General features: G+C 54.2%; 46 protein-coding genes, 2 tRNA genes and 2 pseudogenes (1 of these 50 only partly in view). 25 read left to right on the plus strand and 25 right to left on the minus strand.

Annotation, left to right across the window (positions count from 1 at the left end; translation table 11 throughout):
- Positions 1–164 precede the first annotated feature (164 nt).
- From BMI79_RS15945 to yjfF, 4 genes and pseudogenes are all read left to right on the plus strand, one after another.
- Positions 165–241: transfer RNA gene (locus tag BMI79_RS15945), tRNA-Asp, on the plus strand.
- A 53-nt stretch (positions 242–294) separates the two neighbouring features.
- Positions 295–370: transfer RNA gene (locus BMI79_RS15950), tRNA-Trp, on the plus strand.
- Between the two features lie 280 nt (positions 371–650).
- Positions 651–809: pseudogene (locus BMI79_RS15955) on the plus strand (ATP-binding cassette domain-containing protein); the annotation flags it as partial.
- A 196-nt stretch (positions 810–1,005) separates the two neighbouring features.
- Positions 1,006–1,972, plus strand: a pseudogene (gene yjfF, locus BMI79_RS15965) (galactofuranose ABC transporter, permease protein YjfF).
- A 4-nt stretch (positions 1,973–1,976) separates the two neighbouring features.
- Here the strand turns inward: yjfF and hdfR are convergent.
- Positions 1,977–2,804 (minus strand): HTH-type transcriptional regulator HdfR, encoded by an 828-nt coding sequence (hdfR, locus tag BMI79_RS15970; protein WP_076943115.1) that lies wholly within the window; start codon positions 2,802–2,804, stop codon positions 1,977–1,979.
- A 119-nt stretch (positions 2,805–2,923) separates the two neighbouring features.
- On the opposite strand from hdfR, the gene BMI79_RS15975 reads away from it, so the two are divergent.
- On the plus strand, positions 2,924–3,262 hold the full coding sequence (locus tag BMI79_RS15975) for a MaoP family protein (protein ID WP_076943116.1): 339 nt from the start codon (positions 2,924–2,926) through the stop codon (positions 3,260–3,262).
- 29 nt (positions 3,263–3,291) lie between these two features.
- Here BMI79_RS15975 and BMI79_RS15980 read toward each other — a convergent pair whose 3' ends face one another.
- Positions 3,292–4,815 carry a YifB family Mg chelatase-like AAA ATPase gene (locus BMI79_RS15980; protein ID WP_076943117.1) on the minus strand — a complete coding sequence of 508 codons (1,524 nt, stop codon included), beginning with the start codon at positions 4,813–4,815 and terminating at the stop codon, positions 3,292–3,294.
- Positions 4,816–5,174: 359 nt separating this feature from the next.
- On the opposite strand from BMI79_RS15980, the gene ilvL reads away from it, so the two are divergent.
- The 7 genes from ilvL to BMI79_RS16015 all read left to right on the plus strand — a co-directional run bounded on the left by ilvL (position 5,175) and on the right by BMI79_RS16015 (position 12,457).
- Positions 5,175–5,273, plus strand: coding sequence for an ilv operon leader peptide (gene ilvL / locus BMI79_RS15985; RefSeq protein WP_076943118.1), 99 nt, complete (start codon positions 5,175–5,177; stop codon positions 5,271–5,273).
- Positions 5,274–5,415: 142 nt separating this feature from the next.
- A complete protein-coding gene (gene ilvG / locus BMI79_RS15990; RefSeq protein ID WP_076943119.1) occupies positions 5,416–7,062 on the plus strand; it encodes an acetolactate synthase 2 catalytic subunit in 1,647 nt (548 codons plus the stop codon).
- On the plus strand, positions 7,059–7,316 hold the full coding sequence (gene ilvM, locus BMI79_RS15995) for an acetolactate synthase 2 small subunit (protein ID WP_076943120.1): 258 nt from the start codon (positions 7,059–7,061) through the stop codon (positions 7,314–7,316). The genes ilvG and ilvM overlap by 4 nt, the downstream gene beginning before the upstream one ends.
- 22 nt (positions 7,317–7,338) lie before the next feature.
- Complete coding sequence (locus BMI79_RS16000) at positions 7,339–8,265, plus strand: branched-chain amino acid transaminase (RefSeq protein WP_076943121.1); 927 nt, start codon at positions 7,339–7,341, stop codon at positions 8,263–8,265.
- 68 nt (positions 8,266–8,333) lie between these two features.
- The gene (ilvD, locus tag BMI79_RS16005) at positions 8,334–10,184 is read left to right on the plus strand and encodes a dihydroxy-acid dehydratase (RefSeq protein ID WP_076943122.1); all 1,851 of its coding nucleotides are present in this window, start codon (positions 8,334–8,336) and stop codon (positions 10,182–10,184) included.
- 5 nt (positions 10,185–10,189) lie between these two features.
- Positions 10,190–11,734, plus strand: coding sequence for a threonine ammonia-lyase, biosynthetic (gene ilvA, locus BMI79_RS16010; RefSeq protein ID WP_076943297.1), 1,545 nt, complete (start codon positions 10,190–10,192; stop codon positions 11,732–11,734).
- A 21-nt stretch (positions 11,735–11,755) separates the two neighbouring features.
- Positions 11,756–12,457 carry a DUF2461 domain-containing protein gene (locus tag BMI79_RS16015; RefSeq protein WP_076943123.1) on the plus strand — a complete coding sequence of 234 codons (702 nt, stop codon included), beginning with the start codon at positions 11,756–11,758 and terminating at the stop codon, positions 12,455–12,457.
- 171 nt (positions 12,458–12,628) lie between these two features.
- Here the strand turns inward: BMI79_RS16015 and ilvY are convergent, their stop codons facing one another.
- On the minus strand, positions 12,629–13,519 hold the full coding sequence (gene ilvY, locus BMI79_RS16020) for an HTH-type transcriptional activator IlvY (RefSeq protein WP_076943298.1): 891 nt from the start codon (positions 13,517–13,519) through the stop codon (positions 12,629–12,631).
- Positions 13,520–13,670: 151 nt separating this feature from the next.
- Between ilvY and ilvC the strand changes: the two genes are divergently transcribed.
- Entirely contained in the window at positions 13,671–15,146 is a 1,476-nt protein-coding gene (gene ilvC / locus BMI79_RS16025; RefSeq protein ID WP_076943124.1) for a ketol-acid reductoisomerase, read from the plus strand.
- Positions 15,147–15,346: 200 nt separating this feature from the next.
- On the opposite strand, the gene kdgK is transcribed toward ilvC, so the two are convergent.
- The 4 genes from kdgK to yhjD all read right to left on the minus strand — a co-directional run bounded on the left by kdgK (position 15,347) and on the right by yhjD (position 19,356).
- Positions 15,347–16,279: a 2-dehydro-3-deoxygluconokinase gene (gene kdgK, locus BMI79_RS16030; protein ID WP_076943125.1), complete on the minus strand. Its 933-nt coding sequence runs from the start codon at positions 16,277–16,279 to the stop codon at positions 15,347–15,349.
- Between the two features lie 161 nt (positions 16,280–16,440).
- Positions 16,441–16,644, minus strand: a complete 204-nt coding sequence (locus BMI79_RS16035) for a 2-hydroxymuconate tautomerase family protein (protein WP_076943126.1) — start codon at positions 16,642–16,644, stop codon at positions 16,441–16,443.
- A gap of 113 nt (positions 16,645–16,757) precedes the next feature.
- Positions 16,758–18,080 carry an MFS transporter gene (locus BMI79_RS16040; RefSeq protein ID WP_076943127.1) on the minus strand — a complete coding sequence of 441 codons (1,323 nt, stop codon included), beginning with the start codon at positions 18,078–18,080 and terminating at the stop codon, positions 16,758–16,760.
- A 331-nt stretch (positions 18,081–18,411) separates the two neighbouring features.
- Entirely contained in the window at positions 18,412–19,356 is a 945-nt protein-coding gene (yhjD, locus tag BMI79_RS16045; RefSeq protein WP_076943128.1) for an inner membrane protein YhjD, read from the minus strand.
- Positions 19,357–19,650: 294 nt separating this feature from the next.
- On the opposite strand from yhjD, the gene BMI79_RS16050 reads away from it, so the two are divergent.
- The gene (locus tag BMI79_RS16050; protein ID WP_076943129.1) at positions 19,651–20,517 is read left to right on the plus strand and encodes a crotonase/enoyl-CoA hydratase family protein; all 867 of its coding nucleotides are present in this window, start codon (positions 19,651–19,653) and stop codon (positions 20,515–20,517) included.
- 6 nt (positions 20,518–20,523) lie between these two features.
- On the opposite strand, the gene pdeR is transcribed toward BMI79_RS16050, so the two are convergent.
- Positions 20,524–22,527 (minus strand): cyclic di-GMP phosphodiesterase, encoded by a 2,004-nt coding sequence (gene pdeR, locus BMI79_RS16055; RefSeq protein ID WP_076943130.1) that lies wholly within the window; start codon positions 22,525–22,527, stop codon positions 20,524–20,526.
- A gap of 512 nt (positions 22,528–23,039) precedes the next feature.
- Between pdeR and spy the strand changes: the two genes are divergently transcribed.
- Positions 23,040–23,513, plus strand: a complete 474-nt coding sequence (gene spy / locus BMI79_RS16060; protein ID WP_076943131.1) for an ATP-independent periplasmic protein-refolding chaperone Spy — start codon at positions 23,040–23,042, stop codon at positions 23,511–23,513.
- A 102-nt stretch (positions 23,514–23,615) separates the two neighbouring features.
- Here the strand turns inward: spy and BMI79_RS16065 are convergent, their stop codons facing one another.
- On the minus strand, positions 23,616–24,836 hold the full coding sequence (locus BMI79_RS16065) for a Tm-1-like ATP-binding domain-containing protein (protein ID WP_076943132.1): 1,221 nt from the start codon (positions 24,834–24,836) through the stop codon (positions 23,616–23,618).
- A 384-nt stretch (positions 24,837–25,220) separates the two neighbouring features.
- Here BMI79_RS16065 and BMI79_RS16070 point away from each other — a divergent pair, with 384 nt between their 5' ends.
- Both BMI79_RS16070 and BMI79_RS16075 read left to right on the plus strand, forming a co-directional pair.
- On the plus strand, positions 25,221–25,760 hold the full coding sequence (locus tag BMI79_RS16070) for a TetR/AcrR family transcriptional regulator (protein ID WP_244157355.1): 540 nt from the start codon (positions 25,221–25,223) through the stop codon (positions 25,758–25,760).
- A gap of 375 nt (positions 25,761–26,135) precedes the next feature.
- Positions 26,136–26,987, plus strand: a complete 852-nt coding sequence (locus BMI79_RS16075) for a helix-turn-helix domain-containing protein (protein WP_076943134.1) — start codon at positions 26,136–26,138, stop codon at positions 26,985–26,987.
- On the opposite strand, the gene BMI79_RS16080 is transcribed toward BMI79_RS16075, so the two are convergent.
- On the minus strand, positions 26,977–28,761 hold the full coding sequence (locus tag BMI79_RS16080) for an ATP-binding response regulator (protein WP_076943135.1): 1,785 nt from the start codon (positions 28,759–28,761) through the stop codon (positions 26,977–26,979). The genes BMI79_RS16075 and BMI79_RS16080 overlap by 11 nt on opposite strands.
- Positions 28,758–29,252 (minus strand): putative pterin-binding protein, encoded by a 495-nt coding sequence (locus BMI79_RS16085; RefSeq protein ID WP_095996149.1) that lies wholly within the window; start codon positions 29,250–29,252, stop codon positions 28,758–28,760. The genes BMI79_RS16080 and BMI79_RS16085 overlap by 4 nt, the downstream gene beginning before the upstream one ends.
- A 261-nt stretch (positions 29,253–29,513) precedes the next feature.
- Between BMI79_RS16085 and BMI79_RS16090 the strand changes: the two genes are divergently transcribed.
- Genes BMI79_RS16090 through BMI79_RS16100 form a run of 3 tightly spaced genes read left to right on the plus strand, consistent with a single transcriptional unit; the run spans position 29,514 to position 33,656 of the window.
- On the plus strand, positions 29,514–31,079 hold the full coding sequence (locus BMI79_RS16090) for a PTS transporter subunit EIIC (protein WP_076943137.1): 1,566 nt from the start codon (positions 29,514–29,516) through the stop codon (positions 31,077–31,079).
- 11 nt (positions 31,080–31,090) lie between these two features.
- Positions 31,091–32,443 (plus strand): class-II fumarase/aspartase family protein, encoded by a 1,353-nt coding sequence (locus BMI79_RS16095; protein ID WP_076943138.1) that lies wholly within the window; start codon positions 31,091–31,093, stop codon positions 32,441–32,443.
- On the plus strand, positions 32,436–33,656 hold the full coding sequence (locus BMI79_RS16100; RefSeq protein WP_076943139.1) for an N-acetylglucosamine-6-phosphate deacetylase: 1,221 nt from the start codon (positions 32,436–32,438) through the stop codon (positions 33,654–33,656). The genes BMI79_RS16095 and BMI79_RS16100 overlap by 8 nt, the downstream gene beginning before the upstream one ends.
- Positions 33,657–33,698: 42 nt before the next feature.
- Here BMI79_RS16100 and BMI79_RS16105 read toward each other — a convergent pair whose 3' ends face one another.
- Positions 33,699–35,246, minus strand: a complete 1,548-nt coding sequence (locus tag BMI79_RS16105; protein ID WP_076943140.1) for a BglG family transcription antiterminator — start codon at positions 35,244–35,246, stop codon at positions 33,699–33,701.
- Positions 35,247–35,399: 153 nt separating this feature from the next.
- Positions 35,400–36,752 carry a glutathione-disulfide reductase gene (gene gorA, locus BMI79_RS16110; protein WP_076943141.1) on the minus strand — a complete coding sequence of 451 codons (1,353 nt, stop codon included), beginning with the start codon at positions 36,750–36,752 and terminating at the stop codon, positions 35,400–35,402.
- A gap of 515 nt (positions 36,753–37,267) precedes the next feature.
- On the opposite strand from gorA, the gene BMI79_RS16115 reads away from it, so the two are divergent.
- Complete coding sequence (locus BMI79_RS16115) at positions 37,268–39,166, plus strand: M10 family metallopeptidase C-terminal domain-containing protein (RefSeq protein WP_158069123.1); 1,899 nt, start codon at positions 37,268–37,270, stop codon at positions 39,164–39,166.
- Between the two features lie 422 nt (positions 39,167–39,588).
- On the opposite strand, the gene BMI79_RS16120 is transcribed toward BMI79_RS16115, so the two are convergent.
- From BMI79_RS16120 to kbaZ, 8 genes are all read right to left on the minus strand, one after another.
- Entirely contained in the window at positions 39,589–41,478 is a 1,890-nt protein-coding gene (locus BMI79_RS16120) for an alpha-galactosidase (protein ID WP_076943143.1), read from the minus strand.
- A gap of 23 nt (positions 41,479–41,501) precedes the next feature.
- Positions 41,502–42,380, minus strand: a complete 879-nt coding sequence (gene kbaY / locus BMI79_RS16125) for a tagatose-bisphosphate aldolase subunit KbaY (RefSeq protein ID WP_076943144.1) — start codon at positions 42,378–42,380, stop codon at positions 41,502–41,504.
- A 12-nt stretch (positions 42,381–42,392) separates the two neighbouring features.
- Positions 42,393–43,538: an SIS domain-containing protein gene (locus BMI79_RS16130; protein WP_076943145.1), complete on the minus strand. Its 1,146-nt coding sequence runs from the start codon at positions 43,536–43,538 to the stop codon at positions 42,393–42,395.
- A 292-nt stretch (positions 43,539–43,830) separates the two neighbouring features.
- Positions 43,831–44,265 (minus strand): PTS galactosamine/N-acetylgalactosamine transporter subunit IIA, encoded by a 435-nt coding sequence (agaF, locus tag BMI79_RS16135; RefSeq protein ID WP_076943146.1) that lies wholly within the window; start codon positions 44,263–44,265, stop codon positions 43,831–43,833.
- A 24-nt stretch (positions 44,266–44,289) separates the two neighbouring features.
- Positions 44,290–45,165, minus strand: a complete 876-nt coding sequence (agaE, locus tag BMI79_RS16140) for a PTS N-acetylgalactosamine transporter subunit IID (RefSeq protein WP_076943147.1) — start codon at positions 45,163–45,165, stop codon at positions 44,290–44,292.
- Complete coding sequence (gene agaW, locus BMI79_RS16145; RefSeq protein WP_076943148.1) at positions 45,155–45,937, minus strand: PTS N-acetylgalactosamine transporter subunit IIC; 783 nt, start codon at positions 45,935–45,937, stop codon at positions 45,155–45,157. Before agaW ends, agaE begins: the two co-directional genes overlap by 11 nt.
- Positions 45,938–45,947: 10 nt before the next feature.
- Entirely contained in the window at positions 45,948–46,421 is a 474-nt protein-coding gene (gene agaV, locus BMI79_RS16150) for a PTS N-acetylgalactosamine transporter subunit IIB (RefSeq protein ID WP_076943149.1), read from the minus strand.
- Positions 46,422–46,444: 23 nt separating this feature from the next.
- The gene (gene kbaZ / locus BMI79_RS16155) at positions 46,445–47,737 is read right to left on the minus strand and encodes a tagatose-bisphosphate aldolase subunit KbaZ (protein WP_076943150.1); all 1,293 of its coding nucleotides are present in this window, start codon (positions 47,735–47,737) and stop codon (positions 46,445–46,447) included.
- 249 nt (positions 47,738–47,986) lie between these two features.
- Between kbaZ and BMI79_RS16160 the strand changes: the two genes are divergently transcribed.
- Positions 47,987–48,796 carry a DeoR family transcriptional regulator gene (locus tag BMI79_RS16160; RefSeq protein ID WP_076943151.1) on the plus strand — a complete coding sequence of 270 codons (810 nt, stop codon included), beginning with the start codon at positions 47,987–47,989 and terminating at the stop codon, positions 48,794–48,796.
- Between the two features lie 62 nt (positions 48,797–48,858).
- Here BMI79_RS16160 and BMI79_RS16165 read toward each other — a convergent pair whose 3' ends face one another.
- Positions 48,859–49,701, minus strand: coding sequence for a 23S rRNA (adenine(2030)-N(6))-methyltransferase RlmJ (locus BMI79_RS16165; RefSeq protein ID WP_076943152.1), 843 nt, complete (start codon positions 49,699–49,701; stop codon positions 48,859–48,861).
- A 271-nt stretch (positions 49,702–49,972) separates the two neighbouring features.
- Here BMI79_RS16165 and prlC point away from each other — a divergent pair, with 271 nt between their 5' ends.
- From prlC to BMI79_RS16180, 3 genes are all read left to right on the plus strand, one after another.
- Entirely contained in the window at positions 49,973–52,015 is a 2,043-nt protein-coding gene (gene prlC / locus BMI79_RS16170) for an oligopeptidase A (protein WP_076943153.1), read from the plus strand.
- A gap of 8 nt (positions 52,016–52,023) precedes the next feature.
- Entirely contained in the window at positions 52,024–52,770 is a 747-nt protein-coding gene (gene rsmJ, locus BMI79_RS16175) for a 16S rRNA (guanine(1516)-N(2))-methyltransferase RsmJ (RefSeq protein ID WP_076943154.1), read from the plus strand.
- Between the two features lie 303 nt (positions 52,771–53,073).
- Positions 53,074–54,966, plus strand: coding sequence for a bifunctional metallophosphatase/5'-nucleotidase (locus BMI79_RS16180; protein WP_076943155.1), 1,893 nt, complete (start codon positions 53,074–53,076; stop codon positions 54,964–54,966).
- A gap of 48 nt (positions 54,967–55,014) precedes the next feature.
- On the opposite strand, the gene BMI79_RS16185 is transcribed toward BMI79_RS16180, so the two are convergent.
- The 3 genes in view from BMI79_RS16185 to BMI79_RS16195 are tightly spaced (at most 15 nt apart) and all read right to left on the minus strand, a layout consistent with a single transcriptional unit that may run on beyond the window.
- Complete coding sequence (locus BMI79_RS16185; protein ID WP_076943156.1) at positions 55,015–55,614, minus strand: KpsF/GutQ family sugar-phosphate isomerase; 600 nt, start codon at positions 55,612–55,614, stop codon at positions 55,015–55,017.
- Complete coding sequence (locus BMI79_RS16190) at positions 55,614–57,251, minus strand: FGGY-family carbohydrate kinase (RefSeq protein ID WP_076943157.1); 1,638 nt, start codon at positions 57,249–57,251, stop codon at positions 55,614–55,616. Before BMI79_RS16190 ends, BMI79_RS16185 begins: the two co-directional genes overlap by 1 nt.
- Before the next feature lie 15 nt (positions 57,252–57,266).
- Positions 57,267–57,671 carry the end of an ABC transporter permease gene (locus BMI79_RS16195; protein ID WP_076943158.1) on the minus strand. Its footprint extends 543 nt past the window's final position, so the window shows 405 of its 948 coding nt (coding positions 544–948); its start codon lies off the right edge, out of view; it ends in the stop codon at positions 57,267–57,269.

The raw sequence follows: 57,671 nt of genomic DNA on the forward strand, positions 1-57,671 counted from the left end.
TCAGAAGTGAAACGCCGTAGCGCCGATGGTAGTGTGGGGTCTCCCCATGCGAGAGTAGGACACTGCCAGGCATCAAACAAAGGTTACCTGAGTGACGTCGGGTAGTAGCAAAATCGCCGAGGTGGTTTTGCCGGTACTGTAAGGTACTGCATGAAAGAATCGGTGGAGCGGTAGTTCAGTTGGTTAGAATACCTGCCTGTCACGCAGGGGGTCGCGGGTTCGAGCCCCGTCCGTTCCGCCACTTATTTTGATTATGCCTGCTAACATCAGCAGGCATAATGTTAAGCACGATTTAGGGGCGTAGCTCAGTTGGTAGAGCACCGGTCTCCAAAACCGGGTGTCGCGAGTTCGAGTCTCTCCGCCCCTGCCATATTAGAACCCTTTGCGAAAGCAAAGGGTTTTTTTTGCTTCAAATTTTTCTTACATACTTTCATCTCTATAAGGTTATTGCCTAAAATTCCTGCCGAAATCGTTCTAATTTTAGCTGAATCTATGTACAAATTGTTTGTAATACTGGGTGTGATAGCGCTCATCATTCCAATCTGCATTTCAGTTACATCTTATTAGCCCTCACGTTCTTTTGGGCACATCTCACCAAAGCGAATACACCAGCAGCCATCTCTGCTTGAGTTCGTTGCGCTCTGAGCAGATTTTCGTTACAGCGCGGCGAGGTTCTGGCACTTCTGGGTGAAAATGGCGTAGGGAAGTCGACGCTAATCAAAGCATTAACCGGGGTTTACTCGCGTTCCGCTGGAGAGCTTCGTTTAGAAGGTAAGGCGATTGCGCCACACGGTACTGCTCAGGTGCAGGATATTCGCGGTGCTGATGCCAGCAATGCAGGCCTATGGCTGGAGCCCTGATGATCCAGTGAATGAATACCGGCATTCTGCTTTCCGGCTACAAGCCAGAGTCCAATCTGGTGTTGAAAGCAATGGTGATATTGGCTGTGCTGATGGTGCAATCCTCGAGTGTTTCATTACATCGGCTGTGGCAGAGACGCAAACCATGATGAAACGTAATTTGCTTTTATTAATCACGATCACGGTTTTTCTGCTCGGCTACGCTTTTGCCTCGACGCGCGTGTGGTGCGTCTGCTGACCGACAACGCTTTTCTTGGCATTGTCGCAGTGGACATGACGTTCGTGATTCTGTCCGGTGGGATCGATCTATCGGTAGGCTCAGTGATCGCTTTTACCGGCGTGTTGCTGGCAAAGTTGATAGGCAGTTACGGAATAGCTCCCGGTTATGCCTTTGTGATTGCGTTGCTGATGGGGGCCTCGTTTGGTGCTTTGATGGGATAGATTATTGACGTTCTCAAGCTCCCGGAATTTATTGTCACGCTGGCGGGGATGTTCTTCGTGCACGGTACGAGCTTTATTGTTTCGGAAGAATCGATCCCGATCAATCATCCGCTGTATGCCACGCTGGCAAATTATGCCTGGAAATTACCGGGGAGTGGGCGGCTTACCTTACTGGCGGTAGTGATGCTGTTGCTAGTGACCATCGAGATGATTCTGGCGCACCGCACGCGTTTTGGCCATAACGTTTATGCCATTGGTGGCAACCCGGTTTCTGCGGCATTGATGGGGGCTGGTGCAGCGCACGACGATATTGATTTACATGCCCTCCAGCACGTTGGTCGCATTGTCTGGCATTGTCTTTTCGCTGTATACCTCTGCGGGTTACGCACTGGCGGCCAGCGGCGTTGAGCTGGATACTATTGCGGCAGTGGTCATCGGCGGTACGCTGCTGACCGGCGGCGTCGGCACCATACTGGGGACACCTGTTTGGTGTGCTGATTCAAGGATTAATCCAGAGCTATATCACTTTTGATGGCACGTTAAGCTCTTGGTGGACCAAAATCGTGATTGGCATCCTGCTGTTCTGTTTTATCGGCCTCCAGAAGGCGATGAGCGCGTTTTGGCTGACAAGAAGGGCGCAACCCAGTCAACCACGGCTGAAGCCGTTATAGCGCTTTAGGCTGCGGTATTTAAAGGTATTTTCAGCAGTTGGCGGATGAGCGGTTGCTGATCGCTGTTTTGCAGCCACACGGCATACAGCGGGCGGATGATGGCTGGCGTATCGGCGGCCACAACCAACTGCGGATACTCTTTTTCCCACTGGCTGGGAAGAAAGGCGCAGCCCCCGGTGGTTTCCAGCAGTTGGCGCGTCAAGTGTGCCGAAGTGGTGGTCAGCACCGGCATGCTGTCGCTGTCTAGCATGCGGCTTTCCTGCTGGTGAAAGTCAGCGCCCCACTCCAGTTTGATATAAGGCATCGGTGCCTGCTTGTCGCGTAAGGCAGAGGAAAACAACCTGAGCGAGAAGTTACCCAACAGCTGGCTCGCCAATTCATCCATCTTTGGTGGTTCGGTAGTAATCAGCAAATCGAGCTGACGTTCATGTAACTGTTTCACCAGAGAGTGGCGTAACGCAATCCTGGCCTCCAGTTGCAGCGCTTCCCGCTGTTGATAAAGAGATTGCAGCCAGGGCGTCAGGTAAGCCTCCCATAACGATGCGGTTGCGCCGATCGAAAGTTCGGTATGCTGCAACGATCGCACCACCTCCTTTTTTGCCAACTGCCACGTGTTCATCAGGCTTTCAGCGTAGGGTAGCAGGCGCTCACCGGCTGGCGTCAGGCGGATATTATTCCGGTGGCGGGTGAATAAATTTGCACCTAATTGATTTTCAAGCTGGCGGATGCGGAAACTCACCGCAGACTGCGTCAAGTACAGGGATTCCGCTGCCCGGCCAAAGTGACGCGTTCTACTGACCTCCAAAAAGGTTTTCAGTAATTCGGTATCCACACCTGTCTCCAAAATTTTTTGTCGTTAAGATTTAAATGTTTTGTTTTACACAATGTCAAGCCTATCTAATACTCCGCGCCATAAACAGCACGGCCATGAGAGAATTAGGAGCGTGTCAGATGGCGGATAGCTTCATCACGACCAATCGTTTTTTTGATAATAAACACTATCCTCGCGGGTTCTCCCGTCACGGCGATTTCACCATTAAAGAAGCGCAATTGCTAGAGCGTTTCGGGTATGCGTTCAACGAGTTGGATGCAGGCAAGCGCCAACCAGCCACTGAAGAAGAACAACAGTTCGTCGCAGTGTGCCGCGGTGAGCGTGAACCTGCGACTGAGCAAGAAAAAGTATGGGCTAAATATCTGGCGCGCACTCGCCGCCCGAAAAAGTTCCATACGCTGTCAGGCGGCAAGCCGCAGGCTGACACGGTGGAAGATTACACCGACAGCGACGACTGATTACCCTGGGGCCTGTTGGCCCCATTTTTTTATTCCAGGCTGCGGTGCAACTGCAGTAACAGCCGATCCATGCTGCGATAGCTGAGGGCTTCGCTCAAATGGTGTTTGGCAATATCCTTCTCCCCGGCTAAATCTGCCAAGGTGCGCGCCACTTTCAGGATGCGATGCCAGGCACGAACCGACAGCCCCAGCTTACTCAGTGTCGCTTCCAGAAAATCTGCTTCTGCCGCCGGCAAGTGGCAATCCCGATCCACTTCTCGGTTATTCAATAGCGCATTCACCTTGCCTGCCCTGGCCAGTTGCCGTTCACGTGCTCGCAACACCCGCTGGCGCACCTGCTGGCTGCTTTCACCGACGCTGCGTTGCTTACCTAGCATCCCTGGCGGTAACAGCGGCACTTCAATCGACAAATCAAAACGATCGAGAAACGGGCCGGAGAGCCGCCCAAGATAGCGCAGGATCTGCTGTGGCGGCGTACGATTATGCACGCCTTGGTAGTGGCCTGTTGGGCTGGGGTTCATGGCTGCAATAAGTTGCACCCGTGCCGGGAAGCGGACTTTGGCAGCGGCGCGTGAAATCACGATCTCGCCCGACTCCAGCGGTTCACGCAGGGCATCCAGCACCCGTCGTTCAAATTCCGGCAACTCATCAAGAAACAGAACGCCATTATGGGCCATAGAGATTTCCCCTGGCCTGGGCAGTGAACCTCCACCGACCAGTGCCGCCATAGAGGCGCTGTGATGGGGCGCGCGAAATGGCCGCTGTCGCCATGGCAGCGTTTCATCAGGGTGATGCAACAAACTGGCGACCGCAACGCTCTCAAGGGCTTCCTGATCGCTCAGTGGGGGGAGTAATCCATTGAGTCGACTGGCCAACATGGTTTTTCCCGTGCCCGGCGGGCCGAGTAACAACAGGTTATGGCCACCGGCGGCGGCGATTTCCAATGCACGCTTGGCCTGCTCTTGGCCGATGATCTCCTGAAGATCGGCGGTTTCTGCTGGCGCTTCAGCCGCAGGCGGAGCGACAGCATTCGGCAACTCTCCTTTGCCTTGCAGGAAGGCGCAAACCTCCAACAAGTGTTCCGCTACCCGCGTGTTGTTATCTGGCAGCAGGCCCGTTTCTTTGCCGTTGGCCGTCGCCAGAATCAACCCCCGGCCTGCTTCGGTTGCCGCTATTGCTGCTGGGATCGCCCCGTTGACGGCTCGCAGTGCGCCCGAAAGTGCCAACTCGCCGAGAAATTCGTAGCGCATCAGTTGGTCGACAGGAAGTTGCTCTGAAGCGGCGAGGATCGCCAGTGCAATCGGTAAATCGTAGCGCCCGCCTTCTTTAGGTAAATCGGCGGGTGCTAGGTTGACGGTGATCCGCTTGGCCGGAAAGGTGAAGCCATTGTTGATCAGCGCGCTGCGGACCCGATCGCGCGCCTCTTTTACCGTGGCTTCCGGTAGGCCGACTAATGCCAAGCCAGGTAAACCATTGCTGATATGAACTTCCACGGTGACCGACGGTGCCTGAACACCGATAGTGGCACGGGTATAAACGACCGCCAGTGACATAATGCTCTCCTTGCTGAAGGCCACATGATGCGAGAGCCGCGGAAGAGATGCGCGTCGGTAATGGCTGACCTGCTCAACGCTGTGCAATCAAAATTTGTTTATTTCAGTTGGTGAACATCAACGTGCGAAGCTGTACGCATCTTGCCGCAATGCTCTTTCACAATCTCGTTACGGGTGACGAGCGTGCTGAGTGCCAAGGCATCGGGTTAGCGTGTTAACGTTTGAATTACCAGTAGTTTGTTCGAGGTATGACCAGATCGTGATGAATAATAACGCAAAATAATTGTTGTCATACCACCTGCTGCTATGGTAACTCTGTAGGTATTAGTTCGACGTGAGCACAGTGAACAAACCCAATTATGAACGCCTTTACTCAAGTGATTAGCCTAGTCGTGATTAGCGTGGTGGTGATTATTATCCCACCGTGCGGGGCTGCACTTGGACGAATAAAGGCTTAGAAAACAAGCCGGAATCGCAAGAGAACCCCCGCACCGTCAGGTCCGGGGGTTTTTTTATGCCAAGAGAAAAGCTAAATGAGGAGCAGAGAATGAACAACGGAACAAAATCCTGCATTTCCCGCAGTAAGGCGGGGAAATAACCATGAATGGTGCTCAGTGGGTAGTTCAAGCGTTGCGTGCGCAGGGAGTTGATACCGTATTCGGCTATCCGGGCGGTGCAATTATGCCGGTCTACGATGCTTTGTATGACGGCGGGGTAGAACACCTACTGTGTCGCCATGAACAGGGGGCTGCAATAGCCGCCATCGGCTATGCCCGTTCCAGCGGTAAAGTTGGCGTATGTATCGCTACCTCCGGCCCCGGAGCCACCAACCTGATCACCGGTCTGGCAGATGCGCTGCTGGATTCGGTGCCGGTGGTGGCCATCACCGGTCAGGTTGGTTCCGCGCTTATCGGCACCGATGCTTTTCAGGAGATCGATGTTCTGGGCTTGTCTCTGGCCTGTACCAAACACAGTTTCCTGGTGGAGTCACTGGAAGCGCTGCCTGGCATCATGGCAGAAGCTTTTGCTATTGCCACCAGCGGCCGCCCCGGCCCGGTCCTGATCGATATCCCGAAAGACATCCAGTTGGCGCAAGGGGATTTACCGCCGCATCTGATGCCTGTAGAAGCCGAACTTGAACACCCAGTTGCCGAGCTGGCTCAGGCCACGCAGTTGCTGGCACAGGCACATCGGCCAATGTTGTACATCGGTGGCGGTGTCGGCATGGCGCAGGCGGTGCCGGCACTGCGTGAATTTATCGCGGTGACCCAGATCCCTGCCGTTGCCACCCTGAAAGGCCTGGGCGCACCCGATGGTGACCATCCTTACTATCTCGGCATGCTGGGCATGCACGGCACCAAAGCAGCCAATTACGCGGTGCAGGAGTGTGACCTGTTGATCGCCGTGGGGGCGCGCTTTGATGACCGTGTGACCGGCAAGCTGAATGCGTTTGCGCCGCATGCCAAAGTGATCCACATGGATATCGATCCGGCAGAAATGAGCAAACTGCGCCAGGTGCATGTTGCCCTGCACGGTGATTTGAAAACCCTGCTGCCAGCATTGCAACAGCCGCTAAATATCAGCGCCTGGCAGCAACGGGTGGCCGAACTGAAAGAAATTCATGCCTGGCGCTACGATCATCCTGGTCAGCCCATTTATGCGCCGCTGTTACTGAAGCAATTATCCGAACGCAAACCCGCCAACACTATCGTGACCACCGACGTGGGCCAGCACCAGATGTGGGCCGCGCAGCACATGACCTTCGATCGCCCGGAGAACTTCATCACCTCCAGCGGCTTGGGGACGATGGGCTTTGGCGTGCCTGCGGCGGTAGGTGCGCAGATGGCGCACCCTGAAAGTATGGTGATCTGCGTGTCCGGTGACGGTTCTTTCATGATGAACGTGCAGGAATTGGGCACCATCAAACGTAAGCAGTTGCCTGTGAAGATTGTTTTAGTGGATAACCAGCGTTTAGGGATGGTTCGTCAGTGGCAGCAACTGTTCTTTGATGGGCGTTACAGCGAAACCAACCTCTCCGATAACCCCGACTTCCTGATGTTGGCCAGCGCCTTCGGCATCCCTGGCCAGCGTATTACCCGTAAAGACCAGGTCGCAGACGCGCTCGATGCCTTGCTTAACAGCGAAGGGCCTTATCTGCTGCAGGTTTCCATTGATGAGCTCGAGAATGTCTGGCCGCTGGTGCCGCCGGGCGCAGGTAACGAAACTATGTTGGAGAAAGTATCATGATGCAGCATCAAGTCTCGATTCAGGCCCGCTTCCGCCCCGAAATGCTGGAGCGCGTATTGCGCGTGGTACGCCACCGTGGCTTTCAGGTTTGCGCCATGAATATGGCGGCGGGGAGCAACCCTGACAATATTAATATTGAATTGACCGTTGCCAGCCAGCGCTCTGTGGATTTACTGTCATCACAGTTAAGTAAGCTGATGGATGTGTCCAGCGTTGAGGTTCAGCAACAACTATCACAACAAATACGCGCCTGATTGCGCCACAAGGAATGGAACAATGACGAAGAAAGCCGATTATATCTGGTTCAATGGTGAGATGGTTCCCTGGGCCGATGCCAAAGTACACGTGATGTCACATGCGCTACATTACGGTACTTCGGTATTCGAAGGCGTACGCTGTTATGATTCCCATCTCGGCCCGGTGGTATTCCGCCACCGTGAACACATGCAGCGCCTGCATGATTCGGCAAAAATCTATCGCATGCCGGTGGAGCAAAGCGTTGATGAACTGATGGAAGCCTGCCGTGCCACACTGCGTAAAAATAATCTGGTGAGTGCATATATCCGCCCTCTGGTGTTTATCGGAGATGTCGGGATGGGCGTGAACCCACCACCCGGCTATAAGACTGACGTGATTATCGCTGCGTTTCCTTGGGGCGCGTATCTGGGTGAAGAGGCGCTGGATCAAGGTATCGATGCGATGGTTTCTTCCTGGCACCGTGCAGCACCTAACACCATTCCCACCGCTGCGAAAGCGGGGGGTAACTATCTCTCCTCCCTGCTGGTGGGCAGCGAAGCGCGCCGCCACGGCTATCAGGAAGGCATTGCGCTGGACGTTCACGGCTACATCTCTGAAGGTGCCGGTGAGAACCTGTTCGAAGTGAAAGATGGCGTGCTGTTTACCCCGCCGTTCACCTCTTCTGCACTGCCGGGCATTACCCGTGATGCGATTATCAAGCTGGCGAGAGACATGGGCTTTGAAGTGCGTGAGCAGGTGCTTTCCCGTGAGTCACTGTATCTGGCGGACGAAGTGTTTATGTCCGGCACGGCGGCAGAAATCACCCCGGTGCGCAGCGTTGACGGCATTCAGGTCGGGATTGGCAAATGTGGCCCCATCACCAAACAGATCCAGCAGGCATTCTTTGGCCTGTTCACCGGCAAAACCGCAGATAAGTACGGTTGGCTGGATCCCGTGAATCAATAACGACAGACATCAGTAAACGGGCGGCCCGTTCGCCGCCGGTAAAATGAATATATTTGGAGTGAATAAGCATGCCTAAGTACCGTTCCGCTACCACCACCCACGGCCGCAACATGGCGGGTGCCCGCGCATTATGGCGCGCGACCGGGATGACCGACGCCGATTTCGGCAAACCGATTATTGCGGTGGTCAACTCCTTTACCCAGTTCGTCCCGGGCCATGTGCATCTGCGCGATCTGGGCAAGCTGGTTGCTGAACAGATCGAAGCCTCCGGCGGCGTAGCGAAAGAGTTCAACACCATTGCCGTGGATGATGGGATCGCCATGGGGCACGGCGGTATGCTTTATTCCCTGCCATCGCGCGAGCTGATCGCCGACTCGGTGGAATACATGGTCAATGCCCACTGCGCCGATGCGATGGTATGCATCTCCAACTGTGACAAAATCACCCCGGGGATGATGATGGCGGCGATGCGCCTCAACATTCCGGTGATCTTCGTTTCCGGCGGCCCGATGGAAGCCGGTAAAACCAAGCTGTCAGATAAAATCATCAAGCTGGATCTGATTGATGCCATGATCCAGGGTGCCAACCCGAACGTAAGCGATGCCGACAGTGAGCAGATTGAACGCTCCGCCTGCCCGACCTGCGGTTCCTGCTCCGGCATGTTCACCGCCAACTCGATGAACTGCCTGACCGAAGCGCTCGGCCTGTCGCAGCCGGGGAACGGTTCGTTGCTGGCCACCCATGCCGATCGTAAAGAGCTGTTCCTCAACGCCGGTAAGCGCATTGTCGAGCTGACCAAACGTTATTACGAGCAAGATGACGAAAGCGCACTGCCGCGTAATATCGCCAATAAGGCAGCGTTCGAAAACGCCATGACGCTGGATATCGCCATGGGCGGCTCCACCAACACCGTATTGCACCTGTTGGCTGCGGCGCAGGAAGGGGAAGTCGACTTCACCATGGCGGATATCGATCGTCTGTCGCGCAAAGTGCCGCACCTGTGCAAAGTGGCGCCGAGCACGCAGAAATACCATATGGAAGATGTGCACCGTGCTGGTGGTGTGATCGGCATTCTCGGTGAGCTGGATCGTGCCGGGCTGTTGAACCGCGAGGTGGGTAACGTGCTGGGGCTGACGCTGCCACAGATGTTGGAAGCCTACGACGTGATGCTGACCAAAGACGCCGCAGTGAAAAAAATGTATGCCGCAGGCCCGGCAGGTATCCGCACCACGCAGGCATTCTCGCAGGATTGCCGCTGGGATTCGCTGGATACCGATCGTCAGGAAGGCTGTATCCGCACGCGTGAGCATGCCTACAGCCAGGACGGTGGCTTGGCGGTGCTGTACGGCAACCTGGCAGAAGACGGTTGTATCGTTAAAACCGCAGGTGTGGACAAAGACAGCTTGATCTTCCGCGGCCCGGCCAAAGTGTACGAGAGCCAGGAAGATGCGGTAGACGCGATCCTCGGCGGCAAAGTGGTAGCCGGTGACGTGGTGGTGATCCGCTACGAAGGGCCGAAAGGCGGGCCGGGCATGCAGGAAATGCTCTATCCGACCACCTATCTGAAATCCATGGGCCTGGGCAAAGCCTGCGCGCTGATCACCGATGGCCGATTCTCTGGCGGTACGTCGGGCCTGTCGATTGGCCACGCCTCACCGGAAGCGGCCAGCGGCGGCCTGATCGGCCTGGTGCAGGACGGCGATATGATCGACATCGATATCCCGCAACGTGGTATTGCTTTGGATGTGTCGGAGAGCGAACTGGCTGCCCGCCGTGAAGCGGAACTGGCGCGCGGTGACGCTGCCTGGACGCCGAAGGCCCGTGAGCGCCAGGTTTCTTACGCGCTGCGTGCTTACGCGACGCTGGCCACCAGTGCCGATAAAGGCGCGGTGCGCGATAAAAGCAAGCTCGGGGGCTGATGCAAATGGCGGTTTCCCTTCCCTTATCCGACGCCCCTGGTGGGGCGGAATACCTGCGAGCGGTGCTCCGCTCGCCGGTTTACGAGGTGGCTCAGGTCACCCCGCTGCAGACGATGGACAAAATCTCTTCACGCCTTGGCAATACCATTCTGGTGAAGCGCGAAGATCGTCAGCCGGTGCACAGCTTCAAGCTGCGCGGGGCTTACGCGATGATTGCCAGCCTGACGGAAGAACAGAAAGCCCACGGCGTGATCACCGCTTCGGCGGGTAATCACGCGCAGGGCGTAGCGTTTTCCGGTAACCGCTTGGGGATCAAAACCCTGATCGTGATGCCGGTGTCCACTGCGGACATCAAAGTGGATGCGGTGCGCAGCTTCGGTGGTGAGGTGCTGTTGCACGGCGCTAACTTCGACGAAGCCAAAGCCAAAGCGATCACCTTGGCACAGCAGCAGGGGATGACCTTTGTGCCGCCGTTCGATCACCCGATGGTGATCGCCGGGCAGGGCACGCTGGCGATGGAATTGCTGCAGCAGGACGCACATCTTGATCGGGTTTTCGTTCCGGTCGGCGGCGGTGGGCTGGCGGCGGGCGTGGCGGTGCTGATCAAGCAATTGATGCCGCAGATCAAGGTGATTGGTGTGGAAGCCGAGGATTCAGCCTGCCTGCGTGCCGCGCTGGATGCTGGCCATCCGGTGGACTTAGCGCGTGTCGGGCTGTTTGCCGAAGGCGTGGCGGTGAAACGCATCGGTGACGAAACCTTCCGCCTGTGCCGCGAGTATCTGGACGATGTGATCACCGTCGACAGCGACGCGATCTGCGCGGCGGTGAAAGATCTGTTTGAAGACGTGCGGGCGATTGCCGAGCCTTCGGGCGCGCTGGCGCTGGCCGGGCTGAAGAAATACGTGCAGCAGCACAATATTCAGGGCGAGCGTTTGGCGCATATCCTTTCCGGTGCCAACGTGAACTTCCACGGTTTGCGTTATGTTTCCGAGCGCTGCGAACTGGGTGAACAGCGTGAAGCGCTGCTGGCGGTGACCATTCCTGAACAGAAGGGTAGCTTCCTGAAGTTCTGCCAACTGTTGGGTGGCCGCGCGGTGACCGAGTTCAACTACCGTTACGCCGATGCCGATCATGCTTGTATCTTCGTCGGTGTGCGCTTAACGCGCGGCCGTGCCGAACGGTTGGAGATCATTAACGAACTGAACAGCGGTGGCTATCAGGTGGTGGATCTGTCTGATGACGAAATGGCGAAGCTGCACGTGCGCTATATGGTCGGCGGGCGGCCTTCGAAACCGCTGCGTGAGCGCCTGTACAGCTTCGAATTCCCGGAGTCGCCCGGGGCATTGCTCAAGTTCCTGCAGACGCTGGGAACCCACTGGAATATTTCCCTGTTCCATTACCGCAGCCACGGCACGGATTTTGGCCGCGTGCTGGCGGGTTTTGAGCTGTCGCAAAGCGAGCCGGAGTTTGATCAGCATCTGAAGGCGTTGGGTTACGATTGCCACGATGAAACCGACAATCCATCATTCCGTTTCTTCCTGCAGGGCTGAAATCAGCGACAAGGACAGCGCATGGCTAATGAGTTCACCGGTTTCAGTCAGCAAGGGCTGAATTTTCTTCAGCAGGTGCGGATTGAAAATGACAAAGAATGGTTTGAAGCGAATCGCGATGTGTATGACCGTGAGTTGTTAACGCCGTTCCGCGCGCTGGTGGAAGCACTCAGCCCGGCGATGCTGGCTATCGATCCGTACTTCGAAACCCGGCCAGCGATCGGTAAAACGCTGTCGCGTATTCATCGCGACACGCGTTTCTCCCATGATAAATCGCGCTATCGCAGCCGCATGTGGCTGACGTTCAAACGGCCAAGCAAAGACTGGAAAGATGCGCCGGTGTATTTCTTTGAGCTGGGGCCGGACATGCTGCGTTATGGGCTGGGGTATTACAGTGCCAACAAACCGACGATGGATCTGTTCCGCCATACCCTGCGGCAGCGGCCACAGCCGTTTTTAGACGTCGCTGAATGTTGTCGTGCGCCGTTTGAACTGGTGGGAGAAAGCTACAAACGCCCGCTGGTGAAAGAGCAGGCACCCGAGATCGCCACCTGGTACAACCGCAAATCTTTCGCGGTGATGGCCACCGACAGCCAGGTGGAAAAACTGTTCGGTACCGATCTGGTTTCCCTGCTGGCTCAGGGTTTTTTGCAGCTTGAACCGCTTTACCACTGGCTGATGCAGGTGGAGGCTATGAAGCAGATCGATCCAGCAGATCTATGAATGCCCGTCGTCTTTCAAACCGTAGCGTTGTTGGCTGCGTTTGCACCCCCCAGTCACTTACTTGAGTAAGCTCCTGGGGATGTGCTCACTTGCCGCCTAGCTACAATTTGAAATCCATAGGGCATTGTTAACTTTGTCTTTCAAACCGTAGCGCTATTAGCTTCGCTTAAATTATTTTGGGGAGAGCAATTGCCAGAACGCCTCGATCAGCGGTTCGCTGAGGCGTTTTTTCTGCACGCAAACGCCCAGCTCGAACGGTTCGACCATGGAGATATTGTCCAGCGTTGAAATGCGGTTGCGTACCGGCTCCGGGCTGTTGTCCACCACCACGCTGGGGATCAGCGCGATGCCGCAGCCGAGGGCGACCATCGAAACGATCGCTTCGTGGCCGCCGACGGTGGCATAAATCAGTGGGTTAGTAATGCGCTGGCGGCGGAACCACAGCTCAATACGTTTGCGCGAAGGGCCGTGTTCCGGCAGGATAAACGGAATATTGGCCCAGTCAGGTTGATCGGCAAAGGCCTGAGCGCGCACCGTGCATGGCAGGGCCGGGGCAATCAGCACCAGCGGAATTTCGCCGATCTGGGTGAAGGCTACGCTGGAGGGCAGGGTTTCTGGCCGCCCGGCGATGCCGAGATCGGCCTCGTTGGACTGCACTTTGTCTACCGCATCGGCGGCATCGCCGGTGGTCAGCTTGATTTCCACCAGCGGATGCTGGGCGCGGAAGCGATCCAGGATCGGCGGTAAATGGCTGTAGGCAGCGGTAACCGAGCAGAACAACCGCAGCTCGCCGCTCAGCGAAGGGCCGTGCTGGCCGAGCGCATGTTTTAACTGCTGGTATTGCAGCAGCGTTTGCTGGGCAAATACTTTCAGTTGTTCACCGGCGTCGGTCAACTGCACGGTGCGGTTATCACGCAGAAACAGCGGTTGCCCAAGAATTTCTTCCAGCCGTTGGATCTGGCGGGAAAGCGTGGACGGGCTGACGTGCATCGCCTTGGCGGTACGGCCAAAGTGATGGCTTTCAGCAAGATGCAGGAACAGTTTTAGATCACGCAAGTCCATATCAGTACGCTCGCAGCGAGAGTGTTGCATAAATTGCAATATCACATTCGTAATATATCAATTTAAGCAACGCAATTCCTGTTATACATTGAACGCAACCTATCCCGCATAAAGAGCGGGCAATGAACCTCACATCTTACCGGAGTAAACCATGGCTAATTATTTCAACACATTGAACCTGCGTCAGCAGTTGGCGCAATTGGGTAAGTGCCGTTTCATGGCGCGTGACGAATTTGCTGATGAAGCAGGCTACCTGAAAGGCAAAAAAGTGGTGATTGTCGGCTGTGGCGCGCAGGGGCTGAACCAGGGCCTGAATATGCGTGATTCCGGTCTGGATGTGGCTTATGCGCTGCGTAAAGAAGCCATCGACGAGAAACGCGCTTCATGGCGTAAAGCGACTGAAAACGGCTTCAAGGTTGGCACTTATGAAGAGCTGATCCCACAGGCCGATCTGGTGGTGAACCTGACGCCAGACAAGCAGCACTCCTCTGTAGTCCGCGCAGTACAGCCGCTGATGAAAGACGGCGCAGCGCTGGGTTACTCTCACGGTTTCAACATCGTTGAAGTGGGTGAGCAAGTGCGTAAAGACATCACCGTGGTGATGGTTGCGCCTAAGTGCCCAGGCACTGAAGTACGTGAAGAATACAAACGTGGTTTCGGTGTGCCGACCCTGATCGCCGTTCACCCGGAAAACGATCCAAAAGGTGAAGGCATGGCGATTGCCAAGGCATGGGCGGCAGCTACCGGCGGCCACCGTGCGGGCGTGCTGGAATCCTCCTTCGTAGCAGAAGTAAAATCTGACCTGATGGGTGAGCAGACCATTCTGTGCGGCATGCTGCAGGCGGGTTCTCTGCTGTGCTTCGACAAGCTGGTGGCTGAAGGCACCGACGCGGCTTACGCAGAAAAACTGATCCAGTTCGGCTGGGAAACCATCACCGAAGCGCTGAAGCAGGGCGGCATCACCCTGATGATGGATCGCCTGTCCAACCCGGCCAAACTGCGTGCTTACGCGCTGTCTGAGCAGTTGAAAGGCATCATGGCTCCGCTGTTCCAGAAACACATGGACGACATCATCTCGGGTGAATTCTCCAGCGGCATGATGGCTGACTGGGCGGCAGATGACGTGAAACTGCTGACCTGGCGTGAAGAGACCGGTAAAACGGCCTTCGAAAATGCACCTCAGTTTGCAGGCAAAATCAGCGAGCAGGAATACTTTGATCACGGCGTGCTGATGGTGGCTATGGTGAAAGCGGGCGTTGAGTTGGCATTCGAAACCATGGTGGATTCCGGCATCATCGAAGAGTCTGCTTACTACGAATCACTGCACGAGCTGCCGTTGATCGCCAACACCATCGCGCGTAAGCGTCTGTATGAAATGAACGTGGTAATCTCGGATACTGCGGAATACGGTAACTACCTATTCGCCAACGCGGCAGTGCCGTTGCTGAAAGATTTCATGAAAACCCTGCAGGCGGGTGACCTGGGCAAATCAGTTGCTGGCACCGCTGTTGACAACGCGCAGCTGCGTGACGTGAACGAAGCGGTGCGCAACCACCCAATCGAATCCGTAGGCCGCAAACTGCGTGGCTATATGACCGATATGAAACGCATCGCGGTTGCAGGCTAAATACCCGTCGTCTTTCAAGCTGCAGCGTTGTTACCTGCACTATCTCACCCCAGTCACTTACTAAGAGTAAGCTCCTAGGGATGAGATAGTTTGGTGCCTAGCTGCAACTTGAAATCCATAGGGTATTAAGATTGGTTTTCGAGTCCAATAAAAAGGCCAGCATTGTCGCTGGCCTTTTTGCATTCTCACTGGCAGAGAAATTACTGCGGCATGGCGTCACGCGGGATGATGGCACCACGGTACTGAATCACCGTGCTGGCGGTCAGGTGGCCACGCTGTGCGGCGCTCACCGCGTCGCCGCCGGTCAGGCGAATTGCCAGATAACCGGCGCTGAATGAGTCACCGGCGGCGGTGGTATCAATCACTTTCTCTTTCGGCAGTTTCACCGCTGGCACGTCATAAGTTTGCCCGTCTGCGCTGAATACCAGACAGGAATCCGCGCCACGCTTGATCACAATCTCACCCACGCCAAAATCACGCGTGCGGCTCACCACCTGCTCAACCGGCAGTTGGCCCCACAGTAAATCTTCATCGTCCAACGTCAGGAAGGCAATGTCGGTGCAGGACAGGATATCGCGGTAGGCCTGCTGGGTTTCATCTTTGCTTTGCCACAGCCGTGGGCGGTAGTTGTTGTCAAAGATCACTTTGCCGCCGTTGGCCCGGCACTGGTGCAGCAAGGCCAGCAGTTTTGCCCGGCTGGCAGGGGGGAGGATCGCCACGCTGATGCCGCTGAGATACAGATAGTCAAACTGTGCCAGTTGCGCGCACAGATCTTCCGCCTGCGGGCCATCCAGCCAGTAGCGGGCTGCGGCGTCGTTACGCCAGTAGTAGAAGGTACGCTCACCGGTGTTGTCGGTTTCGATCACATACAACCCCGGCAGCTTGTTTTCCAGTTGCTGAATCAGATCGGTTTTTACCTGTTCCTGCTGCCAGGCGTGCAACATCTCCCGGCTGAAGCTGTCGGTGCCGAGTGCGGTAACGTAGTGCACGTTCAGCGCCTGCTGCGGAACCTGGCGTGCGATATAGACGGCGGTGTTAAGCGTGTCGCCACCGAAACCACGGCTGAGATCGGCGCCTTTCTGCGACAGTTCGATCATGCATTCGCCGATCACGGCGAGATTTTTGCTGTTCATGATAATCCCTGACTGAAGAATGAGTCTGATTGATGTGAGAGTGACGTTTAGTCTCAACGCAAGGGCGGGGGGAGTCAATAAAAATAAAACGGCGTTTTAATTATTTTATGATCGCGATCGGGAAACACCACGTTTCCCGTCGTCCATGAATGCCAGGAGGATTATTTAGCGGCTGCGCGCAGGTCTGTTACGCTCTTGCCAGCAATCCCCCAGTTATCGGTATCCACTTCTTCAATCACCACCACGGTGGTGGCTGGGTTTTTACCTAACGTATCGACCAGCAACTGGGTGACACCGGCAATGAGCTGTTTTTTCTGCTCCGCAGTCGCGCCTTCACGGGTAATTTTGATATTGACGTAGGGCATCTCTCTTCCTTTTTAAGTGGCTAAGGTCAGCAGCGATAATAGCTAACTCTGGCGGCGATATGCTGACGAAGAGGAAATAAAAACGGCCTCTGCAGGCAGAGGCCGTGGAAGGGTTACAACGACTGGTGCCGGGTTTCTTTCATCAGCAACAGTGCGATCAGCGTCAGGCTGGCCATCGCTGCCAGATACAGGCCAACGTAGAACAGCCCATAATGGGTTGCCAGCCAGGTGGCGATATAGGGCGCGACAGAAGCCCCCAGGATCGAAGCCACGTTATATGAGAAAGAGGCTCCGGTATAACGCACTTCGGTCGGGAATAATTCCGGTAGCAAGGCCCCCATCGGGCCGAAGGTCAGGCCCATGATGCTCAGGCCGCACAGCAGGAAGGCCATCACCAGCACCTGATTGCCGGAGCCCAACATGCTTGGGAACACGAAGGCAAAGGCGATCATCAGCAGGGTGATCACAATCATGGTTTTGCGCCGGCCAAAGGCGTCGGCCAACAGGCCGGCGATCGGCACCATCACACCAAAGCCGATCACCGCGACCATCAGCATCCACAGGAAGCTGTTGCGCGAATAGCCCAGCCCCAGCGGCTCTGCCGCCGTGCCGTAAGTCATGGAATAGACGGTCATCAGGTAGAACAGCGTATAGGTGGCCAGCATGATAAAGGTGCCGAGGATGGTGGCCTTCAGATGTTTGCTCAGCAAGGTGCCAAGTGGGATTTTCACCTGTTTACCGGCTTTGGCTACTTTGGCAAAGATCGGGGTTTCGTTCAGCGAAACGCGCACGTACAGGCCAATCAGCACCAAAGCCGCCGACAGGATAAACGGCACGCGCCAGCCCCAGGTCATGAACTGCTGGTCGGTCAGCAGCCAGGAAAGCAACAGGAAAGTGCCATTGGCGAAGAAGAAGCCGATAGGCGCGCCTAGCTGCGGGAAGGAGCCGTACAGAGCCCGCTTGTGCGCGGGCGCATTCTCGGTGGCCAGCAAGGCAGCACCGCCCCATTCGCCCCCTAACCCCAGCCCTTGACCAAAACGCGCCAGCGCCAGCAGGATCGGTGCAAAGATGCCGATGGTTTCATAGCTTGGCAGCAGGCCGATCAGCACGGTAGAAATCCCCATGGTCAACAGCGAGGCAACCAGCGTCACCTTGCGCCCGACGCGGTCACCGAAGTGGCCGAAGAGGGCAGAGCCGATCGGCCGGGCAATAAAGGCAATAGCGAAGGTCGCCAGTGATTGCAGCGTTGCTGCAGCCGGATCGCCCTGTGGGAAGAAGATATGCGGGAACACGATCACGGCAGCGGTGGCATAAATATAGAAATCAAAGAACTCGATGGCGGTACCGACCAGTGAGGCGACGATGACTTTTCCCCGGGAATTAACCGGCGTGGACGTTTCTTCGGCGTCCAGAGTTGTTGCGATGGAGGCTTGCATGGCAGTTTCTTATATTTTGGATTTGTAAAAACCCATTTTAGTGACAGCAAAATACCTTTTCAATGGTGCAACTTTGTACAATTCGGTGAATAACCTGTTAAAAAGACTAATGTTTTAAGGTGGTGATTTTATTTAGGGTTAAACGCGGGTAAATAATGAATATGCAGATATAAAGGCTGTGAAATGAGAAAAGAAAAGTTGTGGGGTAGTGGGTTGTGCTGGTTTTTGCTATCCGATAGGTTTGTTATTGAAATGATGCACTGATTCTCGCTCGTTATATAAGGATAAAAAACTGGCCATGGCTTTTGTGCTGGCATGAATGCTTCGCTTATTACCGTGGCTTATCCTCGTTGTACTGTGCCGTGGCGATCCAGGCCGCGCAAAACAGCGTCAGGCGGGCAAAGAAGTAGAAGAATGCCATCAAGCCAATGACTGAGCCAAAGGCCGCACCGGAAGGGGAGCGCGCCACCTGTGGCAATGTCATGGTCATCACAAACTTAATCACTTCAAAACCGATGGCCGCAAGCAATGTACCACGCAGCAGAGCCTTTTTCTGCGGCTTATGGCGCGGCAGCATCCAGAAGATCCACAGAAACAGCAGATAATTGGCAAAGATGGAAATAGACAGCGCAATCAGCGTCATGGCTGGCCGTAGCCATTCGATACCGTCCAACCCCAGCGTATGCACAATAGCGGCCTGAGCGGAACCGGCGATCGAGGTCAGTGAGAGCGTCACAATCAGTGCCACCACCAGGCCTGTAAGGGAAATAAAGTCGCGGGTGTATCTGAAGTAAATTTTCTCCCGATCCTGCGGGTTACGCTCCCACACATCGCGCGACTGGGCGCGGATCGCCTCTCGCAGATTCCCCATCCAACTGAGCCCGGAATACAGCGCCAATGCCAAGCCGGTGAGGCCCACGGTGGTGCGTTGCTGGATCGCCGTATTTACGGTGTTTTTCAGCGTAGTGGCGAGCGTAGGATCGCTGATGCTATTGACGATTTTGCCGATCAATTCAGCCAGCAGATCCGGGTTGGAGGCCAGCACGAAGCCCACGGCGGCGAACGAGACCATCAGGATCGGAATCAGGGAAAGAAAGGAAAAATAGGTAATGGCGGCGCCGAACTGGCTGCCCAGGCGATCGTTGAAGCGCTCGGTAGCTCGCAGCAGATGGGCGATGCTCGGCCAGGCCTTAACTCGTTCAAGCAAACGGGAAACGCCAGAGAGAAAAGCGTGCCTGTGCGGCTGATGAGGTTTTTTATCCGATCCTGTAGGCATTACGTCACGATTCCTTAGCAAAATACAGCAGCCCCTGCCTACCAGCTTGTTCAGGCTACAGAGGTTATAGCAAGGATTATACCAAAATGAGCCTGCGTTGGGGCCGCTATGCCTGCTTTGTGCCATTCACTACACATAGGCTTTCTGTCGCATACCTTCAATTTTTATCTATTGACCCCCTAAGAAGGCGTTTACTCATCTTAGGGTGCGGCGTTTTGACAGCGTCTGCACCTGTAGCAGCCGTAGGGGCTGAAACGGTTTTATCTCCCATCAATAGAAAAAATGGAAGGTCTTATGAAATCATTCAATCACCCAAATTGTCGTCCGTTTCTTGAAGCGGGCAATCTGTCACAACTCTCTGCTTACTATGAGGAGGAACGACACATCATGTGGATGCTGCTGCGCGCTGAACCACGTCCTTGCTTCAATCATGCCCTGATTGAAGACATCATGACGCTGGCGCAGGCGGCAAAAGAGTCGGCGCTGCGGTTTGACTTTTGGGTGACCGGTTCGCTGGTTCCCAACATGTTCAACGTCGGTGGGGATTTAAACTTTTTTGCCGAAGCGATTAAAAACCGCAAACGTGAATCGATGATGGCTTATGCACGCGCCTGTATTGACTGCGTACACGCGGCCGCTCGTGGTTTTGATGTTGGCGCAGTGAGTATCGCCATGGTGGAAGGCAGCGCGCTGGGAGGCGGTTTTGAGGCAGCACTGGCGCATCACTTTGTGCTGGCACAGAACAATGCACGCATGGGCTTTCCGGAGATTGCTTTCAACCTGTTCCCTGGGATGGGGGGATATTCGCTGGTGGCACGTAAGGCCGGTATGAAGCTGGCGGAGGAGCTGATCTGGACCGGTGAGTCCCACACGGCCGAATGGTTTGAAAGCCGTGGGCTGGTGGATCACCTATTCCAACCGGATGATGGTTATATGGCGACCCGTACCTTTATTGATACCATTCGGCCTAAGCTGAACGGTATGCGCGCCATGCTGCGTGCCCGTCAACGGGTATTGCAGCTGACGCGCTCGGAGCTGATGGATATTACCGAGGACTGGGTGCAGGCAGCCTTTACTATTGAGGCGAAAGATATTGCCTATATTGAACGTCTGGTGATGCTGCAGGATCGACATGCACAGAACCTGCTGCGTGCCGGGTAATTAACGCTAGCCCGCATCCTTTTGCTGAGGGTGCGGGCTATATGCTTTCAGCCATTGCTCAAGCTCTTCCGGCAGCATGGGCTGTGCAAACAGGAAGCCCTGTTTTTCGTCAACCCCGACGCAGTCGAGAAACTGGTTTTCGCTTTCCGTTTCAACCCCTTCGGCAATCACACGGAACTGCAGTGCTTCGGCCGTGGCGACGATCGCCCGTATCAATGATTGCGATACTGGCGCGAGATTCACACCGCGCACAAAGCTTTTATCCAGCTTGATCGCATCAAGCGGAATACGCGCTAACTGCGCCAGTGAGGAGTAACCGGTGCCGAAATCGTCCAGGTGCACCTGTGCCCCGAGCGATCGCAACCTGCCGATCACTTCATGCGCCCGGTTTTCATCTTCAATCAGGCTGCTTTCCGTCAATTCGAAATCTAACGTGCACGGTGAGAGCTGGTTTTCTTTCAGCACCTGGGCCAGATCGTCAACCACGCTGTCGTCTACCAGTTGCCGTGGCGAGAGGTTCACCGCAACCCGCAGGTTTAACCCCTGTTGCTGCCATTTTGCCGCCTGTCTGGCGGCGGTTTGCAACACCCAGCGGCCAAGCGGCGCGATAAGCCCGGATTCTTCGGCGTAGGAGATAAACTGCATCGGCGGGATCAGCCCGCGCTCCGGTGAGTCCCAACGGACTAAAGACTCGACGCTGCGCACCTCACCGGTGCCAGTGGCGACCTTCGGTTGGTAATACACCACTAACTGATTCTGCTCCAACCCTTTGCGCAGATTGGTGTCCAGCCACATATATTCCGCAACGCGCCGGTTCATCTCCGGCGAGAACACGGTAAAGGTACGTTTGCCATTCTCTTTGGCGACATACATGGCGGTATCCGCGCTGCGGATCAGGCTGTCGAGATCGGCACCGTGTTCCGGGCACAGGGCAATGCCGATTGAACAACCGGTATATACCTCAATCAGGCCGATACGGAACGGTATTTTCAGGCGATCGATAATGCGCTGCGAGAGTTCCTGCAGCGAGGTGCTGTTGGCCTTACGCACCAACACCAGAAACTCATCGCCTCCCAAGCGGGCCAGTATTTCCTCTTGCTTCAGACAGCCGAGAATAGCGCGTGAAACCTCGACCAGCAGGCGATCGCCAAACATATGGCCATAGGCGTCGTTCACTTTCTTGAAGTTGTCGAGATCGAGGTACACCAGGCCGACGCTGTTGTCACCGCGCTCATTGATCGCCTGGCTGACGTAGTCCTGGATGGCGTTGCGGTTTGGCAAACCGGTGATGGTATCGGTGTTGGCCAGCACCCGCAGGCGTTCCTGGGCCCGGCGCTCTTCGGTAATGTCGGTGCCGGAGCAAATCAGGAAGACCTCTTTCTTGCCACTGCCGCTGTGCACGAATTTATTGCGGAACAGGAATAAGCGCTCGCCTTTGACCGTTTTTATCCAGCGCTCCACCTCGTAAGAGGAACCGTTGCGAAAGAAACCGGCAATATTACGGCGTGAAGCGCTGGCTTCTTCCGGGCTCATAAACATCTGAAAGACGTTTTTACCGATCACATCCTGCTCCTGCAGGCCGGTGTACTCTTCGCTCAGGCGATTAAAACGCTGAATACGGCCATGCTGATCGACAATCACGATCACGGAATTGGCTTCTGAAACCACCTGTTCGGCAAACGACAGGCCATGCACCAGATCGCGCGCAACGGCCTGAGTATCGGTATAGGCGGATGCGGTACCCGCCCATTCGTGCTTGTTGATGCGGCGGCCAACCAGATGGAGGTGAATAGGTTGGCCACTGAGATGAATAGTGATATCAAGACTGGCGGTGATCCCGCTTAAGCGGCGGATTTTTGCCGCCTGCATATCGCTGAGTGCCACGGCGATATGCGTTTTGCCTTTAACTGCGGTCAGTTCCAAGGCATTGCTGTCAAACGCCAGGTGCCAATAGGGGCTGCTGGTGCCAAAATGGGCGTTAAGTAGCATTGGGCCTTGATCTGCGAGCATTATCATTCCTCAAAAAGCAGGGCAACCGGGCGTTTTCGACGGGGGAAACGGTTGCCTCCGTCCCGGTAATGCAGGTATTTCCCATCAAGTAAAACGCCTTTTGCGAGTCATTGGGTGACAGTGGAACAATTATAGAGGCAATTTTCGCTTTGATAGGCCACTTTCACGTGAGTGATGTCTGCTATAGAGTGTAAAAGAGAACCGCAAACTGCGCGAAAGTCTGTTTTTTTCACCTTGTTGAACCAGAGATGCCACCGGGAAGTAATTTATGCCAAAAGCCGTTATGGGCATAAATAACGTGGAACATTTTTCTGGCGCAACGCAAACTGCCGCATCACTAACGCCTTCTTCATAATTTATTCATAATTGGCGAATAAAGCTATTTAAGGTTTTAAAAAGTTTACACGCCATCGCGTTACTCTATATTCATCAGCATACTATTATTTCCGACGACACTATGAGCCTGTTCACGTACAGCGCTCCTGATGAAGAGTAATTTTAAGGAAATGATTATGCGTAAACTGACGGCTTTATTTATTGCTTCTACCTTAGCGTTGGGGTCAGCGGCGACGGCATTTGCTGCCGATACCACTGCTGCACCCATGAAAATGATGCACCACAACGGCCCAGGTAAAGGTGGCCCGTTTGCTGGTTTGGCTCTGACGGAACAACAGCGCCAGCAAATGCGCGACATTATGAAAGAATCGCGTCAGGATCGTGGCCCAGGGGCGAGAGACGAGCGCCAGGCATTACATAATCTGGTGGCTTCAGAGAATTTTGATGAGGCTAAGGTAAAAGCGCAAATTGATGCGATCGCCAAAGTACAATCTGAACATATGCTGGCGCGTGCCAAAGCGGAAAATAAAATGTACAACCTGCTGACTCCAGAGCAGAAGAAACAGTACAATGAGAATTATCTTAGTCATGAAAGGAAAATGACGGAGCGTATGAATAAGATGAAGGAACAGCAACCTGCTGCACAGTAATTAAGATTATCCTTAATAAAAAGGGCCGGATTAATTATCCGGCCCTTTTTATTTCGCTTTCCATTTAACATGGATTTCCCTGGTGAGGCGTGCGAATGATCATTATTCAACTATAGGAGAGATAGCGTGAAATTGTTCAATAACCACGTTAGCAAACTGCGGAGCGTTGATGTGGTATGGTGTTTTAACCAGCAAGCGTTTGTCGGTCTGCTTCAGAGTTGATTCGAGTGAGCGGGCAAACGCGCTCAGCGCCGCCGGATCCCAGAACGGCTGCCCTGGCGCATCCAGCGCGGACACTCCACCTGCTGGCAAGACGAAGCGTATGTTACCTTCGCAGGCATTCAGTTTTTCACCAATCCAACGGCCCATATGGATATTTTCTTCTACCGTCGTGCGCATCAATGTCACCTGGGTATTGTGATTATAGAAATGCCGATCGGCATAGCGCGCCGGAATGGTTCGCGGATGACCAAAGTTGATCATATCCAATGCTCCGCAAGACATCACACAAGGGATACCGGTACGGGCAATGGCACCAAAACGGTCTTCGTTACAGGCTAAAACACCATCGAACAGATAATCACAGACTTCAGTGGTGGTCAGATCCAATACCGCGTTGAGCAAATGGCTGTCGATCAGCTTTTCCATTGCCCGGCCGCCGCTGCCGGTGGCATGGAACACCAGGCAGTCCCACTCGGCTTCGATCGCACGGGTGATGGTTTTGATGCAGGGCGTGGTGACGCCAAACATGGTCAAACCGGTTGCGGGCTTGCTGTCGGCGTCATCATCCACATGAAAACGTATCGCCCCGGCAATCTGATTGGCGGCATTGCTCAATACCTTGCGCGAAATCCGATTTAGCCCGGCGATGTCGGTCACTGAATAGAGCATGGCGATATCGCTGGCCCCGACATACCCGGAAACGTCACCTGCCGCCATACTGGAAACCATTAATTTTGGTAAACCAATCGGCAACTGCTGCATTGCCGGTGTGATGATTGCTGTTCCGCCCGAACCACCCAAACCGAGCAGGGCGGCGATGTCGTTGCGTGTCAGCATAAAACGCTCGAAGGCGACCGCCATGGCTGCAATTGCCTGACCACGGTTACGGCAAAAAACGGCCTGTGCGCCTTCGGGATGGTAGCGGGCGATTTCCAATGCAGACACATCAGTCTGATAAGCTGAAGGCATTCCTGAAGTGGAAAGATCAAGCGTTCTTGGGGGTAAACCGAGATTGGCGATCAGATTGCGAACATACTCCAACTCTTGTCCTTTGGTATCTGCTGTGGTAGCAATATAGACAAAAGCCGGGGTGTTTCTCATTGTCTGTTCCTGAAAAAGGTTCGGACAGATGTCCGAACAGTTTGATTATAAATATAATTATTATTTTAAGTTTGGAACCCTGGTGTTGGACAATAAGATACAGCCGATTATTTTGTAGACATAATGAGACTGTAGTATCATTTATGCAAGCATTAATTAGCCGATAATGGGAATTAGATCTCATTCCTGGCTGTTTTAGCTTGGTTTTTGCGCTGCCGATGGACCAGGATCCTACCGGTTACGTTTTTAATCGTATCTGCTCCGGGGCTGGATGATACGAGGAAGTTCGAGGTTGACGTGCCAATAACCGCATTCCCCGCGCCGCGGGATGAATCTCTGACGCATACTCGGGCCAAAACCCGTCATTTGCTGCTCACCAGCGCCATGGAGCTCTATGATGGCGGAGCTTTCCCTTCAATCACTGAACTGGCTGCACATGCGCAGGTTTCTCGTGTCACCGCCTATCGCTATTTTCCCACCCAGAGCGCGTTAATCGCCGCCGTGGTGGCGGAAAGCCTGGGGCCAATTCTTGAATGGCAGCCGCAGGATAATGACGCGCTGAAGCGCATTCAGCAATTGCTGGCGTTTGCCTATCCGCAGATGGAACGGCATGAAGGGGCGTTGCGTGCGGCCTTGCAACTGTCGCTGCAGCAATGGGCTCATGCAACACCGGGCGAAAAATTTGTGCGAGGCAACCGTAAGCGTTTGTTGAAGCTGGCGGTGGAGCCCCTACAGCACAAGTTGTCATCTGAAGCCCTGCAGCGAGTGGTTCATGCTTTTTCACTGATTTATGGTTCAGAAGTTTTTTTAGTGCTGAAAGATATCTGGGGTTTAGAACTCAACGATATTCAGAATGTCACCCAATGGATGGCGAAAGCCATCATCCGCCAGGCTGAAGAAGACGCGATAAGCGTGGGCAAATAGCAAGCTCAACAGCTCCCCCAGCTTTAAACCATCAAAATAAAAAACCGGAACCCTTGTGGGGCCCGGTTCAATGGTGGGTAAAACGGCTAGCACGATGGCTAAACTTCACACGGTTTTCAGAACATCCTGATGCATACTGTTTTCAGGAACTTCGACCGGTTTAAAATTTCCCTGGTGTTGTTATGGTTATTATTACTAGATAGGTCTAGTATCGTTTTTATAATACATCGCTTCTAATACCATGTTTGACTATAAAAGATGGCGTGTCAAGCAAGCTTTTAGTTTGAGATTGCATAATATACGAGTTTTCGATAACGTTTCTACACAGAGAGCATCAAAGCGACTGATAAATCAGTGAAAAAATCGAAGGATAAAATGTATAACAATCATCAAAAATTCGATTCGCAGTCGATTGCAGGCAAAGTCAGGGAACTCTTTCTACACCATGGAATTGGTAAGCGTCAGCATGCCAAGGAGCTCAGCCACATTCTGGATCTGAGTTTTTCACACGCTCATCGTAAGCTGAAGGGGCAAAGCCCGTGGACGCTGGAGCAAATCAGTCGGGTCGCCGTGGCGTTGGGCGAAAAACCGGCGGCCATTATTGATCTCGTGCCCGAAAGCGACGCGCTTGCGCAAACTATGGCGCAGGATGCCATCTTTTGGGTTGCGGGTGTCGAGCTCCCTTGTGTTGGCTATATCGGTGATGAGTTAACGGGGGGCCGGTTGGCGGAATTTGTTGCCCTGCTGCAAGAAGGGCAATGGACCATCTACCGTGCCGATGAGGCACCCGCGGGCCAGCGTTTTTGCGTGGAGCTGATCGAAATCCGGCCAAACAGCGTTGAGGATGAACGCCTGAGCATCGCGGTGCTTGATGATGCCCACCAGGTGGCAGATGAGCTCACTAAGTATCTCAATGCGCAGGGTTTTAGCGCCGTTGCTTTCTACGACGTGGCCAGTTTCTGCCAGGCGTTGATCAAAAGCCCGTTCGATGGCTATGTGGTGGACTGGTTGATTGGCCAGGAAACGGCGCAAAAATGTATTGAAACCATTCGCACTTCAGATCATCCCGATGCGCCGGTATTGGTATTGACCGGGCAACTGGGCACCGATCTGCGAGAGTCGGAAATTGCCAGGGCGATGCGCGATTACGACGTGCTTGGCCCTTATGAAAAACCGGTACGGCTCCATGTGATCGAAGCCGCACTGCAGCGTTGTTTTAATCTTTAGCTGCAAACAGTTTTGCCAGTGAAGCAGAGAGCATACTCATGCGCACCGGCTTCATCAGGTAGTCATCAAACATGGCTCGCTGTTCTGCCGACAGTAATTCAGGCGTGAAGGCGCTGATACCAATAATGGGAATGTTGCGGTTTGGGCCACGCTGGCTGCGCAACTGTTTTGCTACCGTAGTGCCATCAATCTCTGGCATCTGCAGATCGAGCAGCAAGGCGTCATAAGGGCGCCGCAGCAGCTTCTGCAATGCCCGTTCCGATGAATCACACAATTCATACCGATACCCCAGCTTGTCAAGCAGTGTGACAAAGGCGTGGCCGGCAGCCGGGTTATCATCCACCACCAGAATCTGCTGCTCTTTTTTCAATGCCGAGGTTTCGGGCTGCAGAGACTCTTCAGGTAACGTTTCTGCGCTGACTTCCACGGGAATGCTGACGATAAAGGTGCTGCCTTTTTTCAGCTCACTGCGCACCTCGATCGTGCCTTTGAGTAACTCGACCAGGCCGTGAACGATCGCCAGCCCCATACCCACGCCGCTATATCGGCGGGTATGTGACTGATCTAACTGAGTGAATGGCTCAAAAATCTGTGGCAGCATCGCTTCTTCAATACCTATCCCGGTATCTGTGACTTCGATCAGCAGCGAGGTGCCCTGTAGCTGTTCACGCAGGCAACTGCGTAAGGTGATCGTACCGCTCTCGGTATATTTGAAGGCGTTGGTCAGCAGATTGGTGAGAATTTGCCGGATTCGCAGCGGATCGGAACAGATCAACGGTATGTTGAGGCCCAACTCGCAGATTAAGCTGATGTGTTTCTTGTGCGACAGCAGAACAATTTCGTCGGCAGTTTCTTCGATCAGTTTGTGGGCGTTAAACGGCACGATGCGCAGGACCATCATGCCGCTTTCCAGATGGGCATAATCGGTTAAATCTTTCATCTGGCTTTCAATTTGCTGTGCCGCGCTCTCTAGCCGCTGGAAGGTATCCACATGTTCAGCCAGGAATTTTGTATTCACCAATACATCAATGGCAGACATGATGCTTTGTAGCGAAGTTCGTAATTCGTGGCCGATAGCGCCCAAGAAGGCATTTTTAGTGCGGGTGGCCTTTTCTGCCTCAATGGCCAGCGCCTGCTGCTGAATGGTCAAACGCTGTTGGCGCAAAACCAGCACAGTAATCACGATCAGAGCGATGACCGAAAATATGATCATCACCAATCCATAGAAAATAATCCGGCGCTTCTCAATAAAATCTTCATAAGCGCCGCTGCGTTGTTTAACTTCCGCATGGTCTGTCAGATTAGCCATTTCTATCGATAACGGCTTAAGCCGGGTTAAGGTCTGCGAAATTTGCTGAAAGTTAATATTCTGCTCGCCGATCAGGGCATCCAGATGATCCATCTGGCGGAGCATTTCTTTAACAACCTGCGGGTAGCCCGGCTCACGATACAAAGGCTGAGTGGATTCTGACACGGTTTCAAGCACATAAAAGCGCGAGTACAGGATCTCGAATTTCAGCCTTAGTTCCTCGGCGTTATGCCGGCTGGCACTTTTTTGTTGCTCAATAAAGGTTTCAAACTCGGCAAGTTTGATGGCAAATTTTGCGATCGACCACGAATAGTTTTCCTGCGTACCCGCAATGGCATACAACCCTTTTTGGGAGAGTATCGCGCTATAAGAATAAAGCGTGACCGCTGAGGCGACTAAAAACAGGGCTGCAAAAATGGCCGGAATCGCCAACTTACGGCCATTCTTAAAGGGGAACAGCTTCATTTGATCACTATCCGATTGATTTGCCAGATAAAGCGCGAGTTATACAGCGGTGAGTTTAATTCATTGCCACCGGTATCTCGGGGATAAATGAGAAATAATGGCCCAAAATTTCTTATTTTCAGCAGGGTGCCCCCCATTTTATAGGCCAGGATCATGCGATATTTATCAACATCGGTAATGGGGATATCGATGTAATAATCATTTAACGCATAAAACGTCATCGTGGTGCCCTTGGCACCCACCGTAGTTAATAATTCAGCCAGCGCCACACCTTCAAATTTTTCCTTTGGGGTCCATGATGTGCTGGTGGTAATCGACTGTACCGGCATGGCAAATAGCTGCTGATCGGTAAAGATATAGCGATGGTTTTCCTCATCAGTGAATTTGCTGATATTTCCTGTTATTTCCAGCGTAAAACTGAAGGCATAAGGTTGGCTGATAACCAGGGCAGCGAATGCCAATGTGATAACGTTGAGCAGGCGGGTGAACATCAGAGTATTCCAATCATCATGGATAAAGATTTCAGAGTGACGAATTTATCAGGCCGCTGGGTTATAGAGAACACCTTTAGGTTATAACGACGTTTCATCATGGCTCAATACTGAACGCTTGCAACACCAATCATGGTCAATGTGATGTAGGTCAGCTTTTTACGGACAAAAAATGAGCCTTGAATTAGCCAGCATTTGGCCTTGATGGTGGAAGCCCCGACATTGTCTGATAGGGAGGTTAAGTAACCAGGGGTCCAGATTATGACATCTCATTTTAAAAACGAAATACAGACATTCGGACGCTCCCTATTATTGCCTATTGCCGTTTTAGCACCGGTAGGGATGTTAATGGGGATCTGCAGCGCGCTTGGCCAGGCGTATATGATAGACAAGCTGCCATTTCTGGGTAATGCCTATTGCAAGGCGATCCTGTCTTCAGTCGGCTTAATCAGCAGCGTCGTCTTTCAGAATATCCCGTTACTGTTTGCCATGGGGGTTGCCTATGGTATGTCGAAGAAAGAAAAAGGCATTGCGGTTTTCGCCTCGGTGATCGCGTATCTGGCTCTTCTGATCTCCATGCATGTGCATCTGAAGCTCATGGATCAATTGATTACAGATAATATGGCTCTGGTCGGGCAGGGCATGGTGCTGGGGATACACACGCTGAAAATAGAGGCGTTAGGGGGGATTATTGCCGGCTTGCTGGCTGCCAAAGTGACTGACAGGTTTTATCGGCTGCAACTCCCGCTGGCATTTGCCTTTTTCAGCGGTAAAAAATCGGTCGCCATCCTGTCAATCGCCTTTACTATTCCGGTCGGCCTGCTGATCCCCTTTGTCTGGGACGTTTTTACCTACGGAATGAGGAGCATCTCCACCATCATGATGGCACCGAATATTGGTGCCGGGATCTACATGACTTTGAACCGCTTGCTGATCCCGTTTGGTTTACACCACGTGCTGAGTTCGACGGTGCGCTTTACCGAAGCTGGCGGCACCTATCTGATTGATGGCCAAACCTACGTAGGCATTCTGCCTGCCATGAACAAAATCCTGTTTGAGCTCGGGCCAAATCACCCGGCGTGGAATGAGTTTATGCCGACGCTGTCGAGCTATCTGGCCTCATCACAGATGTTGACTACCCTGTTCCGCGTTCCGGCTATCGGCCTGGCGATGTATCACATGGCCTATCTCAAGAACAAGAAATTTGCCAAGGGGATGATTCTGACCGTGGTGCTGACCGCGTTTCTTGGCAATATTACCGAACCGCTGGAATTCTCTTTCCTGTTTATTGCTCCCAAACTGTTTATTGTCTATGCGATATTGTGCGGCCTGTTAACCATTCCTCTGCAAATCCTGGAAGTGTCGATTGGCTATATTCGCGGGACGATCTTTGACTTCGGTATTTTCGGGCTGATGTATGAAAATACCCACTGGGTGAACCTGATTCTTCTGGGAATGGTTAACTTTGTGGTGTTCTATTTTGTCTTCCGCTATGCGATTGGCAAATTCGATATTAAAACTCCTGGCCGCGAAAATGAAATGGCGGATAGCGCCCTGCTGAATAATAAAGAGTACGACAAGGTAGCGCAGTTAGTGGTGGAAGGTTTAGGGGGCAGGAGCAATATCAAGCGGGTGGAAAACTGTGTATCACGGCTGCGTATCGATCTTGGCGATCAGAAGCTGCTGAATATGGAGTTGCTGAAAGAAGCGGGATCTTTGGGGACCTTTATTCCCTCCAGTAACCATATTCACGTCGTTTTTGGGCCACACGTCGAGTTTGTCCGCAATGCGGTAGACGATCACCTGGCCGGCACGACGCAACGTTAAGAGGAAACAGCATGCGCGCACTATACGACTCTAAAAGCAAAACCATCGATCACCAGGGGATGAAAGATCTGTTCACGCACGAAGCCAGGGTGCAGTCATGGCTCGATGTGGAAGGTGCGCTGGCGCTGGCGCAGGCCGAAGTTGGCATGATCCCGGCCGCTGCGGCTGAAAACATCGCCGCCAACTGCCGCCTCGAGCGGATCGATCTTGCCGAGGTTGACCGCCTGTTGCGCCAGATTGGCCACGGTTTTGTTCCGGTGATCAAGGTGCTGGTCAAAGCCTGTGATGCAGAAAGCGGTAAGTATGTGCATTACGGGGTGACCACCCAGAATATTCAGCAAACCGCCCATCTGCTGATCGTGAAAAAATTCCACCTCAAGCTGATGAAGTTCGTGGATGCCACGCTGGTCAATTTGGCGCGCTTGGCGAAAACGCATAAAAACACCCTGATGGCGGGGCGTACTCACGGTAAACACGCTCTGCCCATCACTTATGGCTATAAGGTTTCGGTATGGATTTATGAACTGCTGGCGGCGGTGGAGCGCATGCAAGAGGCGGAAAAACGGGTATTTACCGTGATGATGGGCGGCGCGGTGGGGGCGTTTCACGCCACCGGTGAAGCGGGCAGAACGGTGCAGGATCGGGTTGCTGAGCAATTGGGTATGCATTCGATGCTGGTGCCTTCACGCAATGCCAGGGTGTTCCGCGCTGAGTACATCACTAACCTGTGCCTGCTGGCGACAACGCTGCATAAAATCGCCGAAGAGGTCTATCAAACCTCCAGCGAAGAGTTTGGTGAGGTATCGGAAGCGTTCACCAAGGGCACGGTGGGCAGCAGCACCATGCCGCAAAAGGTTAATCCCAAGCTGGCCAAAGGGATTATTGCCAATGCGCAGAAGCTGTATTCAGTGCTGACGGCGGCGCTTTACGTGTGCCCGCGGCCGTTTGAGGCCGACAGTTCCGCCTACTTCATCTTTGATGCCAGCCTGCAGGAAAGCATTGAGCTGATGGCTGAAATCATCCTGCGTGCCGAAGAACTGACGCGTACGCTGGTGATTAACCCTGAACGGATGCATGACAACGTGATGCTGACGCACGGGCTGATTAACAGTGAAAAAATCATGATGAAACTGGTGGATAAGCTGGGTAAAGATCCGGCTCACGAGCTGGTTTACCACATGGCGATGCGCAGCACGCATGAACACCTCGAGTACGGCGAGATATTGCGTAACGATCCGCTGATGGCGGAAAACTTCAGCGCCGCTGAGATCGCGGAGCTGCTGGATCCCGCCTGCTATACCGGTTTGTGCGCCGTGTTGGCGGATGAGCTGGCCGAGCGGGTGCTGGAGAGAAGCCATGAATAGCCTGCGTTCTGGGGTGATTAAATCCAACAGAATTGTCTTCCCCGATGGGATCAAGGCGGGTTATTTACTGGTGCAGGGCGGGAAAATCAGTGGGTTTCATACCCACTGTTCCGCTGGCTATATCGACTACAGCGAGCAGATTATTATGCCGGGCTTTGTCGACATCCACGTCCATGGCTGGGGACGGGGGTCTTTTGCCTACAAAGGGAATAACGCCTCGCTGAAGTGGATGAGCCACGATTTGGTGAAGGCCGGTGTGACCGCCTATCTGCCAACGTCTGGCACGATGCCAAACGCTTTTCTTGAGGCCTCGCTGGCGGCGGCGGCAGGCTACATTGCCGCTGCCACACCTGCCGACGGGGCAGAAGCCATTGGCATCCATATGGAAGGCCCCTACATCAGCGAGAAGCACCTGGGCATGCAGCGGGCGGATTGCCTGCAGTGGCCCAGCGTTGAGGGATTCGAGCACTTCAACCGCCTGGCGGGGCAGAACATCCGCCTGATGACGCTGGCACCGGAGCTGGAAGGCGCTCTGGAGCTTATCCGGCATCTGCGGGCGCAGGGCATTACCGCCTCAGCGGGCCACACCGATGCCACGTTTGCTGAAATTAGCGCCGCGATCGAAGCCGGTTTAAGCCATTTCACTCACGCTTACAGTGGGATGCGCGGCTTTCACCACCGTGAGCTCGGGGTAGTTGGGGCGCTGATGTACTATCAGGACACCTATGCAGAAGTGGCGAAGCAGAGCGGCATTACCATTAAGCCAGAGGCCTTTGACCTGCTTTATCGTTTGAAGCGCGATCGGCGTCTGGTGCTGATGAGCGACTGCATGGGTTATGTCGATTTCCCCGAAGGCTATGAATTTTATCACTATCTGCGTAAAGAGACCTTCCGCATCAAGCAGGGGCAACTGGAGATTGCCACGGACGGTGGCGATACGCGCCAGGTTTGCCCGTGTGACTATGAAGCGGTGCAGCAGTTGGAGATGAATTTTCTCGATTCAGTGAAGAATATCGTCGATCGTCTGGAACATGGCCTGGTTTCAGTGGCGAGGATCGCGTGCGAAAATCCAGCGTTTCTGGCGGGGGCGCAGGATCGCAAAGGTTCGCTGTTGGCCGGTAAAGATGCCGATATTCTGGTGCTGGATAACGATTTGAATCTGCTTGATGTTTACTGCCGCGGAGTGCGTCAGGCGCAGATCGCGACGGTTTAAAACCTTCCTCACGAGGCCGCCAACGGTTGGCGGCCAGTCTGTTCAGATAAAGAAGTCGGCATATTTTTGTTCTAACAGCGCACGCAGTTGCTGCTGATCCAGCCCTGCGGTTTCCTGAATAAATGCCTCTGTGGGGATCTTCTTTTTCGCACGCGAAAGCCCGTGTTTGCCCAAGAGTGAAATATCGTCGCGGGTCAGATAGAAATTCACCTTGATGTAAGCCAACTGATAATACTTCAGATAGCTGGAGATTTTATTGGTGAAGGTAATCAGCAAATCAAAAGGGATCTGTTCCAGCGTGCGTAATTCATTGATATTCACACAGGCGACGATCTCGATATGGAAGTGTGACTTCAACACTTCCTTGAAATAACCGACCTTACTCTCCGACGAATTGGTAACGATAATCACGCGTTTTTTATATTCGCTGTGGATGCGGTTTTGCAGCTCGTACTTTTTCAGGATCAACACCAGCGTTGACAGATGCACGGTGGAAAACGTGGTGTGGTAGTGCTGGGCGATGGGCGCGGTGGCTTCGGCAACGCCTTGATATAGCGCGGCGTGCCGGGTTTGCACCTGATGCAGTTTTTTGTCGTCAAAGTATAAATTGAACCTGCTTTGCACGATGGTTGAATAGATAAACTGATAGACCTCGGCAAAGAACGGCGACGCGTTGTGTATTTCTGCTCTCAACAGCGGCGAGATATATTCACCCAAGCGTTTGACGAGCCTAATCAGCGTGGGATCGTAGACGTCAAATGGCCGCCAGGTATAGGTCAGCGAGGAAACCAGCAGATCGAGAAAGCGATCTTCATGTTCACTGCCGAGCAGCGCGAAATCGCAGGACTGAATAAAGTTAAGCTTATCGCTGGTGGTAATACTATGCCCGCGCCGTATGCGATGCAGCGCAATGCTCATGTACACCAGAAAGTATTTCTTGCTGTTATAGCCCAGCGTAATGACGCGGCTGAGCCGCTGCTGATAGAGCTCTGCCGCAGCGCGAATTTCCTGTTGGCACTCGCGCAAAAACTGTGTGGCAATGGCGCGGTTAATCGGCTCATTGGCTTTGTGCGGCACCAGCAGGTGATCTTCACCAATTTCCACCGTTTTGAGGATGATCAGGCAGACCGCGATGCGCAGCAGAATTTCGTCGCCGTCCAACCGCGATCCCTGCTTGGGAATGGTGGTAACGCTGAGGCGATTGGCCTGTAAAAACGCCAGCAGCGCCTGGTTATCATTTTTTAGCGTGGTGGGGCTGACGTTGAATTTGCGGTAGTACTCGCTTTTATTCACCACCTCCTGCAAACACATCGCCACGCACAGATCCTTAATCCGTTCCTCCGCAGTGGTGATATAGCGGTTAAACGGAATATGCTCCAGCAAGGCGATATATTCCCGATAGGTAATGGCCGTAACGATCGATTGCCCATCCAGGTGCAAGCGGTAGTCCGGCTCGAGAAACTGGTTAATTTCTTTCATTGCCCGCTTCAGCGTCGAGGTGGTTTTACCAAATCTGGACGTGACATCCTCGATCAATACCGGGCTGTGTTCCTGGATATATTTTAACAAGGACAGGTCAAAGCTGTTCACTGGGGTATCTCAAGGTCGCGTCTGGAGTCGTACCATTGAGAATAGAGAAAAGCCGGGATTCTGTCTGTGAACTGCGTGGAGCATCTTGGGCAGTAAAAAGGCCAGATGCGTTGGCATCTGGCCCGAGAATGGTGCTCGCTAACAGGCGGCCCGTTAGCGCATGGTCACAAACTCTTCCGCAGCGGTTGGGTGGATCGCCACGGTGTTGTCGAAGTCTTTCTTGGTTGCCCCCATCTTTACGGCCACCGCAAAGCCCTGCAGGATTTCGTCCATGCCAAAGCCGATGCCGTGCAGGCCAACGATCTTCTCCTCTGCACCCACGCACACCAACTTCATACGGCACGGCTGGCGATGCTGGGTGACCGCACTGTACATGGCGGTAAAGGCAGATTTGTAGACCTTCACGTTGTCTTCACCGAACTGCTCTTTTGCCTGCGGTTCGGTCAGGCCAATGGTGCCGATCGGCGGGTGGCTGAATACCACGGTGGCGATGTTGCTGTAATCCAGATGCTCGTCCGGCTTGTTGTTGAACAGGCGCTCAGACAGGCGACGCCCTGCGGCAACCGCCACCGGAGTCAGTTCAACCGCGCCGGTGTTGTCGCCAACCGCGTAGACGCCTTTCACGCTGGTATTCTGGAATTTATCGACCTCGATATAGCCTTTGGCGTTGGTTTTCACCCCGGTTACCGCCAGGTTCAGGTTGTCGGTGGCCGGTTCGCGGCCAATCGCCCATACCAGGCAGTCGACGATAAACTCTTTACCGTTTTCCAGTTGCAGCGTCAGGCTGCCATCGGCGTTTTTAACGATGGCTTTTGGAATAGATTCGGTGTGCAACTGTGGCCCTTCGGTGTTCATCACTTCGACCAGCGTTTCTACAATCATCGGATCAAAGCTGCGCAGCGGTGCATGTTTACGCACGAACAGATGGGTTTCCGCTCCCAGCGCGTTCATCACCCCGGCAATTTCCACTGCGATGTAGCCAGCACCCACCACGGCGACGCGTTTTGGCATCGCATCCAGCTCGAAGAAGCCGTCGGAGTCGATGCCGTATTCTGCGCCAGGAATGTTCGGGTGGCTTGGGCGGCCGCCGGTGGCGATCAGGATATGATCGGCGGTGATGGTCTCGCCGTTGACTTCTACCGTATGTGCGTCAACAAAGCGGGCAAAGCCCTTGATCACGTCTACTTTGTTTTTGCCCAGCACGTTGTCGTAGGAGGTGTGGATGCGATCAATATAGGCAGTACGGTTAGCGACCAGCTTCTTCCAGTCAAACGCGTTGACGGTGGTATCAAAGCCGTAGTCTGGGCCGTACTGATGGATGGCTTCAGCGATCTGCGCCGCATGCCACATCACTTTTTTCGGTACACAACCCACGTTGACGCAGGTGCCGCCCAGTTCTTTGGCTTCAATCAGTGCGCATTTCTGGCCATACATGGCTGCCCGGTTGATCGATGCGATACCGCCGCTGCCGCCGCCAATTGCTAGATAATCGTAATGTTTCGTCATCTGGGTTTTCCATGAGTTGTGTGATTCGAAGAGGATAGAGTTTAACGCCTGACAGGGGGTTGTCGCAAAGATTGCGTCGATGGCTGTGATAGGCGGCGGCGTGGACCTTCACCGGGCAAAATCATTCAGCAGGTTACTCTCACGAGATGGTGCGGCCTAAGTATCGCCTATTTTTTTGTAAGCAATTGCTTATGTTTGTGCTTTTTTTTGACTTTAATTGCCAGGTTAACTATACAGAGATGATAGAGGTAAAAATAACATTGAAAGTGGATGTCAACGCAGTAGGTGGTTAACAATATTCTCTCGCATATTTCGCGTATTAGTTTGATGTCGAGCCGATATCCTGACCGATTAAAGGATATTTACTGATACACGGAAGTCTTTTTTGAAGTAAATATCAAAAGACATATACCCTGAATAGCCCGAGTTGCAAGGAAGTCAACGTACATGCAACCTGGAGTATGGCGGGTATAGCTGCAAGGGTTAATATTTTTAAAACATCTGAGGGGCATTTCATGGAAAATGTAAAAATACCTTTAAGTGGTAACCCTAAAATAGACTTCATTTTGCGGCAATATAAAGCATTGCCTGGGAACGGTGGCAACACCTACACATGGAGCCTGGCTAAAAGCGCTTACACTAATCCTACACCTAGTGCAGAGTTTGGCACCAAATACATCCCTATTCCAGCAGATAATCCATACAATGACTTAATCCGGAAGTCATTGAATAATCTCAGCACTTTTGCCAATATTAAATTTAAAGAGGTTGATGAAAGTAAAAATGAAATGGGTGATTTGCGTTTCATGGCGAGCAATGAGCTCAGTTTTAGGGCTGGCGGTATAAGCACGGGTATTAACGGTGTTAATACGCTGGTGTTTAAAATAGATCCCCCAAACGGCGTCACTACACCTCCTTCTTTTTATATTTCCGCACATGAAATTGCTCATGCCATGGGGCTTAACCATACCCAGATCATGGTTAATGGGCAATGGCAGGAATTTAGCAATCTCACTGATGTTACAATGCTCGATACTCTCATGTCTTATAATCAGATACGGAACTCCTTACATTACCCACAAGAGAAAACGGCTTTATATAATTCCAAGGGAGTCTATCTGGGCGAAGCTCAGACCGTGAGTTATGGTATTTTGGATATTCAGGCGTTGCAATATATCTATGGCAAAAACTACGCTTTTAACGCTGATAACACAACTTATAAATATACCCCGGAGAAACTCAACTTCTTTGACACCATCTGGGATGGAGGGGGTAACGATACGCTTGATTTTAGTGCATTTAATCTTGGTTCAATCATCAATCTCGAAGGTGGGACCAGAAGTTCGATATATGTTGAGGTGCCTAAGCTTGCCCCGAGCAAATCATATTTGAACTCAATAAGCTATGATGGAACTAATGCTATTGGTATCGCCTATGGTGCAAACATAGAAAATGTTAATGGCACCCAAGGTAATGATATAATATATGGCAATGAATTAAATAACCTGATCAAAGGTAATAATGGGAATGATACGATTTATGGTGGGAAGGGCAATGATACTCTCTATAGTGGTGCAGGTAATGATACGCTCTATGGCGGAGAGGGAAAGGATATTATTTATGGTGGTTCGGGAATAAAAACGTTAAAAGGCGGTGATGGAAACGATGTTTTTTATATAGGTAAAGACAGCATTAACTATCTCTATGGTGGCAATGGTGATGATAAGTATGTAATAGGTGCCGCCAATGCCAGTTATGAGATTTTTGAAGAGAAAAAGGGTGGGTCATCCGATACCATTGAGTTTTTAGGTAGCATTCAAACAAATACGACTTATTATCTTCCTGCCAATGTTGAAAATTTCAGAGCGAATACGCTGTTATCATCAAATAATGCCCGGGCAACGGTGATAGGGAATGAGTTAAACAACTCGATCAATGGCAGTGTTTACGCTAATGATATTATCATCGGTGGCAAAGGGAATGATACGCTACAAGGTTTTAAGGGGAGTGACACCTATATTTTTAACAAAGGTGATGGGCAAGATGTCATCTGGGAGTACAATAACGATACCTTGGGTAAAGGTGATACAGATACCTTGATTTTAAATGATATTAATGCAGATCAGCTTTGGTTCTCGCGTGTTAAAGGTTTCGCCGGTGACAGCGATAATCTTGTTATTTCAATTTTGAATTCTTCTGACAAGATCACTATTCACCACTGGTTTGAGAGTACGCAAAATACTGCTTTTAGTAACGGTAAGCTAGAGAGCATAAATACTGCCGACGGGAAATCTTTGAATATCAGTCAGGTTGACGATCTGGTGGGCCTAATGCAGGGGAAATTAGCCCCTACGGCAGGTCATACATCAATTATTGATGATTATCTCTCACAGCATTTCGGTGCCATTCTATAAGCTTAGGGATCGCTTAAGTGCAATGTTAAGCAAGGCCTTAAATTTAAGGCCTTGCAATGCAACGAACGGCGTAATCAGATGTGGTACACCCCATTGGCATAACCCAGCATCGCGGGGGGCAGCCATTCGGCACTTCCGGCACGGGCTAAGCAGCATCCCACTATCGCTTCTGCACGCTGCTGGGGAAGCGCCGCGTTGCGTTGATTTCCGCTAAGCTATATTTTTCAATCTGATAATCACTATGCTCGGCCATACCGGTTTCCCTCCGCCTACCCAGCGGATACTTGATCAACGGTTTAGGGTAACAGGAGGTTGGTTTATTGCGGGGAACTCTGGTGGCGGATTATGTGGGATGCCAGAAGTGCAGTTCCCTCTCTTTGTGGGAGAGGGAACCGTGATGGGCATGATACCCGATGCCGGGGTTATTTCACCGGCGTGGCCTCTATCACCAGCGTTTGCAGTGGTTTCAGCGTGATTACCACCGGCTGGCTGTAGTTTGCTGGCAGCGTTGCGTTGCTGCCGTAAACCGGCTTCAGCGTAAAGCGGGTGGTCTCTCCTTGCGGTACTTCAAAGCTCTTGCTCAGATCCAGGTAGTAGCTTTGTTCTTTGTCTGACGGATTACGCAGCCCAAAGACAGCCTTATCGTTACTCCACGACGCCCAGCCGTAAACATCCAGCATGGTCGGATCGCCACCTATCCAGTGGGTATCGACCAGCACATCGCCGTTTGCCTGCGCCCATTTGGCCGCCGCCGCCAGGGCATCCCATTTGGCGCTGTTCAGCATCGATGGCGTGATGTACATCTCCTGCAATTGGGTGCCGGTGGCGAAGTAGCTCCATGCCTGATCGGCAAAATCGCCGTCGGTCTGCACTTTTTCTAAGCCAAAGTAGGCGTTTTCTGCGCTGACAATGCCGTGATACATCAGTGAGTTGAGCGGGAAGAGCGGCCCTTTTCTCACGATGGAACGGTAGGTTTCAGCATCGCGGTAGGTCATCCACTGCTGCGCGGGTGAGCCTTTGCCGTAGAGGTTGATATCGTCGCCCTGGCGCCAGATGGAATCGGCATAGAACAGCCAGGACGGGCTGGCATTGGTGCCGGTGGTTAGGTTGATAAACAGATCTTTGTTCGCCTCACGCATGTTTTTGATCAGCTCAATCGAGGCGTCAAAGTCGGAAGCGAACTGGCTGCCTTTTATGTACGAGTTAGCGTTGCCCATGCCGTCCAGCTTGAACGAGGTGATATGCTCGTCTTTGATCAGCTTGCCGATCTGCCGGTTAAAGTTATGGAAATAGTTTGGGCCGGAGAGGGCGAATTTGCCGTCCACGGTTTCAAAGCCATTTTCTTTGGCGTGAGAAACGCGGATATCGCGCGGTTTGTTATAGCCGCCCCACGGCGAAAGCCACAGGCCAACTGAGGTGTGCAGGCCGTCGGCTTTGGCTTTCACCACGCCAAAACCGTCTTTGAACGCTGGGCCAAACAGCCATTTACCGGTGCGATCGTCCCAGCCGTCATCCAACAGGAAGCCGTCCAGTTTTACACCGCGCTTTTTCATTAGCTCGTTGGCGTAAGCGTCCATCCGGTCGAGCACTTCTTGCTCGGTATAGGTGGTGAAAAAGCCGATATCCATCCAACTGTTGTAGTGCAGATAGGGCTGGTACGGGCGCGGACGCATGACGTTGATAAACTGATTAACGCTGCGGCGCAGTTGGCTCAGTTCATCAAAGGTGCCGAAATAAAGGGTATAGCTGACCGGTGCGTCGGTTTTGATCGGCGTTTTTAGCTCGACGTTGAGGTTGGTGGTGGTCTCATAGGCATAAGTATTGACGATGGGCTTATTCGGCAGCATGAAGAAGCTGTCGGCTACGATGGGCGAGCTGTTAATCGCGCCGTACACGTAAGGGGCCTGTGACTTGCCTTTGGTGGGGAAAAAGGTGATTTTCGCCACGTCCTGCGCTTGGCCTTTTGCATGCAGGGTATAGTCGATGCTGGCATATTTCCCTTTCAGCACATTCAACACCACGCTGACGGCAAAGTCTGGGTGATCATAATCAATATGAATCGCATCGCCTTTCTGCTGAACTTGCTTGATTTTAAAATCGGTGGCGTGAATCACGCTTTCATCCGGCAGGGTGAGAAAGAACAGCTCATTGGGCGCAAGCTGATGAGCGGAGTGTTGATCCTTGACTACCACCGCTGAGTTGCTGTCATCGAACGAGATGGCGATATTGGCGTTATTCAACTGATGTTGGGCGGCGAAAGCGGCATTGCTGACGAGCAGAAACAGTAACGAGCTTTTAATCATGGTTTTCATCAGAAGATCCTTTTTCTCTCTATTTATTGTGCAGTGCAGGCTTGCTGGGTAAGTTTGTCAGCCGAGCCGCACACGGTGATTTTGCTGCGCACCACCTCTTTCATTGCATCCATACCGACGCGCATGTAATAGCGTGGGTCGTTACCTTGCGGGTTATCGGCAAACCATTTTTTCACCGCGGCGGCGAACGCAATTTTCAGCTCGGTAGCGACATTCACTTTGCAGACGCCAAGCTCAATGGCACGCCGCACAAACTCGTCCGGCACGTCGCTTGCACCGTGCAGCACCAGCGGAATGGCAACCACTTCGCGGATCGCCGCCAGACGCTTGAAATCAATCTTCGGGCGTTTGCTGTACAGGCCGTGGGCGGTGCCGATCGCCACGGCCAGGCTGTCGACCCCGGTCTGGGCGGCAAAGCGACAGGCTTCCTGCGGATCGGTCAAAAACGCGCTTTCTTCATCGACATCCATATCGTCTTCCACGCCCCCGAGGCGGCCCAGCTCAGCCTCGACGCTGCAATCATAGCGATGGCAGAAATCCACCACCGATTTCACCAGCTTCACGTTTTCGGCAAACGGGAGGTGGCTGCCGTCGATCATGGCGCTGCGCACACCGGCTCTCACCTTGTTACTGATGTCGTCGAGAGATTCGTGGTGATCGAGGTGCAGTGCAAACGGCATGTTGTAGCTTGCCGAGTAGGCTTCGCACAGCGCGTAGATTTCGCTGAAGGCAATATGCTTGAAGGTGCCCGGCGTGCCCGCCAGGATCACCGGGGATTGCATCTCTTGGCAGACTTCGAGGATCGCCTGAATGGTCTCCGCATTGTGGATATTGAATGCGGGCACGGCGTAGCCTCTGGCCTGAGCGTCTTGCAGCAGATACTTGGTGGAGATAATGCTCATGGCGTAATCCTCTCAGCCTTTCCAGGGGTGAATAACCACGCCTTGCACCACGCGGTTTACCGTGCCGCTGGCGGAAGGGGTGTCTGGGGTGATGCCTGCTTTCATGGATTCGGTCAGCGCAAAGATTTGCGCGTAGATCAGGAAGCAGAAGGCCTGTTCGATATCGAGAAACTCGCGGGCCGCTGGCAGCAGAATATGCGGGCCGGAGGCAATTTCCGGGCTGGTGGCGGCGGCGATCGCCACCACGCGCATCGCCTGCCGGTCACGGTGCAGCTCGGCGAGCAAGTCTAAATCGTACTGGCGGGTATACGCATGGCTGGACACCATCACCACCACCAGCGTTTCGTCGTTAACCAGCGATTTCGGGCCGTGACGGAAGCCGGTGGGGGAGTCATAAAACGCCGCCAGTTTGCCTGCGGTCAGTTCAAGCACTTTCAGCGCGGCTTCGCGCGCCGTGCCCTGCAGCCCACCGCTGCCGAGGTAGACGATGCGTTTAAACGGCAGATCGCCAAACACGGCCGTGCTGAAATCTTCTTGGGAAGCGATGATGCGTTCGCAGCGGGTGGCAACATCCTGAAAGGACGCGCTGTTGATGACGTCCGCCGCAAACACCGCCAGGCAACTGGCCATCATGGTGGTGATACTGCTGGTCATGGCGAAGCCGCGATCGTGGGTTTCTGCTGGCATCAGCAGCGCCAGCGCGTTATCGCTGTGGGTGGCGTTGTTATACAGGCTGCCCGCTTCGTTGCAGGTGATCACCAGATGATGGCAGTGCCGGACGATTTGGTTAGCTAAATCGACCGCCGCGACGCTTTCCGGGCTGTTGCCGGAGCGCGCGAAAGAAACCAACAGCGTCGGCTGTTCGGCGTACAGATAGTCAACAGGGTTGGTGACCAGATCGGTGGTTGGTACGGCCACCACGTTTTTGCCGGTGTGGCGCGCAAGCCACGGCGCAATCATGTCACCGATAAATGCAGAGGTGCCCGCGCCGGTCAGGATGATCTTGAGGTTGCTGTCCTGTAGGAGCGGAGCCAGGAAAGCCGTAATGCGGCTGCGCAGATTCTCGATATTTTTCAGCGAAGTCATCCAACTGGTCGGCTGTTGGCGGATCTCTTTTTCGGTCCAGGTTGAGGAGCCGGAAGTGTGGGTTCTACTCATAACTCAGTCCTTAGCAGTGCATATTCAACGGGGGAGCACAAAGCAGAAGAGAGCAACCTTTCGTTTCATTGAGTCAACTTTATGCTTAAACAAAATCTATAGAAAACGAAATGAAAGATCAACAAAGAAAAAGAAATAAAACGGAGTTTGTGATCGGCGTTATGAATAGGTTTTTTCTTTTTATTTATCAAGTTATCGCGCAGTCTTCGGGCGATGGCAAGATTTAAAGAAAAGGAAAAGAAAGGTCTGTGTGCTAACGGGCCACAGACCTAAGAGAGGGAAGTGAAAGGGGTCATATCCCCTCAGCGGCCACTGCGGTTGCGCGCTCACGCCCCATTTCATCCGCCAGGCTGGTTAAGCCACGGTGGCCGCATTCCAATGCCATCAGGCGAAACTCGTTACAGCTCAGCCCATCGCGTTCCAGCACCATCTCCAGCAGCAATTGCAGGTTGATGCCGGTGATCACCTCGCGCCCTGGCTTTTGCAACGCCAGCGTGGAGGCCACGCGGAACGGGGTGCCGCCCAGCAGATCGGTTAAAAATACCAGCCCGTCACTTTCATCCAACTGGGCTATCGCCTGCTCGAACTGGCTTTTCAGCAACGCGGTGGTAGAGCTTTCGGGAAAGTCGATGGCAATAATCTGCGGCTGTTCGCCCAGGATCTGCTTCATCGCTTTTTCCAGCCCGCTGGCAAAGCCGCCGTGGCCGCTAAGAATGATGCTTAACATGCGATCTCCTCGCCTTTCAGTGGGTTACAGGAAGTGGGCAAACTTCCCGACGATGCCCAGCAGCACGGTGATACCGATAAGCCGCAGCGGGCTCCAACCGCGACGCACCAGGGCGTACATCAGCAGGGTGTAGACCAGCGGTAGAAACGCAGGCATCAGTTTGTCGATCACGTCAGCTTGCAGCTTCACTACCGCATCGCCCGCGGTGATTTCCAGCGTGGTGGAGAGGCGCACGTAAGTCGCCACCAGCGCACCGATCACCGTCATCCCGACGATCGAGGCGGCGTGGCCGACCTTGCGGGTGTTGGCCTTAATCAGCGGGATCGCCGCGACCCCTTTGCGGTAAGCATAGTGGGCCAGCCCGAAACGCAACCCGAGGTGGACGACGTTAAACATCACCATAAACACCACTGCGCCGAGGATCGAGCCTTGCAGCGCCAAGCTGGCACCGATGCCGCCGCAGATCGGCAGCAGGGTCAGCCAGAACATGGCGTCACCAATGCCGCCAAGCGGTGCGCCAACGGCGATTTTGGTGCTTTGGATACTGTTCACATCCTGCTTGGAACGCTCCATCGCCAGGATGATGCCAATCACAAAGGTGACCAGGAACGGGTGGGTATTAAAGAAACCCATGTGGCCTTTCATTGCCCGCGCCAGATCGCGTTGGTTGGTGTGGATCTTCTTCAACGCGGGCAGCAGGCCGTACAGCCAGCCGCAGGCCTGCATACGTTCATAGTTGAACGATGCCTGCAGCAGCATAGAGCGCCACGCCACGCGGTTGATATCCTGCTTGGTCAGTTCCACACCAACCGTCTGATCTTCATAGATACTGTCGTTGCCGTCGGTGACCAGGGCTTCCTGCCCGTTGGTTTGCGGCAGAGTTTGGGTATCAGATGCCATCTTCAAATTCCTCTTGCTGTGCGCGGGAAGGTTGCGGTGGAGTCGGGTCCTTACGCATCAACTCCATCAGAGCCATCGCCAGCGCGGCGGCGGCAATGGCCAGCACCGGCAGCTTCAGCCAGGCGGCGCCAACGAAGCCGAGAATGAAATAAGGGATGTAAGCGTTCTTCATCATGATTTTCAGCAGCACGGCGAAGCCGATGGCTGGCATGATGCCGCCGGCTACGCCGAGGCCGTCGATCAGCCGTGCGGGCAGCACGTCAATGACCGCTTTTGCGTGTTCGGCACCAAAATAGATGGGCAAGAAGGCACAGAGGAAGTAGAAGGTGCCGAGCACCAGCAGCGCCATGTAGTTAATGCGCTCAATGCCGTTGGTATCAGCATTTGCCGCCATGCGATCGGCACGTGACATCACGCCGGACATGATGGAGAACAGGAAGGTAATCCCCATTTGCACTGCCACGGCGAACGGCACGGCTACCCCAACGGCCACTTCCGGTTTTACCCCGGTGGTGATGGCAAAGGCAGTGCCGACAATGGTGCCGATAATCACGTTAGGCGGCTGTGCCCCGGCCAGCGGCGCCAGCCCCATCCACACCAGTTCCAGCGTCCCACCGGTTAGAATACCGGTATGCAGATCGCCCAGGATCAGGCCCACCAGCGGGCCCAGTACCACCGGGCGGTGCATGTGCGTCAGGCCGTTGAACATATCCAGCCCGGCGATAAAGGCCAGTATGCCCAATGCTGCCGCTTGTAATAAGCTGATTTCCATAACAAATACCTCAGAGAAGTTTGTAGAGATCCTGAGCCGGCTCTGTCGGGACGCCCTGAACAAAGCACGTGACACCGGCCTCTTTCAGGCCGTTGAAGGCGGCAATGTCCCGATCGTCTACAGAGACGGTTTTGGCGATTTGTTTCTTGCCGTCGGCGTAGTGCATATTGCCGACGTTGATACGTTTTAGCGGCACGTTGCCTGTGACCAGGGTGAGAAAGTCCTGCGGGCTTTTGCATACCAGCAGAATTTTTTGGTGATCGGCTGCGCGGTGAATATTGTCGATCACTTTCTGCAGCGGCCAGAAACGCACGGCGATCCCTTCTGCAAGCACCATCTCCATCAGGTTTTGCTGTACGGCGTCTTCTGCAACCTCATCGTTGGCCACCAGCACCAGATTCGCACCGGCAAAACCGACCCACTGCACGCCAACCTGACCGTGGATCAGGCGTTCATCAATACGGCTCAGTACAATGTTTGGCATGTTTTCCCCTTATTATTATTGTGTTAGACAGACGGTGATTGGCCCATGCAGGCGGCATGGTATTGGCGTAGCACATCCTGGATATGGTCGATAATCAGCTCGTGTGGCGTTGCGGCAATCAATCCTTCACGAACTTTGGCATATTGCAGCGGCAGGTATTGGCTGATCAGCGGCTGCGGGATCGGGCCGCTTGCCAGGTTGCTGACCAGGCGATCGTAGGCACCGTCTATATCCCGATCGGGCCAGTAGTAGCGCACGCGATCGGAGTAGCTGTAGCCACGTGCCAGACGTAATGCTTCACCGCTGCCCTGGTAATGCTGCTGCCAATATTGCGGGTGATCCTGCATCACGCTTTCCAGCACATCGCGCAGCCCCGAGCATTGGTGCGCCGGGCGCAGCTCCTGTTCGATAGCCGCCAGCGAGAACAGCGCTTCGCGCAGGGCAAAGGTGAGCGCCGGGCCGACTTTCAGGATCGCGAAGTGATGCTGAACCAGCTGTTGCAGGGCGAGTGGAGTCTGGTAGTCGGTGGAGTGGGCTTCAAACACCATGGTGTCAGACGCCTCAATCATCTGGCTGAGCGCCAGCGCCTTCTGCGGCTGAAAATCAATCACTTGCGTATGGTCGAACTCGACGCCCGGCTGTACCACCAGCCCGATAATGCGCGGCCAGATATCGCTCAGGCCCTGCTGCTCCAGGGCATGACGATGGGCTTCAAGCGTGGTTTTTGCCGCCTGCGGCGTGGTGACGGCTAAGGCTGCCAGCGTTTCGTGTGCGCCACCGGGCACCGGCACTTCGGTGCCGATAACGTAAACCAGATCGGACTCGCCAAACTGAGCGATGCAGGTTTGCTCGGCGATCCGCGCTAAGCGTGCGGCCCGTTCGGCAACGATCGCATCGGTAAGCGGCACCGGGTCATCGGCGCAGGACATGCTGCAATCGAGATGGATTTTTTTGAACCCGGCACTCACATAGCAGCGAATCAGCTCATCGGCTTTGGCCATGGCGTCTGCGGCAGTTTGGTTTTGCCAGCGGTTCGGGCCGAGGTGGTCGCCGCCAAGGATCAGCTGTTGGTGAGGAAAATGGTGTTGATCGGCTAGCTGTAATACGAAGCGGCGGAAGTCGGCGGGCATCATACCGGTGTAGCCACCATACTGATCGACCTGGTTTGAGGTGGCTTCGATCAGCAGGGTTGAGTGGGTTGCTTTAGCGTGCCGCATGGCGGCTTCAAGCACCAACGGGTGGGCAGAGCAGACCGCAAAGATACCACAGCGTTTATCCCGTTTATGGTTGGCCACAAACTCGATTAAATGTTTCACTTTCTTCTCCGTGTCGATTTTCTTGTGTAATATCTTTCGATTTGCGTCTATTTATACTGCGATAAGGTAAAATCAAAATAAAGAGAAGGATTGTGGAGTTGCGATCTGTTTCACAAAAGGCATAAAACGAAAGGCCTGAACGAAGTGAAGCGACGAAAGGTCGATCGGGCTAAGGCTTGCTTTCCATTAAAAGAAAGGCCTTAATAGGCAAAGTGAAATGAAACAAAGGATTTTATGAAAGGATCTCCTATGTACAACAGCGATTCCGTTACCGATAAGCGCATCATTGGCACCAGCGAGCGGCGTGAGCAGATCATTCAGCGTTTACGCCAGCAGGGCAGCGTACAGGTCAATGATCTATCGGCTTTTTTCAGCGTTTCTACCGTCACTATCCGTAACGATCTGGCGTTTCTGGAAAAACAGGGGATTGCGGTACGTGCCTATGGTGGTGCGCTGATATGCGATCCATCCACCCCTCCGGTGGAGCCTTCGCTAGAAGATAAAAGCTCCCTGAATACCTCCCTGAAGCGGAGCATTGCGCGCGTCGCGGTAGAGTTGATCAAGCCTGGCCACCGAGTGATCCTCGACTCTGGAACCACCACGTATGAGATCGCACGCCTCATGCGCCAGCATAAAGATGTGATTGCCATGACGAATGGTATGAACGTCGCCAACGCGCTGCTGGAAGCGGAAGGTGTTGAACTGCTGATGACCGGCGGGCACTTACGCCGCCAATCCCTGTCGTTTTATGGCGATCAGGCCGATCAGTCGCTGCAGAACTACCATTTCGATATGCTGTTTCTCGGCGTCGACGCCATCGATCTGGAGCGGGGGGTGAGCACCCATAACGAGGATGAAGCGCGCCTCAATCGCCGTATGTGTGAGGTGGCTGAACGTATCATTGCGGTGACCGATTCCAGCAAGTTTAACCGCTCGAGCCTGCATAAGATCATTGATATCCAACGTGTTCATATGGTGATTACCGACAGCGACATTTCGGCAGAAAACCTTGAGGGGCTGCGCAGGAGCGGCATTAAAGTGGTGCTGGCCGGGAAATAGAACAGAGCGGGGCCGGTTTACAGAGAAGCGATGGCCGCCCAGGCTGGCGGCCAGGTTGAGCCTTACTCGGGAACCACCCAGTTCACCAAGTGGTGGCCAATGCCGGAGGGCACCAGCACTTTGTGCAGCCACGGCAGCACGTTGTTCATCTGCTGCTCCAGCTTCCACGGCGGGTTAATCACGATCATGCCGGAAGCGGTCATGCCGCGCTGATCGCTGTCGGGCTTGACTGCCAGTTCGATCTGCAGGATACGGCGAATACCGGTCGCTTCCAGCTCTTTCAGCATGCGTTTAATTTGCTGGCGCAGCACCACCGGGTACCACAGCGCATAGGTGCCGGTGGCGAAACGTTTGTAACCCTCCTGAATGCCTTTCACCACGTCCTGATAATCGGTTTTCATTTCGTAGGGGGGATCCATCAGGATCAGGCCACGGCGCGACTGCGGTGGCAGTTGCGATTTGATCTGCTGGTAACCGTCTGCGCGCTGTACTTTGGCGCGTTCATCTTTCTGGAACTCACTGCGCAGCAGCGGGTAATCGCTCGGGTGCAGTTCTGTGAGGTGGATTTTATCCTGCGGGCGCAGCAACTGGCGGGCAATCAGCGGCGAACCTGGGTAGTAACGCAGGGTGCCCGAACGGTTGAAGTTGTGTACCACACTCATGTAAGCCGCCAGTTCTTCCGGCAGATCGTCACGCTGCCACAGCAGGCCGATGCCTTCCAGGTATTCCCCGGTGCGCTCGGCGTGTTCACCGCTCAGTTGATAACGCCCGGCGCCGGAGTGGGTATCCAGATACAGCAGCGGTTTCTCTTTTTCTTTCAGCGCTTCAATGATCAGGCTCTGAACGGTGTGCTTGAGCACGTCGGCGTGGTTGCCAGCGTGAAAACTGTGGCGGTAACTTAACATGGCGTCTGGTCATTCCTTGTGCTCCAGATGGAGCAAGCTGAGTAAAGGCTGATAATCCGCACAGTATAAACTGTCTGGCTGAGAAAAAGTGAAATGCGTTGCCTTTGCCTGATGATGGGTTCGGTATAAAAGACCCTATGCCCCCTAATGGCACTTTCCCTCAATCGCCGCCATTGATTTTCCTGCCATTTGGCACCATGTTAGTGAGACATTGTTATTTACCTGGCCCGATATCCGCATCTGGCCCACAACGCCAATCAGGACTGCCCTTATGACCAATCCGTTGCTGACCCCGTTTTCCTTGCCGCCGTTTTCGGCGATTCGCCCTGAAGATATCGTGCCTGCGGTGCAATCCGCGCTGGCTGATTGCCGCGCTGCGGTGGAGCGCGTGGTCGCTCAGCCGGGGCCGTTTACCTGGGAGAACCTGTGCCAGCCGCTGGCGGAGTCTGACGATCGTCTGGCGCGCATCTGGTCGCCGGTTGGCCATTTGAATGCGGTGAAAAACAGCCCGGAACTGCGCGAAGCCTATGAGCAGGCGCTGCCGCTGCTGTCTGAATACGGCACCTGGGTAGGGCAGCACGAAGGTTTGTATCAGGCGTATCGCAGCCTGAGAGAAGGGCCAGGCTTCGCCACATTGAGCGTGCCGCAGCGTAAAGCGGTGGAAAATGCGCTGCGTGATTTTGAGCTTTCAGGCATTGGCCTGCCGGCAGAAAAGCAAAAGCGCTACGGCGAGATTGTCGCGCGCTTGTCCGAATTGGGTTCCACTTACAGCAACAACGTGCTCGATGCCACCATGGGCTGGAGCAAGCTGATTACCGATGTTAACGAACTGAGCGGCCTGCCGGAAAGCGCGTTGGCGCAAGCGCAGGCAATGGCCCAGGCCAAAGAGCAGGAAGGTTGGCTGCTGACGCTGGATATGCCGAGCTATCTGCCGGTCATGACCTATGCCGACAGCCAGGCGCTGCGCGAAGAGATGTACCGCGCCTTTGCCACCCGGGCTTCCGATCAGGGGCCGAACGCCGGTAAGTGGGACAACAGCGAAGTGATGGCAGAGACGCTGGCGCTGCGCCATGAGCTGGCCGAACTGCTGGGCTTTGCCAGCTATGCCGATAAATCCCTCGCCACCAAAATGGCAGAAAGCCCGGAGCAGGTGCTGGGGTTCCTGAACGATCTGGCCAAGCGTGCACGCCCGCAGGCGGAGCAGGAACTGGCGCAGCTGCGTGCATTTGCCAAACAGCATTACGGCGTGGATGAGCTCGAGGCGTGGGACATCACCTACTACGGCGAAAAGCAGAAACAGCATCTGTTCTCCATCAGCGACGAACAACTGCGCCCATACTTCCCTGAGCAGCGCGTCGTCGAAGGGCTGTTCGAAGTGGTGAAACGCATTTACGGCATTACCGCCAAAGAACGTAAAGATGTGGATACCTGGCACCCCGAAGTGCGCTTCTTCGATCTGTTCGACGCTAAAGGTGAACTGCGCGGCAGCTTCTATCTGGATCTGTACGCCCGTGAGAACAAACGCGGCGGGGCGTGGATGGATGACTGCGTCGGCAGCCTGCGTAAGGCGAACGGCGAACTGCAAAAACCGGTGGCTTACCTTACCTGTAACTTTAACCGTCCGCTGGGCGATAAACCGGCGCTGTTTACCCATAACGAAGTCACTACCCTGTTCCACGAGTTTGGTCACGGCCTGCACCATATGCTGACGCAGATCGATACCGCTGGTGTCGCCGGTATCAGCGGGGTGCCGTGGGATGCGGTCGAGCTGCCGAGCCAGTTTATGGAAAACTGGTGCTGGGAGCCGGAGGCGCTGGCGTTTATCTCCGGCCACTTTGAAACCGGTGAACCGCTGCCGAAAGCCCTGTTGGACAAGATGCTGGAAGCGAAAAACTATCAGGCGGCGCTGTTTATCCTGCGTCAGTTGGAGTTCGGCCTGTTTGATTTCCGTATGCATGCGGAATACAGCCCAGAAAAGGGTGCGCAGATCCTGCCAACGCTGTTTGACGTTAAAAAAACCGTGGCGGTCGTGCCTTCGCCAAGCTGGGGCCGTTTCCCCCATGCGTTCAGCCACATCTTTGCCGGTGGCTACGCGGCGGGTTACTACAGCTATCTGTGGGCGGAAGTGCTGTCGGCAGATGCCTACTCGCGCTTTGAGGAAGAGGGGATTTTCAACGCGCAAACCGGTAAATCCTTCCTGGATAATATTCTGTCGCGCGGCGGTTCTGAAGAGCCGATGGAATTGTTCAAACGCTTCCGTGGCCGTGAACCGCAGCTGGATGCTATGCTGCGCCATTACGGTATTAAAGGATAACCCGCCACGTGAGCGTGTTTTTATGGTGTGAAGCAGGCGCCGATCCCGGCGCCTTGTCTATTCTGGCCGAACGCTGGCAACTGACTTCCGACGACAATGCGCTGATGGCGCTGGTATTGACGCCGGAGCGGCTGGAGCTGCGCAAGCGTGACGAGCCGAAGCTTGGCGCGATTTACGTTGATTTTGTCGCAGGCCCGATGGCACACCGGCGGCGTTTCGGCGGTGGCCGTGGCGAAGCGGTTGCCAAAGCGGTGGGCATTAAGGGCAACACTCTGCCCAGCGTGGTGGATGCCACCGCCGGGTTGGGGCGCGATGCCTTTGTGCTGGCGGCGCTCGGTTGCCGGGTGCGCATGCTGGAACGCAATCCGGTGGCGGCTGCCTTGCTGGACGACGGCTTACAGCGTGGCTATCAGGACCCCGAGATCGGCCCGTGGTTGCGCGAGCGCATGACGCTGCTGCACGCTTCCAGCCTGACGGCGCTGGCGGATCTCGATCCACGCCCGGAAGTGGTGTATCTCGATCCGATGTACCCGCATAAGCAGAAAAGTGCGCTGGTGAAGAAGGAAATGCGGGTGTTTCAGGCGCTGGTGGGCAGTGATGATGATGCAGACGGTTTGCTGGAACCGGCTCGCCGCTTGGCCACCAAGCGCATTGTGGTGAAACGCCCGGACTACGCGCCGCCGCTGGCGGATGTTCCTGCGCATGCTGCCACCACCACCAAAAATCACCGCTTCGATATTTATATGCCGCTGTAAAGCGGCAGATGATTCAGCCAAGAGGTTTTCCCCTGATCTTGCCCAGGTTGGGGGAGCGTTGCCGGTCAATCATTGACCCCTCTCACACTTCCTATGCCCTTTCAGCAATGCTGCTGGTATGTCTGGAATGCACCTCGCATATACCCAAAATAATTCGAGTTGCTTGTAGGCGGCAACTGAGAGAAGCCCCAGGAGCTTACTCCAGTAAGTGACTGGGGTGAGTGAGGGCAGCCAACACCCAAGCAACTTGAAGTATGACGGGTATAATCCCATTTAATTACAATTATCTATCGTTAACACATCATGAAAAAGACACTTTTGTCCTTATTGCTTTGCTTGAGCACCTCTGTTGTGACCGCTGAACCGGTAAATATCACCATTCTGGGCACTTCCGATCTGCATGGCACCTTTGTGCCTTGGGATTACTCCACAGATACCGAGAACCTGGCGGGCAGCCTGAGCCAGATCGCCACCCAGGTGTACCAGGTACGGGCCCAGCAGCCGAACGTGATCCTGGTGGATGCCGGGGACACCATTCAGGGCAACTTTGTTGAAACCTTCAAGAATGACAAAACCAGCCCGATGATCCTGGGTTTTAACGCGCTGAATTACGACGTGTGGGTGATGGGCAACCACGAGTTTGACTTTGGTTTGCAGGCGTTGGCAACGCCGATTAGCCAATTTAACGGCGCTGCGCTGGCGGGCAATATTTTCTGGCAAAGCGGCAAGCCTTACCTGCCCGCCTACAAGATCGTTGAACGGCAGGGGGTGAAGATTGGCATTATCGGCATGGATACGCCGATGACCGCCGAATTCGCCAAAGGCACCGATCGTATCGATGGCCTGACCTTTACCGATCCGGTGCAGGCGGTGAAAAAGGTGATCCAGCAGATCCACAGCCAGGTGGATGCCATTGTGCTGGTGGCGCATATGGGGATCGATAACGAAAACCAGCGGCCGGGCACCGGCGTGGGGGATATCGCGCGGGCTAACCCGGAACTGGCGGCAATCGTGGCCGGGCATATGCACGTTAAAGTGGATAAAGAGTTGATTAATGGTGTGATCGTTACCGAGCCGGACAAATATGGCCGTGCGCTGTCGCGCATCGATCTGCAATTCGAGCAGCAGAATGGCAAGTATGTGCTGATCAATAAAGACAGTTACACCTATCCGATCAAAGGGATGGCGTCGGATAAAAAGCTGGAAGAGATCTATCAGCCGTTCCATACCATTCTGCGCGCCAATGCTAACCGGCCGATTGCCCAACTGACTGGGCAGGATCTGGTGCCGCCGGATGCGGTGAAGGGCATTCCGCAGGTACATATTCAGGATACCGGCATCAGTGCGCTGTATCAGGAGGCTGCCCGTTACTATGCACCGCAGGCGCAGGTGATCGCGCTGCAGATCGATAACGATCGGCCAAAACTGAACGTGGGGACGATTACCGCCAAAGATATCGCCTTCAATTATCAATACGCAGGGGGTGAAATCACTGTGTACCAACTCACCGGCAAGGAGTTGAAGAAGTACATGGAATGGGTCGGGGATTATTTCAATCAGCAACAGGATGGCGATGTGACCTACAGCTTCAACCCGCAGCGCCGCGCATCGAAATATTCCACCAACGACTTTTTTGACGGCGTGACTTACACCATCGATCTGCGCAAACCCAGCGGCCAGCGGATCACCGATCTGAAGCTGAACGACGGCACCCCGGTCACCGACAGCATGCCGATTCGCCTGGGGATGAACAGCTACCGCATGGGCCACCTGACGCAAAAAGGCGGGGTGTTAGCAGGCATGCAGTTCCCGGTGCTGTCAGACACCAAGGCGGAGTATGGCGAAGAGGCGGGGACGATCCGCAATCTCACCATCCGTTATCTGACCGAAGTGAAGAAGGGGGAGTATCAGGGCAAAGCGATGCAGCGCTGGAAACTGGTGGGGCTGGAAGGGTATGAACGTGAGCGTAAGATCGTCGAAAAACTGTTGAACGACGGCAAAATCAGCGTACCCACTACCGATGACGGGCGTTATACCAACGTGGCTTCCATCAACGTCAAGGCACTGCTGTTCAGCGATCCGCAGCAAATGAAGCAACAGATAGCGTCTCTGCAACAGCAGGCACACGCGGCGGCCGATCCGCTGATTAAACAGCGCTTGAACGATCGCGTGGCGGTGATCGAAGCCATTAACTGACGCTGATTCCCCCTGCCAGCGCAGGCAGGGGGAATCGTTGCGGCAGCGCTAGTCGGCAGCGCGCAAGCTTTTTCCCACGTCGCCGCCAGGGTGCACCGCCAACAGCGTTGCTTTGCTGAAGCCGCTGCGTGCCATCAGGCAGGCACAGGCGGCATCAAACAGTGCCAGCACCAGCACGATGGAGGTGGTGGCCAGCATCTTCAGCGGATCTATCTCGTTTTCTACGCCGGTGCGGACCACCAGTTGTGCGGCGCGGGCGATGGCCGAATCCGGGTTTTCCGTCACGCTGATGATGCCTACCCCTTTGTTGTGCAAGGTCGGCAGCAGGCGCGTCAGCTCATCCGAATTTCCCCCGCGGGAAATCAGGATCACCAGATCGTCAGCACGTAAAAAACCCAGATCGCCATGCGCCGCGTCGGTGGCGTTCAGATAGATGGCCGGTTGTTCCACGCAGGCCAGCATATGGGCCACCTTGCGCGCCGCAATGCCGGAAGTGCCTACGCCGGTGACGACAATCTTCCCCCGGCACTCCGCCAATAGCGTCAGCAGGCGTTGCCAGGTTTGGGCATCAATACGCTGCTCAAGCTGTGCCAACTCGCGGCTGTAAGTCGCCCAGGCCTGCGTGGCGCGCTGCCATTCCTGTTGCATCACGCCTCCTCCTGCATCAACCGGCAGTATTTCATGTGATCGTGATACAGCTCATGGAAGACGCGGTATTTGCGGTCGTAATAGGTTTTGATTTTGTTGGTTTGCGGTGTGACGGTTTTGCCGATGCGGCTCATGGCATTCATCGCTTCTGGCAGAGTATCGAAAACGCCTGCTGCCACGGTGCCCATCATCGCGCCGCCCAACAGCATGGCTTCGCTCTCCTCCGGCAGCAGCATGGCACAGCCGGTTGCATTGGCGTGCTCTTGCACGAAGATCGGGTTTTTGGTGCCGCCGCCGCTGGCCATGATGGTATCGATGCTGTACCCGCTGAGGTTCATGGTTTCAATAATATGGCGGGTACCCAGCGCGATAGCCTGAATGGTGGCCAGATAGTGCAATGCCATGTCTTCCGGCGTGCGCGACAGCTTCAGCCCGGTCAGGGTGCCGGTCAGCGTCGGGTTGGCGCGCGGTGAACGGTTACCGTGGAAGTACGGCAGCATATGGATGTCCTGCGTCAGAAAAGCAATGTTTTCCGGCTCGCCAGCCATGCGCCGCAAAATGGCATTCAGTACTTCATAGATGGTCTGGCCGTGGGTGTTGGCCTGCGCCAGCAGCTCGGTATAGCAAGGATGAGACTGGATTATATGGTCAATCAGCGCGCCGGTGGCAGATTGCCCCCCTTCGTTCAGCCAGTATTCCGGCAGAATGGCGGAATAATAGGGGCCCCAAACGCCGCCGATAAAACGGGCGGTGCGTGACATCGCCATATGGCCGGTGGAGGTGCCGCCAATCAGTGCGATGCGGCGGTTAAAGTCGGCTACCTCGCCGGAAACGCCGGTAGCCCCCAGCGTGCCAAGGGTGCCGGCGTGGGCATCGATGATCGAAACGCTGACGGCGGTGCCGGCGATCAGCCCCATTTCACTGGCTGCGCGCTGGGTCAGGCCATAGCCGAGGGGTTCACCCATCATTTTCACGTCGCTGCCGATCTTCGCCGCGTCGTGTTCCAGCAGGTCTTCCAAGCCAATCTGCTTGAAATAGCTTTTATCCCAACGCTGTTCGTGGCCGATATAGGTCCATTTGCACACCGTAGAACAGAGGGAACGGGTAGCATCCTGGGTGGCACGCCAGGTCAGGAAATCTGGCAGATCAAACAGATACCCGGCGTTAGCCCAGGTGGTGGGCATATGTTGCTTCAGCCACAGCAGTTTAGGGGTCTGCATTTCCGGTGAAATAATGCCGCCGACGAAATCCAGCACCCGGTGTTTGGTGGCGTTGATGCGCTCGGCCTGGGTGATGGCGCGGTGATCCATCCACACGATAATGTTCTGCTCGGTGCGGCCCGAGGGGCTCACGGTCAGCGGCTTGCCCTCTTTATCCAGCACCACCAAGGAGCAGGTGGCATCGAACCCCAGTCCTTTGACCTGGATCGGGTTGATATCTGCCTGGTTAACCGCATCACGCACCGCGTTGCACACGGCCTGCCAGATATTGTCGGAAGACTGTTCCACAAAGTCTGCCTTCGGGCGATACAGCTCAATGGCGCGGCTGGCCTGCCCGACCATTCTGCCGTTCAGATCGAACACCCCCGCGCGTGCACTGCCGGTTCCTACGTCTACGCCAATAAAATAACTCGCCATTATTTTTCTCCGAAATCAGGCTTTTCGATTTTGTAATGCGATAAACAGGATCAGCACGCCGCCCCACAGCGCCATGGTCAGATAGCTGCTGATCCCCAGCAGATTGAGGCCACTTTCCAGCATTTGCAGCACGATCAGCGCCAGTACCAGCCCAAGGATGCGGCCAAAACCGCCATCCGGGTTTATCCCGCCGAGCACCGACGCCAGAATGGTCACCAGCAGATAAGACTCGCCGTAACCGGCCTTGGCCGAGTTGAATTTGGCCATCATCAACAGGGCCGCCCCCCAGCCGAGCAGGGCAGAAAGGATGTACACCGCGATTTGTACGCGAGCGGTATTCACGCCGCTGAAACGGGTGGCCTGCTGGTTGGAGCCGATCAGATACAGGCTGCGCCCCAGCGTGGTGTGTTCCAGCAGCAC

This window comes from Serratia oryzae (assembly GCF_001976145.1).
Lineage (GTDB): Bacteria > Pseudomonadota > Gammaproteobacteria > Enterobacterales > Enterobacteriaceae > Chania > Chania oryzae.

Excerpts from the sequence above, each read along its gene's own strand:
- BMI79_RS15975 (WP_076943116.1), top strand. The coding sequence starts at position 2,924 with ATGGCGGATAGCTTCATCACGACCAATCGTTTTTTTGATAATAAACAC.
- BMI79_RS15980 (WP_076943117.1), bottom strand. The coding sequence starts at position 4,815 with ATGTCACTGGCGGTCGTTTATACCCGTGCCACTATCGGTGTTCAGGCA.
- ilvL (WP_076943118.1), top strand. The coding sequence starts at position 5,175 with ATGAACGCCTTTACTCAAGTGATTAGCCTAGTCGTGATTAGCGTGGTG.
- ilvG (WP_076943119.1), top strand. The coding sequence starts at position 5,416 with ATGAATGGTGCTCAGTGGGTAGTTCAAGCGTTGCGTGCGCAGGGAGTT.
- ilvM (WP_076943120.1), top strand. The coding sequence starts at position 7,059 with ATGATGCAGCATCAAGTCTCGATTCAGGCCCGCTTCCGCCCCGAAATG.
- BMI79_RS16000 (WP_076943121.1), top strand. The coding sequence starts at position 7,339 with ATGACGAAGAAAGCCGATTATATCTGGTTCAATGGTGAGATGGTTCCC.
- ilvD (WP_076943122.1), top strand. The coding sequence starts at position 8,334 with ATGCCTAAGTACCGTTCCGCTACCACCACCCACGGCCGCAACATGGCG.
- ilvA (WP_076943297.1), top strand. The coding sequence starts at position 10,190 with ATGGCGGTTTCCCTTCCCTTATCCGACGCCCCTGGTGGGGCGGAATAC.
- BMI79_RS16015 (WP_076943123.1), top strand. The coding sequence starts at position 11,756 with ATGGCTAATGAGTTCACCGGTTTCAGTCAGCAAGGGCTGAATTTTCTT.
- ilvY (WP_076943298.1), bottom strand. The coding sequence starts at position 13,519 with ATGGACTTGCGTGATCTAAAACTGTTCCTGCATCTTGCTGAAAGCCAT.
- ilvC (WP_076943124.1), top strand. The coding sequence starts at position 13,671 with ATGGCTAATTATTTCAACACATTGAACCTGCGTCAGCAGTTGGCGCAA.
- kdgK (WP_076943125.1), bottom strand. The coding sequence starts at position 16,279 with ATGAACAGCAAAAATCTCGCCGTGATCGGCGAATGCATGATCGAACTG.
- BMI79_RS16035 (WP_076943126.1), bottom strand. The coding sequence starts at position 16,644 with ATGCCCTACGTCAATATCAAAATTACCCGTGAAGGCGCGACTGCGGAG.
- BMI79_RS16040 (WP_076943127.1), bottom strand. The coding sequence starts at position 18,080 with ATGCAAGCCTCCATCGCAACAACTCTGGACGCCGAAGAAACGTCCACG.
- yhjD (WP_076943128.1), bottom strand. The coding sequence starts at position 19,356 with ATGCCTACAGGATCGGATAAAAAACCTCATCAGCCGCACAGGCACGCT.
- BMI79_RS16050 (WP_076943129.1), top strand. The coding sequence starts at position 19,651 with ATGAAATCATTCAATCACCCAAATTGTCGTCCGTTTCTTGAAGCGGGC.
- pdeR (WP_076943130.1), bottom strand. The coding sequence starts at position 22,527 with ATGCTCGCAGATCAAGGCCCAATGCTACTTAACGCCCATTTTGGCACC.
- spy (WP_076943131.1), top strand. The coding sequence starts at position 23,040 with ATGCGTAAACTGACGGCTTTATTTATTGCTTCTACCTTAGCGTTGGGG.
- BMI79_RS16065 (WP_076943132.1), bottom strand. The coding sequence starts at position 24,836 with ATGAGAAACACCCCGGCTTTTGTCTATATTGCTACCACAGCAGATACC.
- BMI79_RS16070 (WP_244157355.1), top strand. The coding sequence starts at position 25,221 with ATGGAGCTCTATGATGGCGGAGCTTTCCCTTCAATCACTGAACTGGCT.
- BMI79_RS16075 (WP_076943134.1), top strand. The coding sequence starts at position 26,136 with ATGTATAACAATCATCAAAAATTCGATTCGCAGTCGATTGCAGGCAAA.
- BMI79_RS16080 (WP_076943135.1), bottom strand. The coding sequence starts at position 28,761 with ATGAAGCTGTTCCCCTTTAAGAATGGCCGTAAGTTGGCGATTCCGGCC.
- BMI79_RS16085 (WP_095996149.1), bottom strand. The coding sequence starts at position 29,252 with ATGTTCACCCGCCTGCTCAACGTTATCACATTGGCATTCGCTGCCCTG.
- BMI79_RS16090 (WP_076943137.1), top strand. The coding sequence starts at position 29,514 with ATGACATCTCATTTTAAAAACGAAATACAGACATTCGGACGCTCCCTA.
- BMI79_RS16095 (WP_076943138.1), top strand. The coding sequence starts at position 31,091 with ATGCGCGCACTATACGACTCTAAAAGCAAAACCATCGATCACCAGGGG.
- BMI79_RS16100 (WP_076943139.1), top strand. The coding sequence starts at position 32,436 with ATGAATAGCCTGCGTTCTGGGGTGATTAAATCCAACAGAATTGTCTTC.
- gorA (WP_076943141.1), bottom strand. The coding sequence starts at position 36,752 with ATGACGAAACATTACGATTATCTAGCAATTGGCGGCGGCAGCGGCGGT.
- BMI79_RS16115 (WP_158069123.1), top strand. The coding sequence starts at position 37,268 with ATGGAAAATGTAAAAATACCTTTAAGTGGTAACCCTAAAATAGACTTC.
- BMI79_RS16120 (WP_076943143.1), bottom strand. The coding sequence starts at position 41,478 with ATGAAAACCATGATTAAAAGCTCGTTACTGTTTCTGCTCGTCAGCAAT.
- kbaY (WP_076943144.1), bottom strand. The coding sequence starts at position 42,380 with ATGAGCATTATCTCCACCAAGTATCTGCTGCAAGACGCTCAGGCCAGA.
- BMI79_RS16130 (WP_076943145.1), bottom strand. The coding sequence starts at position 43,538 with ATGAGTAGAACCCACACTTCCGGCTCCTCAACCTGGACCGAAAAAGAG.
- agaF (WP_076943146.1), bottom strand. The coding sequence starts at position 44,265 with ATGTTAAGCATCATTCTTAGCGGCCACGGCGGCTTTGCCAGCGGGCTG.
- agaE (WP_076943147.1), bottom strand. The coding sequence starts at position 45,165 with ATGGCATCTGATACCCAAACTCTGCCGCAAACCAACGGGCAGGAAGCC.
- agaW (WP_076943148.1), bottom strand. The coding sequence starts at position 45,937 with ATGGAAATCAGCTTATTACAAGCGGCAGCATTGGGCATACTGGCCTTT.
- agaV (WP_076943149.1), bottom strand. The coding sequence starts at position 46,421 with ATGCCAAACATTGTACTGAGCCGTATTGATGAACGCCTGATCCACGGT.
- BMI79_RS16160 (WP_076943151.1), top strand. The coding sequence starts at position 47,987 with ATGTACAACAGCGATTCCGTTACCGATAAGCGCATCATTGGCACCAGC.
- BMI79_RS16165 (WP_076943152.1), bottom strand. The coding sequence starts at position 49,701 with ATGTTAAGTTACCGCCACAGTTTTCACGCTGGCAACCACGCCGACGTG.
- prlC (WP_076943153.1), top strand. The coding sequence starts at position 49,973 with ATGACCAATCCGTTGCTGACCCCGTTTTCCTTGCCGCCGTTTTCGGCG.
- BMI79_RS16180 (WP_076943155.1), top strand. The coding sequence starts at position 53,074 with ATGAAAAAGACACTTTTGTCCTTATTGCTTTGCTTGAGCACCTCTGTT.
- BMI79_RS16185 (WP_076943156.1), bottom strand. The coding sequence starts at position 55,614 with ATGCAACAGGAATGGCAGCGCGCCACGCAGGCCTGGGCGACTTACAGC.
- BMI79_RS16190 (WP_076943157.1), bottom strand. The coding sequence starts at position 57,251 with ATGGCGAGTTATTTTATTGGCGTAGACGTAGGAACCGGCAGTGCACGC.